This window comes from Micromonospora sp. NPDC049559 (genome assembly GCF_040676675.1).
Lineage (GTDB): Bacteria > Actinomycetota > Actinomycetes > Mycobacteriales > Micromonosporaceae > JBFAPK01.
The window spans coordinates 1-56,790 of record NZ_JBFAPK010000039.1 but is presented as its reverse complement, the minus strand read 5'-3'; the positions used below and the strand labels follow the sequence as shown (position 1 = coordinate 56,790).

Sequence of the window (56,790 nt, the reverse complement as noted above, 5' to 3'; positions counted from 1 at the left end):
ACGACTATTCTCAAGGCACCCACAGGGAGAACGGGCGTGACGATCGACCGGCCGACTGTTCGGCGAGGAACCAACCTGCCGCGGATGGGCGACTTCAACGAGTCGGTCGTGCTCGACGCGATCCGGCGCGCCCCCGAGGGGCTGAGCCGGGTGGAACTCGCCACCGCCACCGGGCTGTCGGCGCAGACCGTCTCGAACATCTGCCGCCGCCTGCTGGACCGCGGGCTCGTGGTCGAGGCGGGCAAGAAGGGCGGGCGGGTCGGCAAGCCCCGTACCGTCCTGCAGATCAGCCCCGGCGGCAGCTTCGCGATCGGCGTACACCTCGATCCGGCCGTGGTGACCTACGTGGTGCTCGACCTGGTCGGCGGGGTCGTGCGCCACCTCCGGCAGCCGACCCCGCAGGTCGTCGACCAGGCGCAGATCCTGGCCGACATCAGCGCCGCCGTCGAGCGGCTGGTCGACGAGTCGGGCATCCCCCGGGACCGCATCCTCGGGCTGGGGGTCGCCGTACCGGGGCCGATCGACCCGGAGGCCGGTGTAATCGTGGACCCGCCGCAGCTCGCGGGCTGGGAACGGGTGCCGCTGCGCGACCAACTGGCCCGGGTCACCGGGTGGCCGGTGGTGATGGACAAGGACGTGATCGCCGCGGCCATCGCCGAACGCTGGGCGGGCGCGGCCGTCCACTCCGGCAACTTCCTCTTCTTCTACCTCGGTACCGGCTCGGGCATGGGCGCGGTCGTCAACGACGTGGTGCTGCGCGGGGTCTCCGGCAACGCCGGCGAGATCGGCGGGCTGGACGCGAACTGCACCACGTACGCGCTGGTGGAGGAGGCGATCGAGCGCGGGGTGCTCGGTCCGGAGAAGGAACCGGCCGGGCCCGGCCAGGCCGAGCGGAGCCTGCTCGACCTGGTGGCGCTCGCCGACGGCGGGGACGTCACCGCGCGGGGCATCATCGACGGCTGGGCCCGCCGGGTCGGGCTCGGCGTCAGCGCGGCGGCCACCCTGCTCGACTCCGAACTGGTCGTATTCGGCGGTCCGATCTGGCCGCACCTGTCCCGGCTCTTCCTCCCCGTGATCAACCCGATCGTCGCGTCGTCGCCCTTCGTCGGCAAGATGCACGAGACGATCGTGACCGGTACCGGGCTCGGCGACGACGTCGGCGCGGTGGGCGCCGCCTGCCTCGTGCTGGACCAGACCCTCTCGGCGCGCCCCCAGTCCCTCCTGCTCGCCTAGCCCCCGCGCCCCGTCCCCCCGCACCGCGTCCCCCTCCCCGCCTTGCCCCTCCCCGTCGATCTAGGGCAAATCCGCGTGAATTGACCTCCAATCACGACGATTTGCCCTAGATCGGCGAGGTGTCGGGCGCGTGTCGACGAGGTCAGGGGCGGTGGGCGCTGCCGTCGGTCGCGCGCAGCAGCGCCCAGCGGTCGTGCTCCAGCGGGGCGGTGACCGGGTACCGGCGGGCCGCCGCCTCGTCGAAGTCGACGCCCAGACCCGGCGCCGAACTCGGGTGGAACCGGCCGGCCACCGGTACCGGGGCGCCGGGGAAGACCTCCAGTGTGGCGTCCCGGAAGGTCGCGGCCTCCTGCACCCCGAACGCGGGGGAGGAGATGTCCAGCGCCACGTTCGCCGCCTGGGCGACCGGGCTCACGTCGCCCGGCCCGTGCGGTGCCGTACGGGCACCGAAGAGCTCGCACGCGGCGACCAGCTTGCGGGTCGGCGTCAGCCCGCCGAGGGTGGGGATGCGGACGCGGGCGAAGTCGATCACGCGCTGGTGCAGCAGCGGCAGGTAGAGCGCCACGTCCGCGTAGAGTTCGCCGACGGCCAGCGGGGTGCTGCCGGCCGCGCGCAGCTCGGGGAAGTGCGCGGCGTCCTCGGGCGCGAGGGCGTCTTCGAGGAAGTAGAGCTGGGCGTCCTCGACCGCGCGCACGAGCTGGCGCGCCTGGGCGGGCGTGAGCCGCTCGTGCGCGTCGTGCAGCAGCTCGACGTCGGGACCCACGAGTTCGCGTACCTTGACCAGCTCCCGGGGCACCCGGCGCAGGTAGGCGAGGCTGTCCCAGGACTCCCGCCGGGCGCGGCGCCGCTCGGCCTGCCGCTCGTCGGCCGGCGCGGTGCCGTACGTGTCGGTGCCGGGTACGGCCAGCTGCACCCGTACGTGCCGGTAGCCGCGTTCCCGGGCGGCCCGGACCAGGTCCGCCACCTGCTCGGCGTCGACCCCGTCGACGTGGGTGTACGCCTCGGCGTACTCGCGCGCCCGGCCGCCGAGCAGCTGGTGCAGCGGCAGGTTGGCGGCCTTGCCCTTGATGTCCCAGAGGGCCACGTCGATCGAGGCGAGCGCGTTGTTGGCGATCGATCCGCCGCGCCAGTAACCGCTGTTGAGCAGCAGGCGGTGCAGGTCCTCGATGTCCGCCGCCTCGCGGCCGAGCAGCATCGGGCCGAGGTAGTCGTCGATCACGGAGCGGATGGCGAGGGTCCGCTGTGGATCGCTGGCGCAGCCGAGGCCGTACAGCCCGGGCTGGTCCGTCTCGACCCGGGTGATGACGTACGGGCAGCCCTGCGGCGCGCAGAGGAAGGTCCGGACCCGGGTGATCCGGGGCCCGCCGGCGCCGGGTCCGGTCCACGGCGCGGGGGCCAGGACCTCGGGGTGGGCGGGGGCCGGGACCTCGGGGTGGGCGGGGGCCGGGACCTCGGGGTGGGCGGCGGATTCGACCGAGGGGGACGGGGGCATGGAGGTGTCCTTCGTGTGGCCGGCAAGGATATTGACACTATATATCAATTTGATTTACGTTCTGTTTCTCGCCGTTGGCGTGACGGGGAAGCCCGCCGTAGGGATGGAAGAGGCGCACCGTGAACCTATATCTACGTCGAACCGCCCGGATCCTGCTCTCAGCTGTCACGATCTCCGCGCTCGCCGTCGCGGCCACCGCCTGCAGCCCGGGCGGGGGCGGGAGCACGGGGGACAGCCAGAGTCTCACCATGTGGACGTTCAAGCAGTCGCACGTCGCCGCGCTGCAGAAGGCCGCCGAGAGCTTCAAGCAGAAGACCGGCATCTCGGTGAAGGTCGAGGCGATCACGCCGGACGACGCCTTCATCGCCCGCGTCCAGGCCGCCGCGCAGACCCGCACCATGCCCGACGTGCTGGAGGTGCACACCAACGGGGACGACTTCACCTTCGGCGCGGCCGGCCTGCTGGAGGACCTCGCCGGCAAGACCCCCTGGACCGACCGGTACCTGCCGTCGGTGGCGGGGGAGGGGACCGTCACCGACGTCTACTACAAGCAGTCCCTGGAGAAGGGCGCCAAGACCGCGGGCATCAAGCTCAACCAGCGGTTCAGCGTGCCGCTGACGATCGGTACGTTCGGGATCGTCTACGCCAACAAGGAGCGGCTCACCGCCGCCGGCGTCACCCAGCCGCCGAAGACCTGGGAGGACTTCATCGGCGTACTGGACGCGGTGCGCAAGGCCCGGCCGAACGACGGCGGGGTGAGCATCGGCTTCCAGTCGCCGACCACCGGCATGGAGTGGCTGATGCAGCCGATGGCCTACGGCAAGCTCGGTAAGGCCGGCTTCAAGGGGCTCTTCTCCAACCAGCGGGACCAGAACTGGTCGTCGCCGAACGGCCGGTCGGTGCTGGAGGCGTACAACCAGGTGACGCCGTACTGGATGCCCGGCACGCAGAGCCTGACCATCGACGACGCGGACATCGCCTTCGCGCAGGGCAAGTCCTCGTTCGACATCGGCGGCACCTTCACCCTGGCGTTCCTGGCGCAGAACGGCATGAACGCCGACAACATCGTGACGTTCCCCGTGCCCGCGCCCAGGGGCGGCGCGGTACCCGACCTGAGCCTCGCGCCGTTCGCGCTGACCGGCCTCTCGGTCTCGGCGACCTCGGGCAACAAGGACGGCGCGATCAAGTGGCTGGACCACCTGGCCCAGTCCGACGTCGCGACCCAGTTCGCCAAGGACGCGCTGGACGTGCCGCCGGTCAACATGGGCGGCGATCCGGGGGCGGCGCTCGGTCCGGTCCTCGGCGCCATGATCGGCTCGTTCGGCTCCGGCGACAGCGCCTACAACCCCGGTGACACCACGTACCGGCCCCCGTCGTACGACGCCGCCGTGGTGGCCCGCGCGCTGATGGAGCTCACGCCCCTGAAGAAGGCGGACGTACCGACCGCCGGCGCCTCGCTCACAAAGATCATCGACGGCTACTGGGCCGGGAAATGACCACCGACGTCACGTCGCTCGGTGCGGCCACGGGCACCCGTGGCCGCACCGCCCCGGCGCGCGGGCGCCGCCGGCGGTACCAGGGGCGGGAGGTGGCCTGGGGGTACGCCCTCGTGGCGCCGGCCATCGTCCTCTTCGCCGTCATGGGCGTCTACACGCTCTTCTGGGGCCTGCAACTGTCGTTCGTACGGTGGAACGGGCTGACCCCGACCTGGACCTGGGTCGGCGTGCAGAACTACCTCGACCTGCTCTACGCCAGCCCGGTCTTCGCCCCGCCGGTGCGTACCGCCGCGCTGAACACCGTCTGGGTCATGGTCGCCGCGCCGCTGCTCACCGTCGCGATCTCGTTCCCGCTGGCGCTGGCGCTCAACCGGGCCCGCCGGTTCGTCGGGCTGCTCCGCTCGGTCTACTTCGTCCCGTACATCACCACCGGCATCGCGGTATACCTGGCCTGGCAGTACGTGCTGGAGCCGAACGGCGCGATCAACACGCTGCTGCGCGCGCTCGGGCTCGGCACGCTCTCCCAACCGCAGGGCTGGCTCGGCAACCCGGACACCGCGCTGCCCACGCTCATCGTGATCATGGTCTGGTCCGCGGTACCCGTCGCCACGCTGCTCTACCTGACCGGGCTCCAGACCATCGACCCCGCGCTGATCGAGGCGGCCCAGATCGACGGTGCGGGCTGGTGGCGGGTCAACCTCAGCGTGGTCTGGCCGCTGCTGCGCGGGATCACCGCGGTGATCCTGCTGCTCAACCTGCGCGACGCGCTCCAGGGCTTCCAGATCTTCCTCATCATGACCGACGGCGGGCCGGGCGAGCACACGAAGGTTCTCGGCCTGGAGACCTACCGGCTCGCGTTCCAGACGCAGCTCGCCCCGACGCTCGGGCTGGCCAGCGCCCTGGGCTGGATGCTCTTCGTCGCCGCGCTGATCGTCGCCTTCGTCAACCTGCGCGTGAACCGGGAGCGGGCATGACCGACACCATCGCGCCGACCGCCGTCGAGGCCGTCCCCGCCCGCTCGCCGCGGCCGGCCGGCCGCTGGACGACCGGGGTCGTCGTCGCCCGTACGGTCGTCGGGCTGCTGCTCGCCGGGTACGCCGTGGTGAGCCTCTACCCGTTCCTCTGGATGGTCTCGGCGGCGTTCAAGACCCAGCAGGAGGTGATCGCCGGGGGACACCTCATCCCGCACGACCCGACGCTGGGCACCCTCGTGGACACCTGGAACCGCCTGCACTTCTTCGACTACTTCCTGAACAGCCTCAAGGTGACGGTGGCGACCACCCTCGGCGTCCTGGTGATCTACTCGGCCGCCTCGTACGCCTTCGCGGTGCTGCACTTCCCCGGCCGCGCCGCCCTCTACCGGCTCTTCATCGCGCTGCTCTTCGTGCCGGGCGTCGTCACGCTGCTCCCCGTCGTGCTGCTGGAGAACCGGCTGGCGATCCTCGGTACGCACCTCGGCCTGGTCCTGCCGTTCGTCAACGGCAGCGCGCCGCTGGCGGTGCTGTTGCTGACCAACGCGTTCCGGTCGGTCCCCGCCGAACTGCGCGACTCCGCACGGGTGGACGGCGCGGGCGAGTTCCGGATCTTCACGCGGGTCTACCTGCCGCTGGGCCGGCCCGCCCTCGTGACGATCGCGCTGCTGACCGCGATCCCGACGTGGAACGAGTACCTGCTGACCCGGGTCTCGCTCAACGACCCCGCCACCTACACGCTGCCGATCGCCCTCCAGGCGCTGAAGTCCTCGCAGGTGGTGCAGTACAACTCGCTGATGGCCGGCGCGTTGATCGTGGTGATCCCGGTCATCATCCTCTTCCTCGCCGCCCAGCGGTACTTCGTCAACGGCCTCACGGGCGCGATCAAGGGCTGACCGGGGTCGGGAAGCAGATCCGGGCAGCAGGCCCGGCAGCAGATCCGGGCAGCGGATCCGGGAAGTAGGGAGAAACATGCCTCAGCAGGAGGAGCGGCGCGCCGCGCTGACCGCCGACGACGTCGTCCTGGTCACCGGCGCGGCCGGGGTCATCGGCCGGGTCGTCGTGCCGTACCTCGCCGGATCGGGGCTGCGGGTCGTCGCCGCCGACCGGGAGCCGTTCGCGAGCCCCAAGGCCGAGCGGATCATCGTCGGCGACACCCGGGATCCGGCGTTCGTCGAGGAGAGCCTGCGGCCGTTCGGCCGGCCGGTGGACGCCGTCGTGCACCTCGCCGCGATCGCCGCGCCCGGCAAGCTGCCCGAGGACGAGACGCTCGTGCAGAACGTCCAGGGCGCCTACCTGGTCCTCGACGGCGCCGGCCGGGCGGGCGTGCGCTGCGCGGTCGCGGCCTCCAGCTTCGCCGCGTACGGGTACGCCTGGGCCGGGCGGGACCTCTCCCCGCCGTACGTGCCGATCGACGAGGAACAGCCGTCGGTGGCGATCGACTCGTACGGGCTGTCGAAGACGATGACCGAGCAGGTGGGCGCGTTCGCCACCCGCCGCTGGGGGATGCCGACGACGCTGCTGCGCTTCCCGTTCGTCGGCGACGGCGACCGGTTGGCGGCCCGCCTCGCGGAGGTCCGCCGGGACGTCGGCGCCAACCGGCGGGAGCTGTGGGCCTGGCTCGACACCCGGGACGCGGCCCGGGCCGTCTACGCGGTGCTGACCTCCGGGCTCACCGGGCACCACGTCTTCAACGTCGCCGCGCCGGACAGCGCGACGACGGTACCGACCGCCGAACTGCTGGCCCGGTACCACCCGACCACGCGGGTGCGGGCCTCGCTGGGCACCTTCGACTCGCTGGTGGACAGCTCGGCCGTCCGCCGGGTGCTCGGGTTCGAGACCCGTTACGGCTGGCGCGACGACCCCGCCTCCGCGTGACCCCCACCCGCCCCGTCGATCTAGGGCAAATCCTCGTGATTGGAGATCAAGTAACGAGGATTTGCCCTAGATCGCGGGGGAGGTGGGGTGGGGGGTCAGAGGTTGGTCAGGTCGAACTGCTCCCAGCTGCCGATCGTCGTGCCCGCGGCGACCAGTGGTGCCGCGCCGGCGTCGGCCGCCTGTACGTACCGGCTGTTCGCCGCCGCCTGGAGGCTCACCGAGCCGTTGCCGTTGCGGACCAGCCGGAACGTCTCCCACGGGCCGACGGCGGTACGGTTGGCGATCAGCGGCACCGCGCCGGCGTTGTCCGCACAGACGTACCGGCCGTTGACCCGCGCCCGCAGCGCGACGTTGCCGCCGCCGAGGTCGACCAGGTCGAACTGCTCCCAGCCGCCGACGGCGGCGCGGTTGGCGACCAGCGGCGCGGCGCCCGCGTTCTCCGCCGTCACGTACTGGCCGTTGACCCGGGCGCGCAGGCTCATCACGCCGCTCGACGGCGGCGGGTTGCCGCCGCTGCCGAGCACGGGCTGGGTCGGCCGGGTGGCGGTCAGCGCGAGCTGGCCCTTGAGCATCCGGCCGCCGTCGGCGGTCAGCCGCAGGTAGTAGTCCGACGAGCAGGGCGTACCGTCCTCGTCCAGCGCCCGGCGGCCGAAGTTGGTCGGCTGCATCGAGGCGTTCTCGGCGGTCTTGGCGATCTGGTTGCCCTCGTTGTACTCGTCGAACATCGAGATGTAGATGCCCTGGCAGCCGAGGCGGACCATGTTGTAGAAGTGCCGCCACATGAAGTCGCCGTGTCGCCGGTGCCCGGAGGAGAGGTCACCCGGCATGACGCAGGGTTGGTAGTCGATGCCGTGCGCGTTGCAGTCGGCCTGGTCGCCGACGTTGACGTTGTTGTAGTACGAGTCGAGGTCGGCCAGGGTGCCGGCGCGGCCGACCATCCAGGGCGAGATCATGTTGAAGGCGTGGTACACGTCGAGGAAGCCGGGCCGCGAGTCGCTCACCCCGGTGCGCCACCAGGTCGGTACGCCGCCGATGACGTAGCAGCCCTGCGCCTTGAACCAGTTGATCACGTCGAGGCAGGCGGCCGGCGCGAAGGGGCGCCCCGGGTCGTTGAAGCCGAAGCCCCAGATGCAGACCACGGGCTTGCCGTTCTGGACCGCGTACGCCGGCGAGGAGGTGTACGCCCGCATCTTGTTCGTCCAGTCCGTCTTGATCTCGGACTGCATGTTCGTCCAGTTGGTGACGTCGTACATGATGTAGAACTTGCGCCCGTACGCCTCCGCCGCGGTGCGGACCTTGGCGGCCATCGCGTCCCGGATCGCCCCCTCGCCGCCGAACGGGTTGAACCGCTGCAGCGCGGCGGTGTCGCAGCCGTACTGCTGCATCCAGCGGAAGTGGGTGTCCACGGTCTGCTGGTCGTACGAGGAGAAGAGCCGGGCGGGCTGGCCGTTGCCGAGGTTGGCGTACGCGGTCTGGTAGCCGTTGGTGTACTCGCGCATGTCCGGCCACGAAATGATGGTGGTGTTGCTGGGCGACGGCGGCTGGCCCCAGTTCTGGCTCCAGTGCCACCAGCCGTTGATCGGCGAGCCGTCGCCGGTCGCCGCGAACCAGCCCTGGTACCCCACGGTGATCTTCCCGACCACGTCGCCGGGCGGGCTGGCGGCCGACGCCGCGGGCGCGCCGGCCAGCTCGGTCCCCGCGACCGCGGCCAGGGCGGACCCGGCCACGGCGGAGGTGAGGATGCTTCGACGTGAGATACCCATCGGGCTGCTCCTATCTGGGGCTGCGCCGGGTCGTGGGGCGGTCCGGCCTACGGACGCGACCGGCGACCCGGAAGGGGCTAAAGATCCGATGTATGGCGCTGCGCGACGGCGCCCCGGTGTGGCGCGAGGTGCCGCCGACGGGTCGGTCACGGCAGCGAGAAATCTATATTTAACAATGTTGAAAATAGGTGGACATCCTGGTGATGTCAAGGCGAAGGCAGCCTGATTCGCCGGGCCCGCCGCCGGGTCGGGCGAGGCGCGTCGGTCTCCATGATCGATGTTGTCCGGACCGCCGAACATCGGATGTATCGCGGCTTCCCGAGCCCGAGACGCGCTCAGGTCGGTTGGTCGGTGCCCTGCTCGCGCAGCCAGTACGCGGCGGCCTCCCGTACCTCCGTCGCGGGATCGTCGAGCGCCGCGCGGACCACGTCGGCGAACGGACGGGCGTCCCGGCGCCAGCGGAGCAGCGAGAGGATCGCCAACCGCCGTACCGACGGGTCCGGGTCCCGGCGGGCCGCCTGACCGAGCAGCGGAAGGACGCGCCGGCCGACGCGCGCCCCGAGTGCCCGTACGCCGAGGACGCTCACCGCGTGCCGGCGGACGAGGGCGTGCGGCGAGGCCAGACCCGCGACCGCCTCGTCCACCTCGTCGGGGGTGATGGTGCAGTAGCTGTGGCCCGGAGCGAGCCGTTCGACCAGGTCCGGCAGGTACGCCGGCCGGCGCGCGATGACGTCCGCCAGCGGGCGGTAGTCCAGCGGCAGCGGGGCGACCGCGTGGTCCCGGAAGCCGGTGTACGGCGCCGCGACGGCGCTGACCACCACGTCCGGCGGTAGGTCGCCGGCCCGGTCCAGGACGAGGTCAAGCCGGCCGAGACGGGACAGCGCCATCGCGACCCACGACTGGTCGGAATCGCCGGTCCGCTCCAGCGCCCCGGTCAGCGCCCGGACGACGCCATCGTCGGGTAGGCCGATGTCGGCCAGCAGCTTCGCGGCCTGCCAGGCCCGGCCGGCGCGCGCGAGCATCGGCAACAGGGCAGGGTACGCATCCGGCCCGAGGTCGCGCAGCGCCGCCGCGGCGGTCTCCGAGTCGACCGGACCGTCGAACGCCCCCAGCCGCGAGACCAGATAACTGGCGCGCTCGGTCGGCGGCAGCGCGGCGACCCGGGCCAGTTCGGTGGTGCCCTCGTCGAACTGCGGGAAGTGCCGGCGCAGCTCGGCGGCGGTGAGCACCCGCTTGATCAGTCTTTCGTGGTGCTCCTCGTCCAGGAGCAGCAGCACGAAGCCCCGGTCGGCGACGCCGCCGTTCCGAAGCTCCGTGCGGGCGCGCCGGCAGACCCGGACGAGCATCGTGAGGTACCGGTGGAACGTCGCCTCCCAGTGCCGGGTCGTCCCCCGGCACGCCTCGGCGGTCAGCCTGCGTTCCCAGTCCCGGGCCAGGTCCTCCCCGAGCCAGCCGTCGTCGTAGTGGTCCCAGTCGGCCGTGCTCCAGCGGAGGTCCGCCCGCTCCTCGACCGGGTACCGCTCCAGCGATTCCGCGCTGTTCAGCGCGAGCACGGGAAGCGTGATCCGGCCGTCGGTCTCGCGGTAGACGTGGTCCAGCGCCGCCGCGTAGAACCGCTCGCCCTGACCCTCCCGGACCGTCGAGGTGACGGCCCGCACCACTCCCTCGGTCAGGGTCCGCTCGAATCCGCCCCAGTCGAAGCTCCCGGTCACCCCGCAATCTTCGACGGCGGCGGTCGCCTCGGGCCGGACGGGGTGGCCGGGCGTGACGGGCCGGACGGGCGGATCTGCCGTACCGGCCGCAGCAGCACCTCCACCCGGGACATCTCGCCGACGGCCACGGTCACCGTCGCGGCGGCGTCGGCGTGGTGCGGGCTGCTGACGGTGAGCGGCCACGTGCCGACCGGGACGTTCCAGAGGTACGCCAGCCCGTCCCACCCCTGCGTCGAGGAGTCGGCGACCGAGACCGAGAACTCGTCGATCGGCGCGCCGGTGACGCTGTCCCTCGCCTCGACCGCGACGCTTCCGACGAGGGGCAGGCCGTCGTCCACGGTGGTCGTGGCGCCTCGGGCGATGGTGATCGGATCGGCCTCCGCCTCGCTGGGCTTGCCGTAGGCCCACTGGTCGACGCCGTGCGGGCCGGAGAAGTGCACCTGGTACTCGCCGGTGAAGACCCCGTCGAGCCGGTACGTGCCGTCGGCGCCGGTCTGGGCGGTGACCGTGTCGGGCGTGTCCGCGCGGCTCAGCCGGACCGTGACGTACTGCAGTCCGGCTCCCCGCTCGTCGGTGAAGCGGCCGGCGATGCCACCCGTGGGCAACAGGCGCTCGTCGTGGGTGGTCACCGCGTCGGGCCCGACCGTGAAGACCCGCGCCGCCGCCTCGGTGAGGACCTGGGGCGCCCACTGCCGGGCCCGGGACCCCGGCAGTCGGTACGACAGCCGGTACTGGCCGGGAACCATGTCGCGCAGCTCGTAGGCACCGGTCGCGTCGGTGGTGACCCAGACGCCGGGGCTCGGTCCGCCCGAGGCGTACACCTCCACGCCGTCGGCGGGCGCGCCGTCGGCGGTCGTCACCCGGCCCCGGAGCGTGCCGACCGGGAGCTTGACCTCGTCGACCGTCGTCGTCCGGTTGGCCGTGACGGCGAAGAGGGCCGCCTCGCGGTAGTCGTAGGTGCCGTGCGCGTACTGGTCGGCGTTGCCGGGCGAGGCGAACTGGACCATGTAGCGGCCCGGGACGACCGGTATCGAGTAGTTGCCGTCGGCGTCCGACCGGGTGCTGTTGGGCGGCCCGTCGGGCCCGCTGGCGTGCACCTCGGTCGCGATGCCCCGCCCCGCGGCGTCCACGAAGCGCCCCGCGATGGTACCGACGGGGACCAGCTCGTCGTCGACCGTGGTGACCTGGCCGGCGGCGACCCGGAACTGCGCCGCCTGGTCCGGCCCCAGCTTGCCGTACGCCCACTGCGGGATGCCGCCTGGCGGGGTGATCTTCACCTGGTAGTACGCGGTCGTGGACATTCCGGTCGCCTCGTAGCGGCCGTCCGGACCGGTCACCCGGTGCGCGTTGTTGGGCCCCTTCGGCTCCAGGATGTCGACCTGGACGTTCGGTACCGGTACGCCGTCGCGGGTGATGGTCCCGGCGATCGTGCCGGTCTCCGCCGCTGCCGCCGCCGGCACGGCGGTGGCGGAGGCGGCGACGAGCAGCCCCGTGGTGACCAGCCCAAGCCCGCGCAAGAAGGATCTGCCCATGGCTCCTCGATCGTGAGCGGATTGGCGTGGAACCGCGAGTGGTGCGCGTCCCCCGTTGGTCCGGACCCTAGTCGAGCGCGGCAAGTATCGGCCGGCGTCCATCACACCGCCGATCATGGAGTTGTGGTCGCCGATCTGCGATGTTTCGTGGTTCTCCCGACAGCCACCACTCCATGATCGACGGGGCGGGGTCGCCGACGGGGCGGCCGTCCCGGCCGGCCGGGTTCGCACCGGCCGGCCGGGACGGTTGTCGGACCGTTCGGCGACGGGGGTCGTACCCGGTCACCAGATGGTCGCCACCGAGCAGCTCTGACCCACCTCCGAGCAGGTCGCGCTGGTGCAGGACGCGTCGGTGCACGGGAAACGACCGAACTCGTCGGCGTTGTTCTCCTCCAGCAACTGCAGAGCGTTGACGTCCAGCTCCATTGAGATCACCTCCTTCCGGTCACGAATTCCTCGCACGTCCCGCGGCGCCGACGCGACGCGGAGGCATCTGGTGGTGTGGCCCGGTCACGGCCGCGACGGCCGGGCCGCCGGGTGTGCGGGCCGGTGTGCGGTCCGGACGGTCGCCGGGTGCCCGGTCCGGGCGCCCTTCGGCGGCGGGCGGGGCCTCGGCGGCGGGCCGGGCCTCCGCCGTGGGCCGGCTCTCCGCCGTGGGCCGGCTCTCCGCCGTGGGCCGGCTCTCCGCCGTGGGGCGGGCGAGCCGGGCGAACGACTCCGGCAGCCAGATCCGTGGGCCGCCGTCGCGCAGTCGCAGCAGGAACGCGAGGACCCCGGCCATGCCCGCGCTGAAATCGGCGACCACGGCGCCCTGCGTGTCGTCCGGTACGACCATCCGCCCGTCCCGTACGGCGTGCGGCGCGTAGATCGTCGCCGCCAGCTCCGCCGCCCAGTCGCGGTACCGGCCGTTCCCGGACGCCTCGGCGAGGTCGAGCAGGAACTCGGCATCGCCGGCGAGCCCGTGGCACTGCGCCGAACCGACCTGCCACCGGGTCCGGTGGACCGCCCGGGCGGCCCCGTCGAGCAACTCCTCCCAACGGTCGTCGCCGTCGTGGCGCCACTGCCGGACGAGGAACGTACCGATCCCGGACGAGCCGCTGCACCAGTGCGTGAGGTACTGGCCGCCCTTGGCGCTGCTCGCCCAGCGGGCTCCGACCTCGTCGACCCGCGCGACCGCCCGCAGGGTCCGCGCCGCGGTCGCCGCCAGCTCCAGGTGCTCGCTCTCCCCGCTCGCCCGGCCGACGGCGAGCAGGAACGATCCGACCCCCGCCACCCCGTGCGCGAAGCCGTAGTGTTCCAGCCCGGCCAGGCTCGACGGGAAGTCCCGCGGAATCGGCCAGAGGGTCAGGCCGTCGCGGTGCTCGGCGGCGCGGGCGACCGCCGCCGCCACCTCGCGGGCCCGGTCGAGGAATATCTCCTCGCCGGTCGCCTCCCAGAAGCGCAGCTGGGTCAGGCCGGCGCCGGCCATGCCGTGGCAGACGTCGGGGTTGGGCCAGCGCAGCGGGATGCGCTGGGCCAGGTCGACCGCGAGCGCCGTCAGCTCCCGGTCGTCGAGGAGCGTACCGGCGTCGAGCAGCGCCCAGGCGGTGCCGGAGCGTCCGAAGTGCAAGCCCGGCAGGGCCTGGGTCTCCCGTACGACCCGGCGGCGGATCCAGTCCGCGGTCGCGGCGATCGCCTCGCGGGCCGCCGGTGCCGGTTCGGCCCGGTACGCCCGGACGAGCACCGCCAGCACACCGGCCGCGCCGTGCTGCACGTTGAGCGGGTCGGTCTTGGTGCCGACCCGGCTCGGCGGCCAGAGCCAGGTACCGCTGCCGGCGTCCATCGTGGTGACGAGGTGCTCCCGCGCGTCCGCGATCATCCGGTCGAGCGTCGCGCCGTCCGGTGCGGCGTCGGCGGCTGTCGCACCGTCCGGAGCGGGGCCCGCCGGTGCGACACCGGACGAAGCGGCGCCAGACGGTGCGGCGCCGGACGGTGCGGCGCCGGACGGTGCGGGGGCGGGCGGTGCGGGGGCGGGCGGTGCGGCGCCGGCCAGGGACGCGGCCACCTCGTCGAGGTCCGGCCGCGCGGCGGGATCGTCCCGCATCAGCGCCACGATGACCGGGGCGAGCCGGCGGGCGACCGGGTTCCGGACCGAGAGCCGGTCGAGCCAGCCCCGGATCCGCTCCTGGTACGGGCGCGGCTCGGGCGCGTCCCGGACCAGCACCGGGTCGACCGCGCTGACCAGGTAGAAGAGCACGGCCCCGAGGGCGAAGAGGTCGGCGCGGGGCGACGCGGCGGCGACCGACGGGCCGTACGTCTGCTCGGGCGCCGCGTAGCCGGGCGTGAAGAGCTTGATCGCCGGCTCGCCCGCGCGGGCGAACGCCTCCAGGTCGATCAGGCGTACGTCGTCGTCGGTGACCATGATGTTGTTCGGGGTCAGGTCCCGCAGGACGAGCCCGCGGCCGTGGACCTCCCGCACGATCCGGACCACCCGCTCGGCCACCCGCTGCACCTCGGCCGGTGGCAGCCCCCACGTGCCGTCCCCGCCGTCGGGCGAGAGGTTGTCCCAGACCCACTTGCGCAGCGTCGCGCCGGGCAGCCGCTCCTGCACCAGGAAGAGGTCCCCCTGCTGCTCGAAGAGGGCGACCAGGCGGGCGGTGAACCCGGAGGAGTCGAACGCGCGCAACATCTCCGCCTCGTGCCGGCGCCGGTGCCGCAGCTCTTGGCCGTACTCGTCGACGTTGGTGTGCGGGCGCGCCTGCTTCACCACCACCGCGCCGCCGGTGACCTGGTCGGTGCCCCGGTACACGCTGCCCGAGAAGGTGTGCCGGATGACCTCGTGGACCAGGTACCGGCCGTCCAGCAGCACCGGCCTCGGCGTGCCCGCCTTCGGGGAGGTGGCCCGCTCGCCGGTGAACGGGTCGCGGGGCGCCCACGGCGGCGGCGTGAACCACGCCCTGCGCTCGTCGGGCACCAGGCGGCCGTCCGGCGCCACCAGCATCGCCTCGGGCGACCCGTCGTTGCCGAGCATCGGTACGCCGGTGAAGACGCCGAAGCGGTAGTGCACCAGGCTGCCGGGCCGGTACGGCCGGTCGGAGAGGACGCCGGGTCCGGGCAGGCCCAGGGTCGCCTCGTGCAGTTCCTCGGCGAGCGCGCGCAGCCGCTCGTCGGGCAGTCCCGGGTAGATGGTGATGAACTTGCCGCCGGAGCCGCGGTCGGCGTGGTGGGAGACGAGGTCCCGGACCCGGTCGACGGTACCGGCGAACTTGAACGCGCACCGGTGCCGGACGAGGATCCCGGTCACCCGGGCCAGCACCAGCGGTGCGGAGAGCGGGGTGGCCGAGACGTGCAGCTTCCAGCCCTGTACCGGGAAGTGGTGCCCGGGCGGCGTGACATGGCACCAGTACGCCGCCGGCTCGACCGACCAGTCGGCGCCGCCGGTGCGGGCCAGCGCCGCGCGTACGCAGTCGACGAGCAACGCGTCGGTCGCGCCGGGATCCGTGGCGGGTACCGCCGCGGGGGCGGGGTCCAAAGCGTCCATGCCGTTCACCTCCGGTTCGGCGACGATTGCGGTTCGGGGCGCCGGTCGATGCGGGCGCGCACCTCGGGGGTGCCGAAGTGGTAGTCGATGCGCCGGGTCGCCCCGGCCCACTCGGCCATCGTGCGGACCCCGGCCAGTGCCTCCCGGACGAACGGGTCGTGCCAGCGGGCCACCGCCCGTTTCCAGAGCAGTTCCCCGGGCTCGGTACGCAGGTTTCCCACGGTGCCCTCGTAGCTGGGCATGGCACGTACCGCGCCGTCCGGCTCGACCTGCATCAGCGCGGCGAATTCGCCCCGCGCGATCAAATCCGGACGCATTTGAAGAACGCGGTTGTCCGTGGTGGACACGTGCACCGACGCTGGGGCCAGCGATTGCAGATATCGGGTGTGCGCCGCGCTGGTCAACAGGTCGAGCTGGTCCTCTCCGAGCAGTTCCTGTTCCGCCACGCCGGTGCGACTGGCCAGCCCGCTCGGTACCGCCGCGCCGAAGGCGAGGAATGACATCGCGGGAAATCGTGGCGCGATTTCGGCGCAGAATTCCGCGAGCTGTCCGAGGTTGTCGCGCAGCACCGCGTACTCGACGCCGAACTGGGCCGGACGCCGTCGGTGCGTACCGCCGCGCGCGGCCCGGTCCAGCCGCTCCAGCGCGGTCAGCGCGCGGGCGAACGAGCCGACGCGGCCCCGGATCCGGTCGTGCGTCTCGGCGGTCGCGCCGTCCACGCTGACCACGATCCGGTGGAACACCCGGACGGCGCGCTCGGCGGTCTCGGGCGGGAGCGACCAGCCGCCGGTGTAGAGGAGGACCCCGATGCCCGCGCCGGCGATCCGTTCGGCGAGGTCGAAGACGCCGGGCACCAGCAGCGGCTCGCCGCCGGCCAGGGAGATCGACCTCGGGCGCAGCGCGACCATCGCGTCGACGACCCGTACGAGGTCTTCCGCGCTCAATTGACGTGACGGTCGCCGCCCCGATTCGGAATAGCAGTGCAGGCAGCGCAGTGGGCAGGCGTACGTGATATCCCAGACGATGTTTTCCGGCCGGTCCGGTACGTCCACCATGCTCTCCCCTCCTGGTCGGGAAAACGGATCAAAATTTCACCGGGCGCTCGCCGTCCGCCTCGCCGCCCGCCCGCCCGGCGTCCAATCCGACCGGGCCTCGTAATTAAAGCAACGGGTTCGTCGGGGCGTAACCGATTGGCGGGTAGTTGACAAGGTGGACAATGCTTCATGTTCTTTGGTGCCGAATCACATTGTGCTCGGGTAATTGCCGTCAAATCAGACTTGGCCGGTGTTTGCCGAGCCGTCCGGACCCGTGCCCATCGTGTCGACCCGGGTACCGCGTCGACCCGGGGCATCGCGTCGAGCCGGACCGGGGCGGGCGCCGGCGCCGACCGGGACCGTTGCCGTGGCGGGCGGCGGTTGCGGAATGGCAGTACAGTCCGGTCCGACCATCACCCCGGGGAGCGCAGGCATTGGTACGGCAGGATGTTCCACCCGCGACGGGCCGCCCACCGGCGCCGCCCGCCGCGCCCACGGCCGGGGGGCCCGCGTCGCGACCGCCCGCCGCCTCCGCGACCAGCCCCGCCTCCGCGCCCGCCACCGGCCTGGAAGAGCGGCCCTCCGGCGGGACGCGGTGGTTCACCGAGCGGGAACTGCCCCACGGCCGGCCCGGCATCGCGATCCAGGTCGAGATCGACGCGGTGCTGCACGACGAGCGGTCCCGCTGGGGACACATCCAGGTCTTCGACACGCCGTTCCACGGCCGGATGCTGGTGCTCGACGGGGTGATCCAGACCACCGAGCGGGACGAGTTCGTCTACCACGAGATGCTGGTGCTGACGCCGAGCATCCAGCACGGCGCGCCCGAGACGATGCTCGTGGTCGGCGGTGGGGACGGCGGCGCGTTGCGGCAGGCGCTGCGGCTGCGCAGCCTCCGGCGGGTGGTGCAGGTCGAGATCGACGACGCGGTCACCCGGGTCTGCCGCGAGCACCTGCCCACGGTCTCCGGTGGCGCGTTCGACGACCCCCGGGTGGAGCTGGTCTTCGCCGACGGCGCGGACTATCTCGCGGCCGGCCCCGGCGGCTTCGACGTGCTCGTCCTCGACCTCACCGACCCGGTGCCGGGTGGCCCCGCCGAGCGCCTCTTCGAGACCGAACTCCTGGCCGACGCCCGGCGCGCGCTCGCGCCGGGCGGGGTGCTCGCCATGCAGTGCGGCTCGCTGACCATGCAGCCCGACGAGGTACGCACCCAGCTGCGCCGGCTGGGCGAGGTCTTCGGCTCGATCCGGCTGCACACCGCGGTCGTGCCCGGCTACCAGCTGACGACCTTCGGTTTCCTGCTCGCGGCCGAGCATCCGCTGGACGAGCCGGCACCGGCGGAGCTGGCCGCCCGCTGGGCGAACGTCAGCGGCGACTGCGACTACCTCTCGCCCGAGATGTACCGGGCGTCGGCGGCGCTGCCGCCGTACCTGCGCCGGCTGCTGGCGAGCTGAGGGAGTGGGGGAACGGTGGTGGACGGGGTCACGCCGAGACGCCGGGGAGCGATGCGGATCGCGCTGGTCAGCACGGCCGCGGCGGCCTTCACGGTCGCCGGTGCGGGCTGCTCCACCAGCAGGACGGCAGACCAGGTCGACAGCGTCTACTGCGTCGACCGGTTCGACCGGGTGGTCGACGCGGTGCGCTGCGACGACGGGCCGAGCGACGACTACTACATCTGGCACGGCCGGGGCCGGTACCGGTACGGGCTGGGCAGCGTGGTCTCCGGCGGGCAGAAGATCCGGCCGGACGACCGGGACGCGCGGATCCGCGTCGGCCTGCCGCCGACCGGCCCGATCACGCCAGGCGTGATCACCCGCGACGGGATCGGGTCGGGTTCCGGCGGCCACAGCTCCGGAGGTTGAGGCGTGCGTCGCGTACCCACGGGAACGGTCCGGCCGGGCTGGGAGGAGCAGGTCGCCCGCGACGGGCTGGTCTTCCTCGACAGCCAGCTGCCCGGCGGCGAGGTGGTCAAGTACTGGCGCGAGGGGCCGTACTACGAGTTCTCCGCCGCCGAGGTGGACGAGCTGGAGGAGCACGTCCGGACCATCTTCGCGATGTGCGTCGAGGCCGGCGACCACCTGCTCGCCAACCCCGCGCTGCTGCGCCGGATGGGCATCCCCGAGGCGGCGTTCGCCGAGATCGCGCGCACCTGGGAGGAGGAGCCGCCCAGCGTCTACGCGCGCTTCGACCTGCGGTACGCCGGCGTCGGCGAGCTGGCCGACGCGGACCCGAGCCTGCGGGTGCCGAAGCTGCTGGAGTTCAACGCGGACACCCCCACCTCACTGCTGGAGTCGGCGGTGATCCAGTGGCGCTGGTTCGAGCACACCCAGCAGGGCGGGGACCAGTGGAACTCGCTGCACGAGCGGCTGGTCGCCGCGTGGCGGCGGCAGATCGGCGAGCACGAGCGGCGTACCGGTCGCCCGGTCGCCCGGATCCACTTCGCCTACACGGCCGACGAGACCTCGGGCGAGGACCAGATGAACACCACCTACCTCGCCGACACGGCCCGGGAGGCCGGCTACGAGGTGGAGCTCCTGCACACCGAGGACATCGGGCTCGGCGAGGACGGCAACTTCTACGACCTGCACCGGCGCCGGATCGAGGTGATCTTCAAGCTGTACCCGTGGGAGTGGCTGGTCGAGGACCGCTTCGGCCCGGCGGTGATCGCCTCCGGCCGCCGCCCCGGCGGTACGGTGTGGATCGAGCCGATCTACAAGATGCTCTGGAGCAACAAGGGACTGCTGCCCGTGCTCTGGCGGCTGTACCGCGACGACCCGCACCGGCGCCGGTACCTGCTGCCCGCGTACTTCGCCGACGAACCGCACGGCCTGTCGCGGTACGTGGTCAAGCCGTTGCTCGGGCGCGAGGGCGCCAACATCCGCATCGTGGACGAGGTCGGTACGGTGCTGGAAACCCCCGGCCCGTACGGCGACGAGGGCGCTGTCGTGCAGGAGTTCGCGGCGCTGCCCGACTTCTCCGGCGCCGACGGATCGCACCACCCGGTCCTCGGCGCCTGGCTCGTCGACGGCGAGCCGGCGGGGCTGGCCATCCGGGAGAGCCCGGGGCTGGTCACCGACAACCTGAGCTTCTTCGTCCCCCACGTGATCAGGTAGGAGGCACGGTGAGCGTCACGACCGAGGGCCTGAGCGGCTTCGCGATCGGCCTGGTCGAGATCGTCGTCTTCGTCGGCTACCTGGCCGGGTTCTGGAAGCTGCTCAACGTCATCACCAGCGGCTTCGACGACCACGAGGAGATCTTCGTCCACGGCAACTGGGCGTACCTGGTCCAGCGGCTCGGCATCACCGCGGGGCAGGCGACCGGCATGCTCAGCTCGATGGGGCTGCACGAGCCGAACCGGTGGAGCGACGTCGGGCTGCTCGCGCTCTCCGGCGCCTGGGTGGCGCTGCTGCTGCTCGCCGTCCACCCCGTGATCGACCGGATCGTGGGCGGCGAGGTCCGCCGGCCCGACGACGCGCGGGCGTACGAGCTGTCGGCCGGCCTGGTGAAGGCCGCCTTCTACGTCGCGTTCGGCTTCGTGGTCAACGGCTCCCTCAGCGGCTCGGCCCCGGACTGGCCGACCGCGCTCGCCGCCACCGCCGTCTTCACCCTGCTCGGCGGGGCCCTGCTGGTCGGCTGTTACTTCCTGGTCGATCTGGTCAACCCGTTCCCGATGCGCGCCGGCGTACGCGAGGGGCGGCTGGCCTGCGCGTTGGAGGCCGCCGGCAGCCTGGTGGCGCTCGGCCTGGTGATGCGCAACGCCATCGCCGGCGACTTCGTCGGCTGGGGGCCGGCGCTCGCCGGCTTCGCGGCCACGGCGGTGGCGGGCCTCGCGGTGCTCTACGCCACCCGCTGGCTGGTCGACCGGCTGGTGCTCACGCACAGCACGATGCGCCAGGTGCACGAGGCCGACCAGGTGCCGGCCGCCGCGCTGCTGGCCGCGTTCCTGCCGCTGGCGGCGCTGCCGGTGACCGCCGTGGTCGGCACGGTGCTCTGAGCCGCCCGGTCGCCGGCCCCCGGCCCCCGGTCGACCCAACCCGGCCTGACCCCGCCGGCCTGGCCCGTCGACCCGTTCCGGGCCGGACCTCCACCGATGTGGACGATGGTCCGGCACCGCCGGGCAGTTATGTTCGTCAGTGCGTCGGGCACCGGCGTACCGGCGAGGCGGGGAGGGGAGCGGGGTGGGTTCGCTCTGGGACGAGGCCCGCGACACCTGGGACCGGGCGGTTTCCTCGGTCGACCAGCACCGGGACTGGTCGCGGCCGAGCCTGCGGGCGAGGCGGCTCTGGCTACGCCGGGCGAACGTCCCCATCGTGGTCACCGGCCGTCCGGGCGCCGGCAAGACGGCGCTCTTCGAGGCGCTGACCGACCGGGTGAGCGGGCTCGGCTACACGACGCGCGTCAGCGCGGACTGGGAGCGGCACCGGGTGCTGCTGCGGGGCGAGGCGACCAGCGTACGGGCGGCGTTCCTGGTGGTGCCCGGTCAGGACTCGCCGGAGCGGACGCGGTCGGTGGCCCGTACGTTCAAGAACCGCGCCGCGCCGGTCGGCGTCATCCACGTGGTCTGCTCGGGCTTCAACGAGCTGTGGAGCGGGCCGGCCGACGGCGCGCTGCGGGATCTCGACCCGGCGCCGACGCGCGAGGGGAACGAGCGGGTCCGCCGCTACCTGCTCGACCTGGAGGTACAGGACTTCGCCGAGCTGGGGCAGCTGCTCCGGGAGCCGGCGGTACGGCGGCGGCTGCGCTGGCTGATCATCGCGGTCGCCAAGATCGACCTGGTCTGGGACGAGCTGGGGGAGGTCCGGGACCACTACATCCCGGGCGGGGTCTCCTCGCCCTTCCACCGGGTGCTGGACGGGCTGAGATCGGGGGAGCGCAGCCTGCCGCCCCGGATCGCGATCGTGCCGTTCAGCGGGCACCCGGAGGCGCACCAGTACGCGCCGGGGCTGTACCGGACCCCGTCGCGGCTCGACGGCAACCAGGCCACCGCGCTGCGTGACAACTTCTACGACGTCCTGGGGCGGATGCTGTGAGCGGCGGGCCACGCGCCACGGGCGCGGAGATCGAACGGGCGCTCGCCGAGGCCGAGGCGGTGCTCGCGGAGACGACGCGGCGGCGTACCCGGCTCTCCGTCGCGGCCAGCCTGCTCTGTCTCGGTACCGCCGTCGTGCTCCTGGCCGCCGTGGCGATCGCGGTGCGGCTGCCGCACGCCGCCGGCATCGCGATCGCCCTGCTCGCGGCCGGGGGTGCGCTGGCCGGACTGTCGACCGGGCTGCGCCGCGTCGCCGCCGGACGCCGGGAGATCCGGGAGCGGGAGCGCGCCATGGTGACCGCGGTCAACTACGTACGCGAGGTGTATCCGCTGGTGGCGGCCCGCGAGTCCTGGACCGGGCCGGACCGGGAAGCGGTCCGGGCCCGGGTCGCGCGCTTCCCGATCGCCGCGCGGTAGGGCGGGGGAGACGGATGACGCAGCGCCTTCTGTACCTGTTCAGCCTGGCCGGTCTGGTCGCGGCGGTCGTCACCCTCGTCGGCTATCTGGCCAGCCGGGACACCAGCTTCGCCGAGTTCTTTGACGACAACTGGGAGATGATCCTGCTCGCCACCGGGGTGGTCGTCCTCGGCTTGTTGATCATGGGGTCCGGGGTGGTCCTCTTCTACAGCGTCGACGGCGCGTTCCTGCCCTTCGTGGTGGTGCTCGCCATCGCGATCTTCGCGTGCGGGGCGTTCCTCTGCTACCTCGGCGTCAGCGTGGTCCTCGATCTCGGCTAGCGCCAGCTGTGGCCGGCGCCACTATTTGCACCGAACGTTCTCAAGAGCTAGCGTCGGTGTGGCGAGAGGAGGCCGGCGTGGCGAGACACAAGGAGTTCGACCCGGACGCGGCGCTGGACCGCGCCATGGCGCTCTTCTGGGAGCAGGGCTACGAGAAGACCTCGATGCAGGAACTGGTCGAGCGGATGGGCGTGCACAAGCGGAGCATGTACGACACCTTCGGCGACAAGCGCTCGCTCTACCTCAAGGCGCTCGACCGGTACGGCGAGAAGGTCGAACGGCTGCGGCGGGCGACCGCCGACGGGGCGGCCGATCCGCGTGCCGCGATCAGGGCCCTGTTGACGCAGGCGGTCGCGCGCGCGGACGCGTACCCGAGCGGCTGTCTGGCGGTGAACTGCGCCACCGAGACGGCGCCGCGCGACCCGGACGCGGCCCGCTGGGTGGAGCGGATCTTCGCGGGGGAGCACGCCCTGCTGCTGGAACTGGTCCGGCGCGGCCAGCGGGACGGTGAGATCACTTCCCGCCTGGATGCCCGGACCCTCGCCGACCTGCTGCTCAACGCCTGGGTGGGGCTGCGGGTCCAGGTGCGGGTCGGCGCGAGCGCGGAGCGGTTGACCAGCATGATCGACAGCGCGCTCGCCCTGCTCGACTGAATTTTTTTTACCCACTTTCCGCACCGATCGTTCTCAAAAGAGGTCGCACGAGGAGGAAGAGATGGAACTCAGGAACTCGATCGCGCTGGTGACCGGCGCGAACCGCGGTCTCGGCCGCCACCTGGCGGCGCAGCTGCGCGACCGGGGCGCCAGCAAGGTCTACGCCGGCGTCCGGAACCCGTCCGCGCTGGACCTGCCGGGGGTCGTACCGCTGCCGCTCGACATCACCGACCCGGACTCGGTCGCTCGGGCCGCGGAGCTGGCCCATGACGTCACGCTGCTGGTGAACAACGCCGGGATCAGCACCCGGGCCCGGCTGCTCGACGGCGACCTCGCGGACGTCCGGCGGGAGATGGAGACGCACTACTTCGGCACGCTCGCGATGACCCGGGCCTTCGCGCCCGTCATCGGCGCCAACGGGGGCGGAGCCGTGCTGAACATCCTATCCGTGCTCTCCTGGCTGCACCCCGGGGCCGCCGGCGCCTACAGCGCGGCCAAGGCCGCGGCCTGGGCGATGACCAACGCCCTCCGGCAGGAGCTGGCGCCCGCCGGGATCGACGTCACCGCGCTGCACGTCGGGTACATCGACACCGACATGGCCGGCCATGTCGCCCCCGAGCAGAAGGCCGACCCGGCGTGGGTGGCCGGCGTGGCGCTCGACGGCGTGCGGGCGCGAGCCCTGGAGGTGGTCGTCGACGAGCTGAGCCGGGACGTCAAGACGAAGCTCTCGGGCGGCCCGGAGCTGCTCTACCCGGGGCTGCCGGCGGCGGTGTGACGAGTCCGCGAGGCCGCCGCGAGGCGGCCTCGCGGCGGGGTCAGCGCGGCTCGCCGTACGCCAGCGGCAGCGGGCTCGGCTGGCCGGGCCAGGTGCCGGTGAGCGCGACGCCGGCCCCCTCCCGCCCGCCGTCGAGGCAGCGGACGACGTGCAGCTGCACGGATTCGGTCACGACCAGCGCGGGGTCCTCGTCCACGACCCGGCGCAGGGCGCCGACCGCGATCTCGCCCGACCCGCCGGCGCCGGTGACGGTCATGCTCCGCTCGCGGCGTTCGAGCCGGCCGTCGATCTCGATGAACTCGTCCGCCTGGCCGACGCCGGCCAGGATCGCGCCGGCCAGCGCGGCGGCGTAGACCGGATCCCCGCACGCGTCGTACACCCAGCGCCGGCCGAGCACCGAGTGTTCGGCGGTACCGATCAGCCAGGGGTCGCCGCCGTCGAGCGGCGCGTCGCGGTAGGTGAGCGGAACCTGGTGTACCGGGCCGTCCCCGGCCCGGACCAGCATCGTCTCTATACCGACCGCCCCGTCGGGGTCGTCGAAGCGGTACGCCGCCACCCGCTCGATCTCGACGCCGACCTGTCCCCCGTACCAGCGACGGGTGGGTAGCCAGGCCGACAGGAGTTCGAGCTTGGTGGGGTGCAGGGTTGCCCGGTGCAGCAGTGCCATCCGCGAATCCTAGACGTCAGAGCAGGCGGACCGGTCGGCCGGCCAGGAACGCCTCGACGTCCTCCACCGCGTCGCCGAAGAAGACCCGGTAGGTGTCCCGGGTGACGTAGCCGAGGTGCGGGGTCAGCACCGTGTTCGGGGCGGTACGCAGCGGATGGTCGGCGGGGAGCGGCTCCACGTCGTACACGTCCAGGCCCGCCCCGGCGATCCAGCCCTCCCGCAGCGCCCTGAGCAGCGCGGCCTCGTCGACGATCGGGCCCCGCGAGGTGTTGACCAGGTACGCGTCGCGGCGCATCGACCGCAGCTCGGGCTCGCCGAGCAGCCCCCGGGTACGGTCGCTGAGCTGCAGGTGCACGGTCACGACCGCCGAGCCGGTCAGCAGCTCCTCCCGGCTCACGGCGCGTACGCCCAGCTCCGCGGCCCGCTCGGCGCTCAGGTTCTGGCTCCAGGCGACGACGTCCATGCCGAACGCCCGGCCGACGGTGGCGACCCGCGCGCCCAGCCGCCCCAGGCCGATCACCCCGAGGGTACGGCCGGCCAGGTCACGCCCGACCGTGCGCTGCCAGCCGCCCTCGCGTACCCGCCGCGACTCGTCCGGGATCCCGCGCACCAGGGAGAGGATGAGTCCCCAGGTCAGCTCGGGGGTACCCGTCGCCACGCCGCGGGTGCCCGACACCGTGACGCCGCGTCGTCTCGCCGCCGCGACGTCGATGGCGGCGTTGGCCATCCCGGTGGTCACCAGCAGGCGCAGCCGGGGCAGGCGCTCCAGCAGCGGCCCGGGGAACGCCGTCCGCTCCCGCATCGCCACCACGACCTCCGTGTCGGCCAACCGGCGGGCCAACTCGTCGGGGTCGTCGACGTGGTCGGTGAAGACGCTCAGCTCGATCCGGTCGCCGAGCCGCCCCCAGTCGCCGAACTCCCGCGCCACGTCCTGGTAGTCGTCGAGCACCGCGACCCGAACGGCCATCTCCGCCTCCCGTACCGGCGCGACCCGCCGGGCCCGACCGGCTCGACGTGATCTTGTCACCACCACCGTACGGGGCGAACTGGCCCGACCCGCCGCGCCGGGCCGGCCCGGGGCGTGATGATTACCTACGGCAATCGTGCCGGATACGTTCGGACCGGGAGGCGGGGCAGGTGACGTGGTTGCCCCGGGTGGCCGGCCTGCTGCGGTTGCGCGCGCCGGGGCCGGCGGGACAGCAGGAGGGGGAGCGGCACGCCACCTGGCTTGAACTCTTCTTCGACCTGGTCTTCGCGCTGGCGCTGGAGGCGGTCACGGCCCGGCTGGGCGGGCCGTCGCCGACGCTGGCCCGCGCGGCGGTCGCGATCGCGCTCTTCCTGGTCGTGCAGTGGGCCTGGGCGACCCAGACCTTCTACGACACCCGGTTCGACCCCGACGACTGGCCCCACCGGATCCTCGTCTTCACGGCGACGGCCGGGGCCGGGGGCATCGCCATCGGCGCGCACCACCCGCCCGGCGGCATGCTGCTGCCCGCCGGCTACCTCGTGGTGCGCGGCGCGCTGCTCCTGATGTACCTGCGGGTGCTGGTGACCAGTCGCTCGGAGCGGTCGCTGACGACCGTCTACCTCGCCGGCTTCTCGGTCGGCTGGTGTCTCTGGCTCGTCTCCCTCGCCGCCCCCGTGCCGGCCCGTCCGATCCTCTGGGCGGTCGCGCTGGTGATCGAACTCAGCACCCCGTTGTGGGGGCACCGCTGGCTGGAGCGGCATCCGGTCGATCCCACGCACCTGCCCGAGCGGATCGGGCAGTTCACCATCATCCTGCTCGGTGTCACGCTGACCAACCTGATCGACGCCCTGACCGCCGCGCACCCGCCGGCCGCGGTGGTCGGCGCGGCGCTGGTGGCGTTCGTGATCCCGATCTGCATCTGGTGGGTCTACACCACGTTCCTGACCACCCGGCTGGCCGTACCGCGCCTCGACACCGGGGTGTCGTACGCCTTCCTGCACGCCCCGCTCGGGATCGGGATCCTGTTCCTCGGGTGGGCGCTCGGTCAGGTCCTGCTCCAGGTCGCCGAGGAGAAGGACCGGCTGCCCGGCCCGCTCCGCGTCGGGTTCGCCGCCTCGCTCGTGATCTTCACGCTCGCGGGGCTGTCGCTGCAGTGGTTCTCGCTCGGCAGGGTCCCCCGGGTGCGGCTCGGCATCGCCGCGGTGGGGATCGTGCCGGTGGTCCTGACCACCGCGATGACCGCCGACCCGATGACCACGCTCGCGGTGGCGGCCGGGTCGATGGTCGCGTACGCCCTGTTCCTCGCCCCGCAGCTGCGCCATGTCGGCGCCCGCGTCGGTAGCCTGTAGGCGACGTTCTGCCGATCACGCCGAGCCGAGGCGGGATCCGGGCGGCGACCCCCACGCGGTCGGTCCTCAGTGGAATGACAGCATGGCGGGCATGTCAATCTACGAGGACTCCCGTACCGTCTCCCGCACCGACCTGGCCGCCTGGCTGCGCCAGCTGGCCAACCAGCTGGAGTCGGGCGGACAGCTCTTCTACGGCGCCGCCGGCGCGGTCAAGGTCGCCGACCAGGTGCGCTGTGAACTGGAGATCGAGCGCGAGGGGGACACCGAACTCTCGGTGGAGATCGAGTTCAGCTGGGACGCGCCCGAGCCGGCCGAGTCGGCCGAGGACGAGCCGGCCGAGGAGGAGAGCGACGAGGAAGAGGAGAGCGAGGAGGAGACCGCCGCCGCCGAGGAGACGGCGGGCGACTCGGCCGCCGAGGCCGTCAAGGCCTGACGGTACGGCGGGCCCGTCCGCGGCCGTGTCGCGGCGGGCGGGCCCGGTCGGCCCCGGCGTTCGGCGCTGCCCCCCGACCGTCATCGATCCCCGGACCGCACGCGTCCCGGCCCCAGCAGCGGACCCGCAGCCGCGTGGCCGTACCGGCCGCGGCGGACCCGGAGCGGCCCGGACGGACGAGGGCGGCCCGGACGGACGAGGGCGGCCCGGACGGACGAGGGCGGCCCGGCCGAGCGGATCTGCCCCTTGCCACGGCTCGGGATCATGATGGCGGCGACGGGCGAGTGGCGTTCGGCGCGGCGGACGAGGGGTGGATCGGGTGGGCACGGCCATGTGGTTGATCGCGGTACCGGTGCTGCTGGTGCTGGTCCTGCTGGTCTGGACGATCACCGCGTACAACCGGCTGGTCCGGTTGCGCGCCCAGGTGCGGGCGTCCTGGGCGCAGGTGGACGTGCAGCTGCGGCGCCGGCACTCGTTGACACCGAACCTGGTGGAGACGGTGCGGGGGTACGCGGCGCACGAGCGGGCGACCCTGGAGGCGGTGACCGCCGCGCGTACGGCGGCGGCCGGGGCGGGCGGCACCGACGCGGGGCGGGCCGACACCGAGGGGGCGCTGACCCGGGCGCTGGGCCGGCTCTTCGCGGTCGCGGAGGCGTACCCGCAGCTGCGGGCCAGCGCGAACTTCGTGGAGCTGCAGCGCGAGCTGGCCGCGACCGAGGACAAGATCGCGTACGCCCGGCAGTTCTACAACAGCGCCGTGCAGTCGCTCAACACGGCGGTGGAGACGCTGCCGACCAACCTCGTCGCCGGCCCGGCCGGGTTCCGGGCCGAGCCGTACTTCGAGGCGGTCGGCGCCGAGCGCGCCGACGTCCCCGTCCGGTTCTGAGCGGGTCACCACCGGCCATGACCCCCACGGACCTGCTGATCGAGATCGGGCTGCCGGTGGGCGGCCTCGCGGCCTGGTTCGCCGTCTACGCGACGGCGCGGCTGCTGACCCGCCCGAGGACGGCCGTGCCGGCCCCGGCGACGATGGACCTGCCCGGTACCGAACCCCCGGCCGTGGTCAGCCTGCTGGCCAACGGCTGGCGGATCACCGTGGACGCCGCCGAGTCGACCCTGCTCGACCTCGCCGCGCGCGGCTACCTGGAACTGCGGCCGGCCGGCCCCGACCCGCGCCAGACCACCGTGCACCTGACCGGCCGCGACCCGGGCGACCTCAACCGGTACGAGCGGCAGGTCCACCGCCGGGTGGTCGAGCGCGCGGCCGGCGGCGTGGTACCGCTCACCGCGCTCGGTTTCGCCGACGCCGGGCGGGCGGCGAGCTGGGCGAACCGGCTGGGCAAGGCGGTGGTCGCCGACGCCCGGCGGCTCGGGCTGTCCCGTCGGCGCTTCTCGCCCGGGCTCGTCACCGCGCTCGGCGTGCTCGGCGGCGTGGCGGCGGCCGGGGTCGCCGCGGGGCTGCTGCACCTCCTGCACCGGCGGGGAGAGGAGTACGGGGCCGTGCTCGGGGCGTACGTGATCGTGACGGCGGTGCTGGGCGGCATCGCGGGCCGCGTACGGGACGAGCGGGACACGCCCGCGGGCCGGCAGGTCGCCGCGCGGTGGCTCGGCGTACGGGAGTGGCTCGTCCGGCACGAGTCCTTCGCCGAGCTGCCCCCGGCGGCCGTCGCCGTCTGGGACCGCTACCTGCCGTACGGGGCGGCGCTCGGGGTTACCCGGGTCGCCTCGCGCGCCGTCGACCTCGGCGTGGCCGACCGGCGGCGGCTCTGGTCGTCGTACACCGGCGCCTGGCGGCAGGTGCGGGTCAGCTACCCGCGCGGCCTGCCCCGGTACGGCCAGCGGCTGGGCTGGATCGTGTTCCGTGCGGCCCTCGCGGCCCTGGTCGGCTGGACCTTCACCGGCCGGGGCGAGGTGGTGTCCCGGCTCGCCGACGCGACACCGGTCACCGCCGGCTTCACCCTCGCCGGCCTGGTGCTGCTCGGCTACGCCGGCTACCTCACGGTCCGGGTGGTGCTGGACCTCGTCGCGCCGACCACGGTCAGCGGCGAGGTGCTCTGGCGCCAGACCTGGCGGACCCGCCAGCAGGGCGAGAGCGGCTACGTACCGGTCAACTTCCACCTCGCCATCGACGACGGCCGGTCGGACCGGACCCGCGCCTGGGTCCTGCCGGCCGAACTCGGCGACATCTGCCGGCTCGGCGACGTGGTGACGGTACGGGTGCGGCCCTGGACGCGGCGGGTGCTGGCGGCGACCGTCGAGCGGCGCGCGGCCGTACCGGTCGACCCGGACGAGGATCTCGACCCCGCGGTCGGCTCGCCGGCCGGCCGCTGACGGTAGCGTCCGCCGTTCTCCGTCATATCCAATTCGGACGGTCGGGGATTCGCCGCGGACCGCGACCCCGCGTTCGCGTGCGAAAACGGGATTGTTCGTGCTCGCTACACTGCGGGACGCAAGCGGAGCCGTCCGATCCGCATCGAAAATCCATTGAGGGAGTTGCTTGTAATGCCGGCGCTGTTCGTGTGCGCGCTCGTCGTCTTCGCCGTCGCCATTGTCGCGGCGCTCTACGGCTCGTTCTCGTCGCCACCGACCAGGCGCCCGGCGCTCGGTGGCGCCGTGCTCGCGGTGCTGCTCGGCATCGCCCTCACCCTCGGCGCCTCGGCGAACTCCGTGCCGGTACGGAACGTGGGCATCGTCACCTCCTTCAACAAGCCGACCGGCGATGTCACCGGCAGCGGGCTGAACTGGGTGGTCCCGTGGCAGAAGATCGGTGAGTGGGACGCCAGCCGGCAGAAGTACGACCACATCGGCAGCGACAAGGCCGTCCCGGTGCGGACCGGAACGCTCGCCAACGCCGGGGTCGAGATCCTCGTCGAGTGGCAGGTACGGCCGGAGAACGCGCCCCGGCAGTTCATGGACTACAAGGGGGACTTCGAGGCGTTCCGGGGCCAGCGCGTCGGCGTACAGCTCGACGGGGCGGTCAACGACGCCTTCGCCAGCTACAACCCGCTGGCGAACATCGACGCGAAGACCGGGAACCTCAACGTCGACCTGAGGCCCTTCGCCGACAAGGTGAAGAACTCCGCGCAGGAGCGTCTCGGCTCCGACATCGAGATCCTGTCCGTGACGATCATCCGGGTGAACCACGACGAGAAGACCGAGGCCAACATCAAGGTCTTCCAGGACAAGCTGGCGCAGGGCCGCAACCTCGACCAGGACCTGATCAACGCGGAGAAGCAGAAGGCCATCACCGAGAAGAACGCCCAGGTCGACAAGGTGACCCGCTGCCTGGAGATCGCCGAGCGGACCGGCAGCAGCCCCGGTCTCTGCATCAACCCCGGCATCGTGACGGGCTCCAAGTAGCAGCGCAACAGCGGCACGCCGGTACGGGCCGTCGGGGCTTTCCGCCCCGGCGGCCCGTACGTTTCAGCCCTCGGCGAGGGTCTCCCTACCCACCGTCAGACGGTGAACGGAGCGTTCCGGAAGTCGCATTCCGCGAGCGGCCCGCCCACGCCGGTGCATTCCGCCGGCAGGTAGTACCAGATGTCGTAGGCGCCGCTCTCGTCCGGCAGGTTCAGGATGGAACTCACCTGCCGGACGTAGTGGGCGGCCGGACGTTGCAGCGGAACCGAGGTCGCGCCGCTGGTCACCCGCCCCTCCAGGATGCCGTCGAGGGCCGGTCCCTCCGCCTCGACGAATCCGGTCGCGACGTTGCGCAGCTCCGTCTTCAGCGTGAAGATCTGCCACGGTCCGGGCGGGGCGTCGCCGCACTCCAGCGAGCTGGAGAAGGTGATCGGAGCCGGGTTCCCGCCGGGCCAACTGGCCTCCCAGATGTTGAAGTAGCAGGTGAAGGGCGGCGGGTCGTCCGCCACGCCGGCCGCCCGCAGCGCCGCCTTCTTCTCCGGGCTCGGTCCGGCCACCAGCTTCACCGTGCGGTGCGTGACGCCCGTGGCGCCTCCGCCCGCCGCGGCCTCGGCGGTGCCGGCCCGGGCCGCGGGCGCGACCGCGATCGCGCACCAGACCGCGATCACCGCCACCGACATTCGTGTCATCGTGCTTCGGATGGTCATCGGCGTACCAGCCTCCCCATCGTCGTTCTACTCGGGCTCCTCCATCGTCAGCACGCGCGATTTGTTTGGTCTCCGGGAGCGGACATCAATCAATAGGGTGTGAACAACGAGCGCGCCGAGGGTTCGGCGCGAGGCGAATCCGGCCCGGCGGCGAGAGCGGATCCGGCCAGAGTTCCGGCCGTCCCCGACGAACGGCGGGCCGGAAATGGTCAGGCGCGGTCGGGCACGGTGGCCGGCGCGGCGGTCCGGTCGGGCACTTCCGCCGGTACCGCGGTGCGGTCGGGCACTTCCGCCGGTACCGCGGTGCGCTCGGGCAGGGTGGTCGGTACGGCCGGGCGGCCGGGGCGGATCGGCAGCAGGGCGAGCAGGCCGAGCGTGACCAGCACGTAGCTGCTGCCGCCCACGAACCCGAGCACGCCCCGGTGGTCCACCGACCAGAGCCAGACCAGGCCGCTGACCAGCACCAGGTACGCCCCGACGCCGAACCGGAACCGCCGCCGGGCCGCCCCGGCGGGCGGCCACGGGAGCGTCACCGCGGCGAGCGCCACCAGCGCCGGCACCGCCCAGACCAGGTGGTGCACCCAGGTGATCGGGCTGACCAGGCACCCGGCCAGGCCGGTCAGGGCGAATCCGGCCCGGTCGTCGCCGAGCTGCCCCGCCCAGCGGGCCCGCCAGGCCCAGGCGGCGAGCACCACGCCGACCAGCAGGAGCCAGGTCGGCCCGTCCGGGCCGGGCGGATCCCAGCGGGCCACCAGACCCGACAGGGACTGGTTGGAGATGTAGCCGAGCACGCCGATCCGGCCGGTGTCCCACATCGCCTCGGCGAAGTAGGTCAGCGAGGCCGCCGGCGCCACGGTCGCGGCCAGCAGCGTGCTCGCCACCGCGCAGCCGACGGCCGTGACGGCGGCCCGCCAGCGGCGGGTGAGCAGCAGGTACCCGACGAAGACGGCCGGGGTCAGCTTGATCGCGGCGGCGAGCCCGATGCCGATTCCGGCGAGGCGGCTGCCCCGCTCCAGCAGCCACAGGTCGAGGTAGACCAGCGCCACGAGGAGCAGGTTGATCTGGCCGAAGCTGACCGTGTCGCGGACCGGGTTGAGCGCCGCGAAGAGGCAGACGGCGATCCCGAAGGTGAACCAGCGCGGTACGGGCAGCCGCGCCGCGAGCGGGTCGACGAGCAGCCAGAGCAGGAAACCGGCGGCCAGGGCGGTGAGCAGCAGGTTGGCGGCGATGGTCGGGTACCAGCCGAGCAGCGCCATCGGCAGCATGCAGACCGCCGCGAACGGCGGGTACGTGAAGCCGTACCTGGTGCCGGGCCGCAGGTAGTCGTAGAGTTGCCCGCCGTCGTGCACCCAGTAGTTGACGGCGCCGTGGTAGACGCCCACGTCGAACCAGCCACGATGGCCGGGGAGCAGGGCGATCGCCACCGCGATCCCCAGCGCCAGCCCGCAGACCAGCGCGGCCCGGCGGTACGTGCGGCTCATCGGGGCGTACCCGGCAGCGGGGCGGCGATGCGCTCGGGCAGCGGGGCGGCGATCCCGCCGGGCAGGGCGCGCGGGTGGGCCCGGGTCGCGAGGACGAGCAGCACCGCCACCACCCCGAGCAGCACCCCGGCGACGGCGAGCAGGAACTTGTCGCCGTCCGGGCCGAAGCCGTCGGGCATCGTCACGAACGCCAGCGCGGTGGCGCCCGCGGCCACCAGCCCGCGTACCCGTCCGGGTGGGGCGGAGGCGGCCAGCGGCACCAGCCCCCAGAGCCCGTACCAGGGGCGGGTGGCCGGACCGAGCAGGGCCACCGCGGCCAGGGCCAGCCCGAGGGCGTACGCGGGGCCCAGCCGGTGCCGGTGCCACCAGGCGAACGCGGCGGTACCCAGGGCGGCGAGCAGGCCGGCCCAGAGCCAGAACCGCATCGGCGCCTCGCCGGCCTCGACCCCGAGCGCCTCCAGCAGGGCGGTCGAGCCCCGGCCGAGCGCGCTGGAGAGCGACCAGCTGTGCTTGGAGATCGGCGTGCTGAGGGCGGCGAGCCAGCCGTAGCCGATGCCGGTGACGGCCGAGACGGCGGCCGTGGTGACGGCCGCGATGGCGGCGGTGCCCAGCAGCGCCGGCACCCCGGCCCGCAGCGCGGCCATGACGCCGCCGGCCCGCAGCGCGGCCATGACGCCGCCGGCCCGCAGCGCCGCCAGGCCGCCGAGACGGTACGGAGCCCAGAGCGAGACCACCACCAGCAGCCCGGCCACGGCGGGCGCCTTCACCAGCGCCGCGAGCGTGACCAGGACCGTGGCCAGGACGAAGCGGCGCTCGAAGGCCAGGCAGAGCCCCGGCACCAGCAGCCCCAGCATCACCGCCTCGTTGTGCGCCCCGGCGATCAGGTGCAGCGGCACCAGCGGGTTCAGCACCCCGAGCCAGAGCGCCGCCATCGGCGGTACGCCGCAGTGGCGGGCGAGCCGGGGCAGGAAGACGACCAGCAGGCCGACGCCGGCCAGCGCCAGCAGCCGCATGCCGAGGATGCCGACCGTCACCTTCGTACCGACCAGGCCCGCGACCACGGCGGCCAGGCCGAGGAAGAGCGGCCCGTACGGTGCTGGCGTGTGCTGCCACATCGCCGGCACCTCGGCGGCGAGCCGCCCGCCGAGCCGCGAGACGCCGAAGCGGTAGACGTCGATGTCGGTCAGCACCATCGACCCCTGCGCCAGGTAGCTGTAGACGTCCCGGCTGAACAGCGGCGGACCCAGCAGCAGTGGGCTCGACCAGAGCGCGAGCGTGGTCAGCAGGCTGCGCCGGTCCACGCCGCCGTGGCGCTGGAGTTCCCGCCCGGCCCACCACCACGCCACCGTCAGCAGCGTCAGCCCCAGGTATCCGCCGAGCAGCGCCGGCCGCGAGTGGTCGCGCCAGTGGATGAGCCAGAGCGGGGTGTCGGGCTGGTGGACGGGCAACGCCCCGGCCGCCCAACCGGCGCAGGCCAGTATCGCCGCACCGGCGGTACCGAGGACGCGGTAGGCGGTGACGGCGGGTAGCTTCGGCACCCGGGCAGGATGCCTGCGGCAGCTGACCGTGGGGCGACCGTTGTCTGATCTTTCAACGGATGGCAGGTGTCGCGCGGGCGGCCCGCTCGGCGACCTCCGCCGCCTGGCGTTCGTGCTCCCGGGCCCGCGCCGGCCGGCCGAGCCCGGCGGCGAGCCGCGCGAGGTGACCGGCGACCGGACCGAGGGTGAGCAGCCCGCTGCCGGCGCCCGCCAGCTCGTCGGCGGCGGGCAGCAGCTCGGCGTAGCCGCGTTCCATCGCCGGGCGGTCCCGCAGCGCGACGGCGGCCACCGCGACGAGGCAGGCGCGCGCCTCGCGAAGCAGGTCGTGCGGCGACTCCGGTATGGCCGCCAGCGCCGCCAGCGCCCCGGCGCGGTCGCCGGCCGCGAGCCGGCCGAGCGGCCGTACCCAGTCCCGGTACGGTCCCCAGTCGGCGTCCGGGTCCACCCCGGGCACGGTTCCGTCCCGCAGCCGTGGGGCGAGCAGGGCCAGTGGCAGCAGCCCTGGTTCCAGTCCCCACATGCCCGTGCCGCCGAGCCGGGTCGCCGCGCTCCGGTACCTCTCCTCGGCCGGCCCGGTACGCCCCGCCACGGCGAGCCGCAGCGCCGCGTACCAGTCGGTGAAGACGCCGACCAGCGGGATGTCGTACCGCCGCGCGAGCCGGTCGGCCGCGGCCGCGTGCGCGTCGGCCGCGGCGAAGTCGGCCAGCGCCGAACGCGCCTGGAGCAGCACGAGGTGCCCGAGCACCTCGAAGGCGACCAGCTCGTGCGCGGCGGCCAGCTCGACCAGCTCGGTACCGATCGCGGCCCGCCGCGGCGCGAGCCCGGCCCGCTCGAAGGCGTGCATGAACCGGCCGTTGAGGGCGAAGGCGAGCAGCGCGGGGTCGCCGAGCCGGCGGGCGATGGCCTCCGCCTCGACCGCCGCCGCCCGGCCCTCGGCGGACCGGGTGCCGCGCAGCTCCATGGCGAGCGCGCCGAGCAGCCGGGCCCGTTCGGCGCTCGGGCCGTCCCCGAGCGCGGCGAGGGTGCGCCGGATGACCGCGACGATCCGCGCGGCCAGCGCCGGATCGTCGTTGGCCGTCCAGATCCCCGGCACGTCGAACGCGCCGAGCACCCGGGCGGTCAGCTCTGGATCGGCGAGCCGCTCGGCGGTGGTGATCGCCTCGGCCCGGTGCCGCCGGGCCTGTTCCAGGTTCCCGGTCACGGCGAGGGCGCGCACCAGCCCAGTCACCAGCTCCAGCCGGGTCCGCTCGGCGGCCTCGGCGGTCGGGTCGGGCGCCGTCCCGTCCGGCGCGGTCCGCTCCGGTACCGCCCGGTCGTGCGCGGCCAGGGCGGCCCGCCACAGCCGGGCGGCCTCGTGCGGGGCGAACCGGCGCTGCGCCCGGTCGGCCGCGGCGGCGGCGTAGCGGGCCGCCTTCGCCGCCGCCGGCCGGCCCGGGGCCAGCAGGAAGTGGTGGGCCAGGGCCTCGACGTCGCCCGGGCGCAGCGCCTCCAGCGTCTCGGCGATGCGGCCGTGCCAACGCGCCCGCCGGGCCTGGGAGACCTCCTCGTACAGGGCGTCGCGCACCAGCGCGTGCGCGAACCGGGAACGGTCCGGCCCGGACTCGACCAGGAAGCCGCCCAGCAGCGCCGAGTCCACCGCGTCGAGCACCAGTTCCTCGTCGCCGGCGAGCGGGATCAACAGGTCGAGGTCCACGTCCCGGCCGAGCACCGCGGCCTGCCGCAGCACGGTACGAGTGGCCTCCGGCAGGGCGGCGAGCCGATGCCGGATGACGTCCCGGACACCGGCCGGTACCGCCGAGAGCGCGGCGTCGCCCTGGGCGTCGAGGAGCCGGGCCAGCTCGCGTACGAAGAACGGGTTGCCGCCGCTGCGCTCGTGGATCGCGCGGGCCGTCGCCTCGGGGACCGCCCGCCCGGTGGTGGCGTGGACGAGTTCGCCGACCGCCTCCGCCGGCAGGCCGCCGAGGTAGACGCGGCTGGGCTCGGCGCGGGCGGCCCGGCCGAGCAGTTCCGCGAGGCCGGTGGAGATCTCGGTGGTGCGGAACGTGCCGAGGACCAGCACCGGTCCGGTGACCGGCTCGGCGAGCAGCGCGGCGAGCAGCGCCAGGGTCTCCTCGCCGGCCCGGTGCAGGTCGTCGAGGACCAGCAGCAGCGGGCCCCGCGCGGCCACACCGTCGAGATAGGACAGCACCGCGCGGTGCATCCGGAACCGGGCCGCCGCGGGGTCTGTCGCGGGTTCCGACCTGTGGTCTGTCGCGCGGTCCGTCGCGGAGTCCGTCGCGGGTTCCGACCTGTGGTCTGTCGCGCGGTCCGTCGCGGAGTCCGTCGCGGGTTCCGCGCTGCCGGCGGGCGGTGCCGCCGTCGCCGGTGCGGGGCCGTGGCCGCGCTCGGCGAGGCCGGCGAGGATGCGGTGCCACGGCCAGGCGGCGGGCGCGCCCTCGTGCTCCGGGTTGCCGCCCCAGGCCGTGGTCCAGCCCTGGGCGGCCAGGCCGGTGGCCAGCGCCTCGGCGAGGGCCGTCTTGCCGGCGCCCGCGTCGCCGGAGAGCAGGGCCAGCCCGAGCCGGCGGCCCGTGCGTACCGCCGCGGCGGCACGGGCCAGCTCGGCGTACTCGGCGTCCCGCCCGAACAGCCGGGGCCGGTCCGCGAGCGCCCCGCCCGGCCCGCCCGGCACGCCAGGACCCGGCTCGCCGGGCGCACCCCGCACCCCGGGACCCGGCTCGGCCGGCAGCAGCCCGGTCCGCGTGGGCGGGGCGGGTGCCGGTGGGGCCGGCGGCGGCGCGACGGGCCGCGCCGCCGGGGCGTCCAGCCGGGGTGCCTGCGCGAGGATGTCCGCCTCCAGGTGCCGCAGCTCGGGCCCCGGGTCGAGACCCAGGTCCGCGACGAGCACGCCCCGCGCCGTACGCAGCGCGTCCAGCGCGTCGCCCTGCCGGCCCGAGCGGTACAGGGCGAGCGCGAGCAGGCGCCAGGCGTGCTCGCGCCACGGGTGCTCGGCCACCTGGGCGCGCAGGTCGGCGACCACGGCATCGGCCCGCCCGAGCGCCAGGGCCGCCTCCGCCCGCCGCTCCACGCCGAGCAGCCGCAGCTCGTGCAGCCGGGTGACCTCGGCGCGGGCCCAGTGCTCGTCGGCGAACTCGGCGTAGGCGGGGCCCCGCCACAGCCCGAGCGCGGCCTCCAGCCCGGCCAGCGCGGCCTCGGGCCGCCCCGCCGCCAGCAGCTCGTTCGACTCGGTCAGCGCGGACTCGAACCGCCAGGCGTCCACCGCGTCGGGGGCGGCCCGCAGCGCGTACCCGGGCGCCTCGGTCACCAGCAGCCGGGCCGGCGTACGGGGCGGCCGGTTCGGCTCGATGGCCTGGCGCAGCGCGGCGACGAAGGTCTGGATGGCGCCGACCGCCCCCTCGGGCGGGTCGTCCCAGAGGTCCTCGACGAGCCGGCGGACGGGCACCACCCGGCGCCGAGCGATCAGCAGCCGGGCCAGTACCGCCCGGTGCCGCGGGCCGCGCAGCCCGACCGGACCGTGCCCGGTTTCGGCCACCAACGGCCCGAGCACGCCGAACGTCACCACCGACCCGAGCACCTCCCGGCCCGAAGCCTACGGCGGGGCCTGCGCTGCGCGCGGGCTGATCGGTTGCTGATCGGAGCCGGGCAGGCTGGTCGGGCCGGCCGGACCAGCCGACCGGTCCCACCAGCGGAAAGGCTGAACGGATGACCCCCAGAATCGATGGATTCGAGTACCGACGCGTTCCGGTCGCCGACGGCGTGGCCCTCAACGTGGCCGTCGGCGGCGCGGGCCGGCCGATCGTGCTGCTGCACGGCTTCCCGCAGACCCACCTGATGTGGCGGCACGTCGCCGCCGACCTGGCCGCGGACCACACCGTGATCGTGCCCGACCTGCGCGGGTACGGCGACAGCGACAAGCCGGCCGACACCGACGGGCGCACCTACGCCAAGCGCACCATGGGCGCCGACGTCGTCGCCCTCGCGCGGGCCCTCGGGCACGAGCGGTTCGCCCTGGCCGGGCACGACCGGGGCGCGCTCGTCGCCATCCGGACCGGACTCGACCACCCGGCGGCCGTCACCCACCTCGCCTCCCTGGACGTGCTGCCGACCCTGGACACCTGGGAGGTGATGCACGGTACGACGGCCGCCGTCGGGTTCCACCTCTACCTGATGGCGCAGCCGCCCGGCCTGCCCGAGCGGCTGATCGGCAACAGCGCCGACGAGTTCTTCGGACACTTCCTGGACATCTGGAGCCGCAACCCGGAGGCGATCCCCGCCGACGTGCGGGCGGCGTACCTGGCCGCCTCCCGGGGCGCGGTCACCTCGATCGTCGCGGACTACCGCGCGTCGGCCTTCGTCGACGTGGCGGACGACACCGCCGACCGGGAGGCCGGGAACCGGCTGCGGATGCCGGTGACCGTGCTCCAGCAGGACTGGGGCGCGGCGCTGGGCTTCGACGCGAAGGCGCGGTGGGGCGCCTGGGCGTCCGACCTGGACCACCGTACGGTCTCCTGCGGTCACTTCATGGCCGAGGAGGCCCCCGCCGACGTGGTCAAGGCGCTGCGCGACCTGCTCGCCCGCTGATCCCGCGCGGTGAACTCCGACTCCGTCACGCCCGGCCGTCCGCCGGCGGTCGCCAGTCGGCGTAGCGCGCCATGGAGCGCAGCGCGGCCCGCTGCGGGACGAGCCGCATGAGCGCGTTGCGGGCCGCCACGGCGAGCGGGTTCTCCACCGCGGTGAGCCGCCCGGCCTGCCGGGAGGCGCGGGCCACCCGCTGGCTGCGCGGGCGGCGCAACCGGTCGTACTCGCGTGGGTCTCCCGTCCGTGCGAGGACCACCGCGTCCTCCAGCGCCTGGTTGGCGCCCTGCCCGAGGTGCGGCGTCATGGCGTGCGCGGCGTCGCCGAGCAGCACGACCCGGCCCCGGGCGTACGTGGGCAGCGGCGGCTCCAGGCAGCGCAGGTCGTCGTGGAGCACCCGGTCGGGGTCGGTGGCCGCGAGCAGCGCCGGGATCGGCTCGTGCCAGCCCCCGAAGCGCTCCCGGACGCCGACCGCCGGCTCGGGCCCGGGCCGGCCCGCCGGCGCGTTGACCGCCCCGTACCAGTAGATCCGCCCGTCGTGCAGCGGTACGACGCCGAACTCCTCGCCCCGGCCCCAGGTGACCGCCACCTCGATCTCGCCGGGCCACGGTTCGCGGGTGACGCCGCGCCAGGCGGCCACCCCGACCGCGACCGGGCCGGGGTGCTCCGGCCAGAGCGCCGCGCGTACGGCGCTGTGGATGCCGTCGGCCCCGACCACGAGGTCGGCGCGGAGCGTGGTCTCCGTGCCGGCGGAGCGGTACCGGACCGTGCCGTCCTCGGTCACCCCGGTCACCTCGGCGTCGGTCCGTACGGTCTGCGCCGGCAGCGCGTCGAGGAGGATGCGGTGCAGGGCCGCCCGGTGGATGCCGATCGCGTCGGTGCCGAGCAGGTCCGCCAGGACGTCGCCGTCCATCCGGGCCAGCCAGCGCCCGTCCGGGGCCCGCAGGCCGCCGCCGTGGTCCGGGCGCCCGCCGGCCCGTACGGCCGCGCCGACGCCGAGCGCGTCGAGGCACCGTACGCCGTTGGCCTGGAGCACCAGCCCGGCGCCGACGGGGGCGATCTCCGGTACCCGCTCCAGCACCGTGACGTCCCAGCCGGCGCGGCGCAGCCCGATCGCCGCCGCCAGTCCGCCGATTCCGCCACCAATCACGATCGCCGTCCGCATGCCGCCACTCCTTCTACAGGTGTAGAAGACGATACTACCGGCGGGGAGAAGGGAGCACCACGTGGCCAGCGAACGGGTCGCGGTCCTCGCCGACGCGGCGATCGACCTCATCGCCGACCTCGGCATGCGCGGCCTGACACACCGCGCCGTCGATGCCCGGGCCGGACTGCCCCAGGGCACCACCTCGGCGTACCTGCGCACCCGCAAGGCGCTGATCGAGGCCGTGGTGCACCGGCTCGCCGAACTCGACCAGCAGGACCTGGAGGGCACCACGGTCGCCGCCGAACTCGCCGCGCCGGGCCCGTACGGTCCGGACGACCTCGACCGGCTCGCCGCCGGCATCGCCGTCATGCTCGACCGTTCGCTCTCGACCGACCGCCGGCGGGCCCTCGCCCGGTACGCCTGTGTCCTGGAGGCGACCCACCACCCGGAGCTGCGCACGATCCTCGCGTACGGGGCCGCGTCCCGGGCCCACGCGCGCGCGATGATGACCGCCGCGGGCGCGTCCGACCCGGCCCGCGCCGGTGACTGGATCGTCGCCTGCCTCGACGGGCTGCTCTTCGACCGGCTCGCCGGGGCCGGCGCGCTCACCGCCCCCGAGCCCGGTACGCCGGCCAGCCGGGCCGACCTGACGGCCGCCGTCCGTACGCTGCTCGCGGCCTTCGCCGCCTGACCCCCCGCGCGGTCCGAGCCGCCCGGCGCCGCGCTGCGGTCCGGACGCGGCGACGCGTCGCCCCGGCCCTGCCGGAGCGACGCGCCGCCCGTCCGCCGACCGCCGGTCAGCCGCCGGTGATCGTGAAACTGGTACCCGGTTCCCGGACGATGTCGCCGGTGGCCGAGTTGGTGATGGTGACGTTCGTCAGCGTCGCGCTGCCGCGCGCCCCGTTCTGCGCCAGGATGCCGGCGCCGTTGTTGGACCTGTCGATCCGTACGTTGGTGATGGTGACGCCCGGTATGTTCCCGCCGCCGGACTTGAACTGGATGCCGTCGTAGGTGGAGTCGTAGATGTCGGTGTCCCGGATCACGACCCCGGGGATGTCCCGGTTCGGCGCGAAGAGCGTGATGGCGCCGAACTTCTGCGCCTCACCCCAGAACGCGCCGCCCGTACGGTAGAGCGCGTTGTTGGCGATCAGCGTCTGCCCCGAGAACGGCACCGGGTCGTGGTCGGTGGCGAGCATGATGCCCGGGTAGTTCATCGTGTCGTAGATCAGGTTGTTCTCGACGGTGTTGCCGTAGCCGCCGTAGATCGCCACGCCGTTGGCGCGCCAGGGCAGCTGGATGGTGTTGTTGGTGAAGTGGTTGTCGTGCCCGATGTCCACCGCCTGGTCCTTGACGTAGCGGCTGGCCCAGACGGCGAGCGAGTCGTCGCCGGTGGTACGGAACGACGAGTTGAAGACCCGCGAGTTGCGCGTGCTGTTGGCGAAGTTGATGCCGTCGGCGTACGTGTTGCGGATCCGCATGCCGCTGAACTCGATGCCGTCGCCCGGGTTCCAGTACGCCGGGGTGTCGCTGTAGTCGCGGCCGACCCAGGCGCCGACGTTGACGTGCTCGATCCAGACATTGCTGATCTTCGTGTTCTTGCCGAGCCGGCCGTTGATGCCGTGCCCGCGGTTGGCCCGGTTCGTCGTCATGCCGAAGATGGCCAGGTCGGAGATCTGGGTGTTGTCGTCGACGTCGAAGCCGACGTTCCCCTCGTGCGGGTGGTTGATGTTGCCCACCACGTTCTGCGGCTCGGTGTTGGTGTAGAGCTGCGAGTACCACATGCCCGCGCCGCGGATCGTGACGTTGCGGATGCCCTTCTGGTTGTACGTGCCCCGGGTCGGGTCCGGCGAGAGGATCTTCTGCTCCTGGCGCCACTGGCCCTGCGGAATCCAGACGCAGGAGATGACGCCGTTCTCGTCGTCGGTCACCGCCCGCTGGATCGCCGCGGTGTCGTCGAGCCCGTCGTCCGGTACGGCGCCGTACTGGGTGATCGACGTGCAGCCCGCGGGCTGGCTCAGCGGCGGCGCCACCTGCTCCAGGTCGATCATGTCGATGATGTAGAACGAGGCGGTGTCGCCCGCGTCGCGTTGCAGCTTGAACCGGGTGCCCGGCGGGTACGACTGGGACAGCAGCGCGTGCGACTCGTCGAAGAGGCGGCGCGCGTTCGCCTGCGGAGTGTTCGACAGCCCCTCCGTGTCGTCGGTGAGCCCGTAGAGCCAGCTGTTGCGGGACGACAGCGTCAGCTTTCGGTTGAACGTGCCGTTGACGTAGAGGCTGATGGTCGCCTCGATCCCGCCGCCGTTCGCGGCGTCCGGGATGGAGTTGCGCACCACGATGGAGTTGGCCGCGTTGGTCGAGGTGAACTCGACGAACTGGCCCTGGCTGTTCAGCCGCACCGACTGCCGGCCCGAGGACTCGGTGCCGAAGTTGGTGTGCCCGAAGGTACGTAGTGGATCGGCGGTGAGCAGGGTGCCCTGGTAGTTGGCGGCCTCGGCCTCGTACTCGGTGTACGGGACCGCGGCGCCGCGCCCGACGACGATGGACCGGGAGAGGCTGTTGTTGCCCTCGTTGGTCTCGGCGACGACGTTGGTCGCGTCGGCGGTGGCGGTGATGGTGGCGCCGCCGTTGGTCGCGGTCCAGCTGCCGCTGATCGCCACGTTGACGGTGGCGCCCGCCGCGACCGATCCGGTGTTGGTGTTGAGCGTGGTGCCGCCCACCACCACCCGGGTGACGGTGGTGCCGCCGGAGGCGCTGGTACCGCGGTTGTTCACGGCGACCGTGAAGGTGACGCTCGCCCCGACCGCCGGGTTCGCCGGGTTGGTGGTGATCCCGGTGACCTGCAGGTCCGGGCCGGGCGCCTGGGCGACCACCAGCGGCGACGGCGCGGTGGCGCTGTTGTTGCCGTTGTTCTGCTCGACGATCGTGTTGGTCGGGTCGACCACCGCGCCCACGCTGTAGCTGCCCATCGGCCGGGTGCCGGCGTTGACGGAGACGGTGGCCGAGGCGCCCGCGGCCAGCCCGCTCACCGGCGCGCTGCCGACGACCGTACCGCCGAGGCTGAAGTTGACGGTGGTCGCGCCGGCGCCGGCCGAACCGATGTTGCCGACCGTGGCGGTCAGAGTGATCGGGGTGGCCTCGGTGGGCGCGGCCGGGGTCCAGGTCAACCCGCTGACCACCAGGTCGGGGTTGGGCGCCGGCGTGCCGCAGACCTCCAGCTCCGCCACCTGGCCGGAGGGGGCGCCGGTGTTGGAGTTGAACTGGAGCCGCACGTCCGAGGTGGTGGCGCTCACCGGTACGGAGACCACGTTGTTGCCCTGGACGAACTGGTAGTTCGCCGCGCCGACCAGGCTGGTGTAGGCGGTCGCGGCCTGGTCGCGGCCGAGGATCTGGAAGTTCTGGGTCCGGGTGCCCCAGGCCGGGTCCGGGTTGAGCTTGACGGTCACCGAGGTGATCACATGGTTCGCGCCCAGCGCCACGGTCAGGCTCTGCGGGTAGCCCGCCGCGCCCTCCCAGTAGGTGGCCAGCGAGCCGTCGTTCGCCTTCTCCGGGGTGAACGTGAAGGTCGAGCCGGTCGCCGTCATCGTCTTGCCGGCCGCGACGTTGGTGCAGGCGGGGGGCTGCGTACCGGTCCGGGTGACGGTGTTGCTGTTGCCGGAGAGGTTGCCGGCGCCGTCGCGCGCCCGGACGTAGTACGAGACGGTCGCCGTCGCCGGCTGCGTGTCGGCGTACGTGAGCACGGTGCCGAGCGTCGCGATCAGTCCGCCGTTGCGGTAGACGTTGTAGCCGGCCAGGCCGCTGCCGCCGGTGTCCGTCGACGCGCCCCAGTCCAGGGTGATCGTGCTGCCCGAGGTGCGGTACGACAGCGTGCCCGGGACGCTCGGCGCGGTGGTGTCGCCCCCGCCGCCGTCCGGCCCGTAGACCTCCAGCTCGGAGAGCTGCCCGGCCGGCCAGCCGCTGTTCGCGGTGATGTTGATCCGCAGGTAGCGGGTGGTGGCGGCCGTGAAGTTGATCGTCACGGTGTTACCGCTGGCCGGGTTGAACGTGTACGTCTGCGAGGCGACCAGGTCGCTGAAGGTCGACCCGTTGCCGCTGCCGCGCACGCTCAGCGTCTGCGTCCGGGTGCCCCAGTTGGCGGCCGGCAGCTTCAGTACGACGCTGTTGACCGGTACCGCCGAGCCGAGGTCGACCTGCACCCAGGCGGGGAACGCGTTGTTGACGCTCTCCCAGTAGGTGCCCTGGTTGCCGTCGACGACCCGGGACGAGTCGTAGTCCTGGGTGTGCCCGCTCTCCTGGGTGGGGCGGCCCTGGGCGAGGTTGGTGGCCGCCGCGCGGACGTCGGTACCGGGCGCGGCGGCGGTGGTGCCGGGCGCGGCGGCGGGTGCGGCCGCCGGTCGTGAGCGGGCGTCCGCCGGCGCGGCGGCGGCCGCGCCGGCCGGCACCGGCGTCGCGGCGGTGACCAGGGCGATGGCGACCGCCACCGGCACCGCCTTCAGATTGCGTCGTCTCATCACGGGTCCTTGTCGCTCGGGGGACGGGTACTCGCGGTTCGGCGGGGCCGTCGGTTCGCGCCGTCACGGCCGGCCCGTGCCCAGGGGTGCCCGGGCTCGCGGGAGTGGGCCGAGCCGGGTGGGCCGGCCCGCGGCGGTGGGGGAGCGGCTGGCGCGCCGCGAGTGGTGGGGGTGGGGAGGTGCGGGCACGCTGGAACTTTCAGGACTGAGATTTGAACCCGACATCCAGTTGTTCAAATTTTTCAGTACGTTGGCCAGATGTTACAGACGTGCTATCGGGACGTCAACGGATGTCGATCTGGCCGGCGCGCGCCGGTCGCCGCGACCAGAACAACCGGGCCAATGGCCTGAAACCACACCATGATCTCGAAGGGCCGTGATAGGTACGACTCTGGCGTACCGGGCGGACGGAGTAGACGGGCCGATGGCGATCAGTGACTGGCTGACGGGTCCACCGGCCGGCCAGGGCCCGACCCGGGCCACCTTCCTGGAACTCTTCCTCGACCTCGTCTACGTCTTCGCGTTCACCCAGCTCGCGTCCCGCCTGATCGGGGACTTCACGGCCCAGCGCCGGGTCCTGGCGACCGAGGTCGGCCAGACGATGCTGCTCCTGGTCGCCCTCTGGCTGGTCTGGGTGATGGCCGCCCGCACGACCAGCGCGTACGACCCCCAGCATCCGGCCGTCCAAATCTCGATCTTCGCCATCACCTTCGGCAGCATGGTCATCGCGGTGACGCTGCCGCACGCGTTCGGCCCGCGCGGGCTCACCTTCGCCGGTACGTACGTCGCCGTGCAGGTGGGCCGCTCCGCCCTGCTCTGGTTCGTGCTGCGCGGTAGCGCGCGGCTGGTCCCCGCCCGGACCCTCTGCTGGACCGTCGTCACGGCCGTACCGTGGCTGATCGGGGCGGCGATGTTCCCGCAGAGCCCGGCCCGCGGGATCCTCTGGACGATCGCGATAGCGCTGGACTACCTCGGACTGACCTTCGGCTGGCCCACGCCGTGGCTCGGCCGCTCGAGGCTGACCGACTGGCGCCTGCGGGCCGAACACTTCGCCGAGCGCCTCCAGCAGTTCGTCAACATCACCCTCGGCGAGTCGATCCTGGTCATGGGTACGGCGTTCGCGAAGCAGTTCACCCCGTCGGGCGTGGCGCCGGTCGTGCTCTCCTTCGTCACCACGGTGCTGATCTGGCGCATCTACTTCCACCGCGCCGGCTCCGTGCTCGGTACGGCGATAGCCCGGGCGTCCCGGCCGGCGCTGCTCGGCCAGTCCGGGATCCACACCCACTTCTTCATGATCGCCGGCATCTTCGTGACCGGGGCCGGCTACGAACTCGTGATCGACCAGCCGTTCGGGGAGCTGGACCCCGCCTGGCTCTGGATCATCCTCGGCGGTCCGGCGCTCTTCCTGGTCGCCCGGTCCCGCTTCGAGTACGAGGTCTTCCGCCGGGTGCCGTGGTCCCGGATCGCCGCCTGGGGCGTACTCGGCGCGCTGGCGCCGCTGCTGATGCGCATGCCTCCGGTGGTGGCGACCGCCGCCGCCACCGCCGTGCTGGCCGCCGTGGCGATCTGGGACGCGATCCGCACCCGGCGGCATCCGGACGACCTTCCGGCGCCGCCCGAGATGCCGGCGTGACCCCCGCCGGTCGCGCGTGTGGGGCGGGGCCCGGTTCACGCCGCGCCGCCGATCACGCCGGGCGGCCCTCGTCCGGCCGTCGGCGGTCCGCCGCGTACGCTGGCAGCCGTTCGGCGAGGTCCGCCCGGCGGACCGGTCCCCGGCCCGACCTGGGGATCCGGCCGAGACCGGGAGATCGGCCGAGATCGGGGATTCGGCCGGGATCGGGAGATCGGCCGAGACCGGGATTCGGCCGGGACTGGGGCGATGAGGTGACGGAGACCGCGGCGTCGGACGGGGACGAGCGGGCCGACGATCTCGAACAGGCCGCCGCGGTCTTCGCGCGACTACGGCCCCGCCTGTTCGGCATCGCGTACCGGATGCTCGGCAGCGCCAGCGAGGCCGAGGACCTGGTCCAGGAGACGTGGCTGCGCTGGCAGACCTACGACCGGAGCCGAGTGGCCAACCCGGCGGCGTTCCTGGCGACCACCACGACCCGGCTCGCCATCAACGCCGTGCAGTCCGCGCGGGCCCGCCGCGAGACGTACGTCGGTCCGTGGCTGCCCGAACCCGTCGACACCGGCGCGGATCCGCAGCTCGGCGCCGAGCGGGGCGAGGCCCTGTCGTTCGCGGTGCTGCTGCTGTTGGAGCGGCTCTCGCCGACCGAGCGGGCCGCGTACGTGCTGCGCGAGGCATTCGACTACCCGTACCCGCAGATCGCCGAGATCCTCGGCCACAGCGAGGTCGCGGTCCGTCAGCTGGTCAGCCGGGCCCGCAAGCACGTGGTCACCGGCCGCCGCACGCCGGTGAGCGGGGAGGAGCAGCGCCGGCTGCTGACCGCGTTCGTCGCCGCCGCGCGCACGGGCGACCTGGCCGAGCTGGAGAAACTGCTGGCGGCGGACGTGACCAGCTACTCCGACGGTGGTCGTGGCGTGCGGGCCTCCCGCATTCCCGTGGTGGGTGCGCTCCGGGTGGCGAGGTACGTCGCGGCGTTCGCGGACCGGTTCTGGGTCGGGGTCGACGTGGCCTGGGCGAGCGCCAACGGGCAGGAGGCCGCCGTGCTGCGCCGCGACGGCGCGGTCTTCGCGGTGGTCACCGTCGACGCCTCGGCCGAGGGTATCGACCGGGTGCTGTGGATGATGAACCCGGACAAGCTCGCGGCCTTCTCCGCCCCGGCGAGCTGACCGCGTCGATCTAGGGCAAATCGCTGTGAGTTGACCTCTAAACACGACGATTTGCCCTAGATCGACGCGCCGGGTGCACGTGGCCGGGCGGCACTACCCTGGCGGCATGTTGCGGGCTCGGAAAGTCAGCGTCTGGCGCAGCCGGTACGAGATCAGTGCGGACGGTCGGGTGGTCAGCGTCTGGGACAGCTCGGTCTGGCGCAGCGGCGGCGAGTTCGAGCTGGCCGGCCGGCGCTACCGGATGCGGAGCAACGCCTGGGGCAACCGGTACGGCATGCACGACGAGCACGACGAGCCGGTCGCCTCGGCCGACCGGGTCGGCCGGCGGCGCTGGACGGTACGGGCCGGCGACGAGACGTACCACTTCCAGCGGGCGTCCCTCTTCGGCACCGAGCAGCAGCTCTACGCGGGCGACGTCCGGGTCGGGTCGGTACGCCGCACCAGCCTCTGGCGCAGCGAGATCGTCGCCGAGCTGCCCGGGCTGCCGCTGCCGGTACAGATCTTCGTGCTCGGCGTCGTCATCTGCCTGTGGGACCAGCGGGCCGCGGCGGCCAGCGCGGGCGGCAGCGGCGGCGGCTGAGCGCCCCGGTCTCGACCTCGGCCGGTGAGATCGTCGATGATGTCCACACCGGTCGGTCCGCACGGGAACGGGGCCGGTGACGCGTACGCCTATGGTTGGTCGCAACCTCTGGCGAGGGCATCGACGAGGAGTGAGAGGAGCGCCAGCGTGGACGCTGACGGCATCGCCGAACGCAGCCGCCGGATCCGGGAGGCGGTGGCGGAGGCGGCGGTGGAGGTCACCAGCGAGGACCACGCCGTGACGGTCGTCGTCGGTCCCGGCGGCGCGGTACGCGACCTCCAGCTCAGTCCGCGCGCGTTCCACCTCGGTGGCGCCGCGCTCGGCGAACTCGTGGTGCGGACGATCCGCGAGGCGAACACCCGGATGGGCCAGGAACTGGCCGCCACGCTGGCCGAGATCATGGGCGACCGTACGGCGCTGGCCCGGCCCTTCGCACCGCTGCCGACTCCGGCGCAGCTGCGCGCCGAACTGGACGGTGGGGCCAGGTGAGCCCGGAGCCTAGCGACCGCGACCAGGTCTTCCCGCCCCGGCCCGGGGCGCCGCGCGAGTTCCAGCACCCGGACGAGGTCCGCGCCTTCGTCGAGGAGATCCGCGAGCGGAACCGGCGGGCGATCGACCGCTACCAGGAGTACGTCGACCGGGCCGGCGGCCTGACCGGCGAGGGGTTCTCCTCCGACGGTACGGTCCGCGCCGAGGTGGACGCCGACGGGGTGCTCGCCCGGCTCGACATCGACGACGTGGCGCTGCGCCGGGGACGGCACCTGGCGGAGATGATCCTCGCCGCCATCCGGGAAGCGCAGGCCGCGCGGGCGCTGCGCCTGGCCGAGCTGGGTACGAGCCTGACCGGTGGCCGCGTCACCGAGCTGGTCCGCGAGGCGGTTCCCGAGCACGTACGGGACATCCTCGACCAACGGGACGGGCGCCGATGACCGCGCGTACGCGAACCTTCCGCCCGCGAGCAGAGAGGAGTGCCGCCGGTGGGTGACGGCATCGTTGTCCCGACGGACAAGCTCACCAGCACGGCCGAGGTGATGAAGGCGCTCAGCACCAGCGCCGACCAGATCGCCACCGGCCTGAAGGACGCCGACCCGCCGGGCATACTCTGGGGCGGGCTGGGTCTGATCATGAAGTGGAAGTACGACCAGAAGGCCGAGGAGGCCCGCGACCACATCCGGAAGATCGCCGAGGCGCTCGACTCGCAGAGCGGGGCGATCAAGGAGACGGCGCAGCGCTACTGCCAGCTGGACGAGGCGCTCGACCAGGCGTTCAAGCGCTTCCAGGAGAAGCTGAGCGGTGGCAAGTGAGCGGCGCCGCGCGGGTCGGGGACGGAAGTAGCCGCTCGTGACCAACACCGACGACAACGACGCGTACCTGAGCAACAACCCGAACGACGGCAGCCAGTACGCCGGCAACCTCGGCATCACCAACGCCGTCGACCTGGACCCGGCCTCGGTGCTGCCGTTCGGCGAGGCGACGAAGAACCTCTACACCGGCATCACCGAGGGCGAGTGGTCGGACATCTACGCCGGCGCGGCCGACATCGTCGGCAACGCGGTCGCCTTCGCGATCGACCCGTTGAACTGGCTCATCTCGGCCGGACTGACCTTCCTCATCGACTTCGTCCAGCCGCTCGAGGACCTGCTGAGCCTCGTCACCGGCAACGCCGAGCGGATCGAGCCGTACGCGGCGAAGTGGAAGGAGCTCGGCGACGCGCTCCTGCCGTTGGCGGAGGCGACCCGCCAGGCGGCCACCGACCACCTCATCGAGTGGGAGGGCAAGGACGCCGAGGCCGCCAAGGCCCGACTGCTCACGTTCGCCGACGGCATCCAGGCCACCGCCGGCGAGGCCGCCTCGATCTCCGGGCTGCTCACGCTCTTCTCGAAGATCATGGCTGCGGTGCAGCAGATCATCATCGGCATCATCGCCACCCTGATCGAGTGGATGATCATCGAGTGGGGTGCCGCCATGGCCCTGTCCGTCCCGACGGCGGGTGGCTCGGTCGCGGCGGCCGGCGCGGCGACCGCGGTGCAGGCGACCTCGGCGACGTCCCGCGCGGTGGCCATCGTCGACCGGGTCGTCACCCTGCTCGACAAGATCGGTGTGCTGCTCGGCAAGCTGCTGCCCGGGGCGCTCAAGGCGAACGTGGCCAAGAGCGTCGTCGAGTTCAGCGGCGCGAGCGCCACCATGTCGACCGTCGCCCGGATCACGGCCTCGGTCCTGGCGGACTGGCGGGGGTACGCCGGACCGTTCGTCAACGTCAGCACGGGTACGTGGAAGAACCAGGAGGCGGGCGACCCGAAGATGTCCGACAAGCAGATCGACGACGCGCTGGACACCGAGAAGTGAACCGCTGGGAGAGGCTGCTCCCGCCGACCGGATACCCGGGCGCGCCGGTGCTGCCCTGGCCGGATGGGGAGCCGGCGCCGTCGCTGCCCGACGGTACGGCCGGGATCTCGGTACGGATCCGCACCCGGACGACCGACCCGGCGAACTGGGTCGCGACCAGGGCCGTCGGCGTCGACGACCGGCCGATGTGGCACGGGGTCGGCCGGATGGTCGTGGTGACCGAGCCCGGCGAGCACCTGGTGGAGCTGCGGGGCCGCGCCGCGACGGAGACGGCCAGGCTGGTGCGGCCGGGTGTCGGCGAGATCGCCGAACTGGAGTACTGGATGCCGGCCTCCTTCGGCGCCGCCGAGGGGGTGCTCGTACCGGCACCGGCCCGGCGCCGGCTCGGCTCGGGCATCTCGGGATTCGTGGCCGCCCTCGCGGCCCTGGCCGTCGTGGTGCTGCTCGCCGACGCGGCGGGACTGCGGCCCGGCCCGCTGCTGGTCGCGGCCCTCTTCGTCCTCGCCGCCGCGGCGGCCGTACTCACCGTGAAGGTCAAGGGCGCCGCCGACCGCCGGTACCGCGCCGAGGTCTCGTCCGAGGCCGGGGCGGGCGCGCCCGCGTCGGTCGCCGAGAACGGCCTCTTCCTGGGCGACGGGCCGCCCCCCGCGGGCCTGGCCGGCGGCGACCGTGGCCTGCTCGTCGTCACCGCCGGGGCGGAGCGGGACTACGTCTGGAACGGGATCCGCGTCGGCGTCCGGCCGAACGCCGACCCGAACGCCTGGCTGCCGTGGCCGACGCTGAGCATCGACGGTGTGGCGCACCCGCTCTCCTGGCGCACCTGGTGCTACCGCCTGGCCCCCGGCGAGCACGAGGTACGGGTGCTGGCCCGGCCGCCCAGGCGGGGTGGCCAGGGCGAACCGGTTGCCCCGGCGGGCGAGCCGGTGACCGTGCGGGTACCCGTCGTCGCCGGCCGGATCACCCGGCTCGACCTGCGGGCCAAGGCCACCGTCGAGGTGGCGGCCGCCTCCCGGGACCGTGCCGCCCCGACCGAGCTGACCCGCTTCGCCGCGACGGTCGAGGCCAGGGTCTCCGCCCCGACCGCGCCCTGAGCCGCCTACATGGAATTGTTGGAGCCCGCAAAGGCGCCGGTCCTGCTCGCCGCCGGACGGGACGCGGACGTCTACGCCCTGGACGCGGGGCGGGTGCTCCGTCGGTCCCGCCTCGGTGCCGACGTGTCCGCCCACGGTGCGGTGCTGACGCACCTGCACCGGCTCGGCTACCCGGTCCCGGCGGTCTACTCGGCGAGCGGTACCGACCTGGTGCTGGAGCGGGTCGAGGGTCCGACCATGCTGCGCGCCCTGACCGGTGGCGAATTGGGTACGCCCGAGGCGGCCGAACTCCTCGCGGAGCTGCACACCCGGCTGCACCGGTTGCCGGCCCGGCTCTCTCCGGATTCGCGCGCCCGGATCCTGCACCGGGACCTGCATCCCGACAACGTGATCATGAGCAGCCGCGGTCCGGTGGTCATCGACTGGTGCAACGCCGCGGAAGGAGCACCGGAGCTGGACGTGGCCGTCTCCGCGTTGATCCTGGCCGAGGTAGCTGTCCAACCGGCCGGCGGGCTGGCCGGTCCGGCGCGGGAGATGCTCGCCGAATTCCTCGGTGTGGCCGGCGCGCCGCCGCCGTCCGCGCTGTACGAGGCGCGGCGATACCGCGGCGCGAACCCGACGTTGAGCGCCGACGAACGGGGCCGGCTCGGTGCCGCGGTACGGCTGGTCGAGGCGATCCGCCCGACGGGGAGATCGTGGAGGAAAGAGCCATGACGGCGGCGGAAGCGAACATCCGTCCGGCGACGCCCGGCGACCTGGCGCGGGTCGCCGACATCTACGCGCACTACGTCACGGAGACCGTCACGACGTTCGAGGAGAACGTGCCTCCGGTCGCCGCCTGGCGGGAACGCCTCGACGACCTCGCCGAGCGCGGGCTGCCGTTCCTGGTCGCCCAGCTCGGGACGGAGGTCGTGGGGTACGCCTACGCGGGCCCGTGGCGGCCCAAGCCGGCGTACCGGCACACGGTCGAGGACTCGGTCTACCTCGCTCCCGGCTGGACCGGCCGGGGGCTCGGTCGCGCCCTGCTCCAGGACCTGCTGAGCGGCTGCCAGCGGGCGGAGGTACGGCAGGTCGTCGCGGTCATCGCCGACACCGGCGACGAGGCGTCGCCCGTGCTGCACCGCCGGCTCGGCTTCGTGCCCGCCGGCCGGCTCGTCGGGGTCGGCCGCAAGCACGGCCGCTGGATCGACACGCTGCTGATGCAGCGGGATCTCGCCGCCGCGCCGGGGTCGGCCGTCTGAATCCCGCCGCGGGCCGACATGATCGACAGGACACGGCCCAAGGGCCGCCCGATGGAGCCGAATCGGCGGCCCCTTCGGGTCGAATGCGGGCCGGCCGCCGGACTCCGGTTCGCCCGGACCGGAGAATGTGGAGACCCGTTGCACCGGTCGAGGAAGGTCCCGGCGATGGTGGGATCTCGTCACAGCAGCTCGGAACTGCCGCCGGCGGCGCCCGCGCGGGGCGCGGCGCGCGTACCGGCGGCGGCGCCCGCGCCGGTCGCGGTGCCGGTACCGGACCTGGCGGCGGTGTCGGACGTGGCGGCGGTGTCGGACGTGGCGGCGATCGGCCGGCGGGCGGGGGTCGCCCGGCACCGGCTCCTGGAACTGCAGCGGACCGCCGGCAACGAGGCGGTGGCCGCGCTGCTGCCCCGACCCGCCGCGCGGGCCCCGGCGCTGAGCGTGCAACGGGATCCCGAGCCCGCCCTGGCGCCCGCCGACCGCGACGCCCTGCTGCAGGCCTCGCTGGTGCTGAGCCGGGTGCCGCCGCTGCCGCCGGCCGACCGGAACCTGGTCGCCCGGGCGGTGCCCGGCTCGGCCGTGGTCGGGATGATCCAGGAGCGGGACGAGCGACGAGCCCGGCTCGCCGAGCGGACCCGGGAACTGGAGGAGGGCGAGCGGCAGCGTCGGGAGCCGCCCGAGCACGGCGTGCCGCCCAACGACCAGATGATGGCGGAGCTGCGGCAGCGGGTCGAGGCGCTGCGGGCCGAGGTGGAGCAGCTCAACAGCCAGATCAGCCCGCTGCTGGACGAGTTGGGCGTACCGGCCGGGGAACAGGGCGAGCGGGAACGCGCCATGGTCCGGTTGGTCGACGAGGAGTTCCCGGCGCGGTTCCTGGAGCGGGGCCGGCAGGTCGCCCAGACCCAGCTCGACCAGAACCTGCGCATCGTCGACGACGAGATATCCCGGTACGCCGCCGTCTGCTCCGCGCAGCCGTCCGACCGGGACAACCTGCGGGCCGCCGCGCGCGAACTGCACAGCACCCAACTGGACGTCGACGAGCTGCGACGCCAGGAACAGGGGCTGCTGGCCGACCTGCCCGACGGCGGCGTCAGCCCGGCGCACCAGCGGCTCGGCGCGCTGCGCACGCGTCGGGAGGAGCGGGAGGAGACGCTGCGGCGCCGGCAGGCCGAGGCGCGGGTCCAGTTCCCGATCCTGTTGCAGGTCTCGGCGGCGGAGATCGCCGGCGCCGACGAGGAGACCCTGGACCGGCTGCTGGGCGCGAAACTGACCGAGATCCGGGACAACATCGAGCAGACCAGGCAGAACATCGAGTCCGGGCGGCTGAAGGTGTGGAACCTGCCCGACGTGGTGCGCCTCACCGCCCAGGACCTCGGGATCTCCGGCAACCAGGTGCTGCTCGGCGCGGTGCAGGAACGGGCCCGCCGGGAGGACGCGGACGCGGCGATGGTGCGTACGGCCGTCGCCGCCGTCGGACTCACCGCGGGGATCATCGCCTCGATCGCGTCCGGCGGGCTCGCCCTGGTCGCCGCCGGGGTGGCCGTCGGCGTCGGCGGGTACCAGCTCAGCGAGAGCGTGCGGGACTTCGCGGCGGAGTCGGCGGCCAGCAACGTCGCGCTCGATCCCCGGATCGCGGACCTCTCCGCCGGCGAGCCCGACCTGTTCGCGGTCGCCATGGACATCGCCGGCCTGGTCCTGGACGTGGCCGACGTGCTGCGGGCGGTCAACGCGCTGCGGGTGCCGACGCGGATGCTGTTGGAGGCCGGCGACGCGACCGAGTTCATCCGGGCGGCACACGCCACCCTGCCACCGGCCGCCGCCGAGCGCGCCGTGGCCGGGGTGATGCAGCGCGCCGCCGGCCAGCGGGCGATCCGGTCGGCGCTGCGCGCGGTGCAGGGCGGTACCGCCTTCAGCGCCCAGTCCCTGGCCAAGATCGAGAGACTGCTCGCCGACGTCGCGGACGCGGGCTGGGCGCAGGTGTTCGCCCAGTTGCGCGGCGCCGGGCGGGTGCATCCGCTCACGGAGGCGGCGCTGCGCAACGTGTACGGCGAGGAGCAACTCGCCCGGCTGCTCCGCGAGGGCGCCCTGGCCGAGGACTGCGGCGGGCTGTTCATCTCCGCCGGTACCGGCGGCGCCGGGCACATCTTCATCCGGGAGGGCCGGCTCGACGAGGTCGCCTCGGTGGTGGTGCACGAGGTGACCCACCATCTGCAGGACGTGCACCGCGCGGGCTTGGACAAGTTCACCGCCGAGTTCCAGGCATGGCTGGCCCAGCGGGACTTCCTCCGCCGGCTGGAACGGGCCGGCGGCGCCCGCAACCTCCCGCCCGACCTGCAGATACTGCTGGAGAGCGAGCCGGACGCGATCGCGAACACGATCGTCCTCAAGTACGAGATCCCGCACCTGCCCGCCTACAGCGCGGCGCGGGAGACCCAGGACGTGCTCACGATGCTGGGGAGGATCCGTACGCCGTGACCGGGGCGGCGGGCGCCGGCCGGTCGCGCCGGCGCTCCGCCATTGGCCCGCCCGGAGGGCCGTCGGTCCGGCCGGTCAGGCGGCCAGGGTCGCCAGCGCCGCCGCGATCGACTCGCCGATCGGCGTCGTCGGGCGTCCGGTCAGCCGGGACAGGTCGCCCGGGGTACCGGCGAGCAGCCCGCGGTTGATCGCGTCGTCCACGTCGACGAGGACGTCCGCGAAGCCCTCCGGGAGGCCGACGCCCGTGAGGATCGCCTTCTGCTCCTCCGGCGAGACGACGGCGTGCACGACCGTACGGCCGGTCTGCCGCGACAGCTCCGCGACGAACTCGCCGAACGTCCAGGCGATGTCGCCGCTGAGCTCGTACGCCTGGTTCAGGTGTTCGTCGCCGTGCAGGACGGCCGCCGCGGCGGCGGCGTAGTCGGCGCGGGCGGCCGTGGCGACGCGGCTCCCGGGGGCGACGCTGTTGACGAGGGCGCCGCGCTCCAGCACCCCGGCGAGGTCGCCGAAGTAGACCTCCGAGTACCAGTTGTTGCGCAGGAACGTGTACGGCAGGCCCGAGTCGATGATCAGCTGCTCGGTGGCGCGGTGCTCGTCGGCGAGCGTGAAATCGGCCTTGGGACCGCCGAAGACGCTGGTGTAGGCGAGCTGCGCCACGCCGGCCGCGCGGGCCGCCTCGATCACGTTGCCGTGCTGCGGGATCCGCTTGCCCACCTCGCTGCCGGAGATCAGCAGTACCCGGTCCTCGGGGCGGAAGAGACCGGCGAACGTCTCGGGCCGGTCGTAGTCGCCCACGTGCAGCCGGAGCCCCAGCTCCGCCAGGTCGGCGGCCTTCGCCTCGCTCCGGGCGACGGCGGTGACCGTGTCGGCCGGTACGCCGGCGGCCAGCAGGTCGGCGATGACGAGGCGACCGAGCAGGCCGTTCGCTCCGGTGATGACGATGCTCATCTGATTTCTCTCTCGGGTCGGTTGTGCGGTTCCGGCGGCGCGCGCCCGGTCGGGGCTGGGCGCGCGACCCCGGTTACCCTAGGCCGGGTACCATCCCAGTCGTAAGTACCCACCTTGAAGTAAGGTACTGGCGTGAAGGTAAGCGAAAGGTCGGAAGCCGTGGCTCAGGCGACGTTACGGGCAGCGGCCAACCCGCCGGACGTCAACAGCGCGGATTGCCCCTCCCGGCTGGTGCTGGAGCACGTGACCAGCCGCTGGGGCGTACTGGTGCTGGCCGCGCTGCGGGAGCGCTCGTACCGCTTCAGCGAGCTGCGCCGCCACGTCGGGGGAGTGAGCGAGAAGATGCTCGCCCAGACGCTCCAGACCCTGGAGCGCGACGGCTTCGTACGCCGCGACGCGAAGCCGGTCATCCCGCCCCGCGTCGACTACTCGCTGACCCCGCTCGGCCAGGAGGTCGCCGAGCAGGTCTGGGAGCTGAGCCGCTGGGTCGAGCGGCGGCTCGACGACGTGTTCCAGGCCCGGGAGGCGTACGACCTGGCGCGCGGCGCCTGACGGACCCGGCCCACGCCCACGGTCGGAGGGGGCCGCTGGTGTCGCGGTGCCGGCGGTACGGGGTGGACCGGCCCGCCGGCCCGCCGGTCGGAGGGGGCCCGCTGGTGTCGCGGTGCCGGCGGTACGGGGTGGACCGGCCCGCCGGCCCGCCGGTCGGAGGGGCGGCCACGGCGCGGGCTATCCCGGCCAGGCCGAGGCGCTGCTCGCCGC

49 protein-coding genes are annotated in these 56,790 nt (G+C 73.5%); 33 read left to right on the top strand and 16 right to left on the bottom strand.

The window, feature by feature from the left end:
- Window positions 1-84 precede the first annotated feature (84 nt).
- Window positions 85-1,233, top strand: coding sequence for an ROK family transcriptional regulator (locus tag AB0J86_RS31475; protein ID WP_363861294.1), 1,149 nt, complete (start codon window positions 85-87; stop codon window positions 1,231-1,233).
- 142 nt (window positions 1,234-1,375) lie between these two features.
- Here the strand turns inward: AB0J86_RS31475 and AB0J86_RS31470 are convergent, their stop codons facing one another.
- On the bottom strand, window positions 1,376-2,725 hold the full coding sequence (locus AB0J86_RS31470) for an enolase C-terminal domain-like protein (RefSeq protein ID WP_363861293.1): 1,350 nt from the start codon (window positions 2,723-2,725) through the stop codon (window positions 1,376-1,378).
- A 248-nt stretch (window positions 2,726-2,973) separates the two neighbouring features.
- Between AB0J86_RS31470 and AB0J86_RS31465 the strand changes: the two genes are divergently transcribed.
- The 4 genes from AB0J86_RS31465 to AB0J86_RS31450 all read left to right on the top strand — a co-directional run bounded on the left by AB0J86_RS31465 (window position 2,974) and on the right by AB0J86_RS31450 (window position 7,070).
- Entirely contained in the window at window positions 2,974-4,221 is a 1,248-nt protein-coding gene (locus tag AB0J86_RS31465; protein WP_363861292.1) for an extracellular solute-binding protein, read from the top strand.
- Window positions 4,218-5,195, top strand: a complete 978-nt coding sequence (locus AB0J86_RS31460; protein WP_363861291.1) for a sugar ABC transporter permease — start codon at window positions 4,218-4,220, stop codon at window positions 5,193-5,195. Before AB0J86_RS31465 ends, AB0J86_RS31460 begins: the two co-directional genes overlap by 4 nt.
- On the top strand, window positions 5,192-6,088 hold the full coding sequence (locus tag AB0J86_RS31455) for a carbohydrate ABC transporter permease (protein ID WP_363861290.1): 897 nt from the start codon (window positions 5,192-5,194) through the stop codon (window positions 6,086-6,088). Before AB0J86_RS31460 ends, AB0J86_RS31455 begins: the two co-directional genes overlap by 4 nt.
- A gap of 76 nt (window positions 6,089-6,164) precedes the next feature.
- Window positions 6,165-7,070 (top strand): NAD(P)-dependent oxidoreductase, encoded by a 906-nt coding sequence (locus tag AB0J86_RS31450; protein ID WP_363861289.1) that lies wholly within the window; start codon window positions 6,165-6,167, stop codon window positions 7,068-7,070.
- 95 nt (window positions 7,071-7,165) lie between these two features.
- Here the strand turns inward: AB0J86_RS31450 and AB0J86_RS31445 are convergent, their stop codons facing one another.
- The 6 genes from AB0J86_RS31445 to AB0J86_RS31420 form a co-directional block, all read right to left on the bottom strand.
- The gene (locus AB0J86_RS31445; protein ID WP_363861288.1) at window positions 7,166-8,833 is read right to left on the bottom strand and encodes a lectin; all 1,668 of its coding nucleotides are present in this window, start codon (window positions 8,831-8,833) and stop codon (window positions 7,166-7,168) included.
- A 335-nt stretch (window positions 8,834-9,168) separates the two neighbouring features.
- Window positions 9,169-10,545: a DUF4303 domain-containing protein gene (locus AB0J86_RS31440; RefSeq protein ID WP_363861287.1), complete on the bottom strand. Its 1,377-nt coding sequence runs from the start codon at window positions 10,543-10,545 to the stop codon at window positions 9,169-9,171.
- Window positions 10,542-12,077: a carboxypeptidase-like regulatory domain-containing protein gene (locus AB0J86_RS31435; RefSeq protein WP_363861286.1), complete on the bottom strand. Its 1,536-nt coding sequence runs from the start codon at window positions 12,075-12,077 to the stop codon at window positions 10,542-10,544. The genes AB0J86_RS31440 and AB0J86_RS31435 overlap by 4 nt, the downstream gene beginning before the upstream one ends.
- 282 nt (window positions 12,078-12,359) lie before the next feature.
- Entirely contained in the window at window positions 12,360-12,503 is a 144-nt protein-coding gene (locus tag AB0J86_RS31430) for an ALQxL family class IV lanthipeptide (protein WP_363861285.1), read from the bottom strand.
- A 19-nt stretch (window positions 12,504-12,522) separates the two neighbouring features.
- The gene (lanL, locus tag AB0J86_RS31425) at window positions 12,523-15,597 is read right to left on the bottom strand and encodes a class IV lanthionine synthetase LanL (protein ID WP_363861284.1); all 3,075 of its coding nucleotides are present in this window, start codon (window positions 15,595-15,597) and stop codon (window positions 12,523-12,525) included.
- A gap of 5 nt (window positions 15,598-15,602) precedes the next feature.
- The gene (locus AB0J86_RS31420; RefSeq protein ID WP_363861283.1) at window positions 15,603-16,652 is read right to left on the bottom strand and encodes a radical SAM protein; all 1,050 of its coding nucleotides are present in this window, start codon (window positions 16,650-16,652) and stop codon (window positions 15,603-15,605) included.
- 413 nt (window positions 16,653-17,065) lie between these two features.
- On the opposite strand from AB0J86_RS31420, the gene speE reads away from it, so the two are divergent.
- The 9 genes from speE to AB0J86_RS31375 all read left to right on the top strand — a co-directional run bounded on the left by speE (window position 17,066) and on the right by AB0J86_RS31375 (window position 23,825).
- Window positions 17,066-18,085, top strand: coding sequence for a polyamine aminopropyltransferase (gene speE / locus AB0J86_RS31415; protein WP_363861282.1), 1,020 nt, complete (start codon window positions 17,066-17,068; stop codon window positions 18,083-18,085).
- 51 nt (window positions 18,086-18,136) lie between these two features.
- Window positions 18,137-18,493, top strand: a complete 357-nt coding sequence (locus AB0J86_RS31410) for a hypothetical protein (RefSeq protein ID WP_363861281.1) — start codon at window positions 18,137-18,139, stop codon at window positions 18,491-18,493.
- A gap of 3 nt (window positions 18,494-18,496) precedes the next feature.
- On the top strand, window positions 18,497-19,744 hold the full coding sequence (locus tag AB0J86_RS31405; RefSeq protein ID WP_363861280.1) for a glutathionylspermidine synthase family protein: 1,248 nt from the start codon (window positions 18,497-18,499) through the stop codon (window positions 19,742-19,744).
- Window positions 19,745-19,752: 8 nt separating this feature from the next.
- The gene (locus AB0J86_RS31400; RefSeq protein ID WP_363861279.1) at window positions 19,753-20,625 is read left to right on the top strand and encodes a DUF350 domain-containing protein; all 873 of its coding nucleotides are present in this window, start codon (window positions 19,753-19,755) and stop codon (window positions 20,623-20,625) included.
- Between the two features lie 184 nt (window positions 20,626-20,809).
- Window positions 20,810-21,661: a GTPase domain-containing protein gene (locus AB0J86_RS31395; RefSeq protein ID WP_363861278.1), complete on the top strand. Its 852-nt coding sequence runs from the start codon at window positions 20,810-20,812 to the stop codon at window positions 21,659-21,661.
- Complete coding sequence (locus AB0J86_RS31390; protein ID WP_363861277.1) at window positions 21,658-22,077, top strand: hypothetical protein; 420 nt, start codon at window positions 21,658-21,660, stop codon at window positions 22,075-22,077. The genes AB0J86_RS31395 and AB0J86_RS31390 overlap by 4 nt, the downstream gene beginning before the upstream one ends.
- Window positions 22,078-22,091: 14 nt before the next feature.
- Window positions 22,092-22,397 carry a hypothetical protein gene (locus tag AB0J86_RS31385; RefSeq protein ID WP_363861276.1) on the top strand — a complete coding sequence of 102 codons (306 nt, stop codon included), beginning with the start codon at window positions 22,092-22,094 and terminating at the stop codon, window positions 22,395-22,397.
- Between the two features lie 77 nt (window positions 22,398-22,474).
- The gene (locus tag AB0J86_RS31380; RefSeq protein ID WP_363861275.1) at window positions 22,475-23,050 is read left to right on the top strand and encodes a TetR/AcrR family transcriptional regulator; all 576 of its coding nucleotides are present in this window, start codon (window positions 22,475-22,477) and stop codon (window positions 23,048-23,050) included.
- A gap of 61 nt (window positions 23,051-23,111) precedes the next feature.
- Complete coding sequence (locus AB0J86_RS31375; RefSeq protein WP_363861274.1) at window positions 23,112-23,825, top strand: SDR family oxidoreductase; 714 nt, start codon at window positions 23,112-23,114, stop codon at window positions 23,823-23,825.
- Window positions 23,826-23,865: 40 nt separating this feature from the next.
- Here AB0J86_RS31375 and AB0J86_RS31370 read toward each other — a convergent pair whose 3' ends face one another.
- The gene (locus tag AB0J86_RS31370; protein ID WP_363861273.1) at window positions 23,866-24,492 is read right to left on the bottom strand and encodes a hypothetical protein; all 627 of its coding nucleotides are present in this window, start codon (window positions 24,490-24,492) and stop codon (window positions 23,866-23,868) included.
- A gap of 16 nt (window positions 24,493-24,508) precedes the next feature.
- Window positions 24,509-25,459 carry a D-2-hydroxyacid dehydrogenase family protein gene (locus tag AB0J86_RS31365; protein ID WP_363861272.1) on the bottom strand — a complete coding sequence of 317 codons (951 nt, stop codon included), beginning with the start codon at window positions 25,457-25,459 and terminating at the stop codon, window positions 24,509-24,511.
- A 170-nt stretch (window positions 25,460-25,629) separates the two neighbouring features.
- Here AB0J86_RS31365 and AB0J86_RS31360 point away from each other — a divergent pair, with 170 nt between their 5' ends.
- From AB0J86_RS31360 to AB0J86_RS31340, 5 genes are all read left to right on the top strand, one after another.
- Entirely contained in the window at window positions 25,630-26,808 is a 1,179-nt protein-coding gene (locus tag AB0J86_RS31360) for a low temperature requirement protein A (protein ID WP_363861271.1), read from the top strand.
- A 91-nt stretch (window positions 26,809-26,899) separates the two neighbouring features.
- Entirely contained in the window at window positions 26,900-27,241 is a 342-nt protein-coding gene (locus AB0J86_RS31355) for an amphi-Trp domain-containing protein (RefSeq protein WP_363861270.1), read from the top strand.
- Between the two features lie 319 nt (window positions 27,242-27,560).
- On the top strand, window positions 27,561-28,127 hold the full coding sequence (locus AB0J86_RS31350; RefSeq protein WP_363861269.1) for a LemA family protein: 567 nt from the start codon (window positions 27,561-27,563) through the stop codon (window positions 28,125-28,127).
- A 17-nt stretch (window positions 28,128-28,144) separates the two neighbouring features.
- On the top strand, window positions 28,145-29,572 hold the full coding sequence (locus AB0J86_RS31345; protein WP_363861268.1) for a hypothetical protein: 1,428 nt from the start codon (window positions 28,145-28,147) through the stop codon (window positions 29,570-29,572).
- 171 nt (window positions 29,573-29,743) lie between these two features.
- Window positions 29,744-30,601, top strand: a complete 858-nt coding sequence (locus tag AB0J86_RS31340; RefSeq protein ID WP_363861267.1) for an SPFH domain-containing protein — start codon at window positions 29,744-29,746, stop codon at window positions 30,599-30,601.
- A gap of 95 nt (window positions 30,602-30,696) precedes the next feature.
- On the opposite strand, the gene AB0J86_RS31335 is transcribed toward AB0J86_RS31340, so the two are convergent.
- From AB0J86_RS31335 to AB0J86_RS31320, 4 genes are all read right to left on the bottom strand, one after another.
- Window positions 30,697-31,290, bottom strand: a complete 594-nt coding sequence (locus tag AB0J86_RS31335; protein ID WP_363861266.1) for a hypothetical protein — start codon at window positions 31,288-31,290, stop codon at window positions 30,697-30,699.
- A gap of 227 nt (window positions 31,291-31,517) precedes the next feature.
- Window positions 31,518-32,789: a glycosyltransferase family 87 protein gene (locus AB0J86_RS31330; RefSeq protein WP_363861265.1), complete on the bottom strand. Its 1,272-nt coding sequence runs from the start codon at window positions 32,787-32,789 to the stop codon at window positions 31,518-31,520.
- Window positions 32,786-34,393 carry a polyprenol phosphomannose-dependent alpha 1,6 mannosyltransferase MptB gene (gene mptB, locus AB0J86_RS31325; protein ID WP_363861314.1) on the bottom strand — a complete coding sequence of 536 codons (1,608 nt, stop codon included), beginning with the start codon at window positions 34,391-34,393 and terminating at the stop codon, window positions 32,786-32,788. Before mptB ends, AB0J86_RS31330 begins: the two co-directional genes overlap by 4 nt.
- Window positions 34,380-37,886 (bottom strand): BTAD domain-containing putative transcriptional regulator, encoded by a 3,507-nt coding sequence (locus AB0J86_RS31320; protein WP_363861264.1) that lies wholly within the window; start codon window positions 37,884-37,886, stop codon window positions 34,380-34,382. The genes mptB and AB0J86_RS31320 overlap by 14 nt, the downstream gene beginning before the upstream one ends.
- Window positions 37,887-38,026: 140 nt before the next feature.
- Between AB0J86_RS31320 and AB0J86_RS31315 the strand changes: the two genes are divergently transcribed.
- Entirely contained in the window at window positions 38,027-38,905 is an 879-nt protein-coding gene (locus AB0J86_RS31315) for an alpha/beta hydrolase (RefSeq protein WP_363861263.1), read from the top strand.
- A gap of 25 nt (window positions 38,906-38,930) precedes the next feature.
- On the opposite strand, the gene AB0J86_RS31310 is transcribed toward AB0J86_RS31315, so the two are convergent.
- Window positions 38,931-40,064 (bottom strand): FAD-dependent monooxygenase, encoded by a 1,134-nt coding sequence (locus tag AB0J86_RS31310; protein ID WP_363861262.1) that lies wholly within the window; start codon window positions 40,062-40,064, stop codon window positions 38,931-38,933.
- 61 nt (window positions 40,065-40,125) lie between these two features.
- Between AB0J86_RS31310 and AB0J86_RS31305 the strand changes: the two genes are divergently transcribed.
- Window positions 40,126-40,737: a TetR/AcrR family transcriptional regulator gene (locus tag AB0J86_RS31305; RefSeq protein ID WP_363861261.1), complete on the top strand. Its 612-nt coding sequence runs from the start codon at window positions 40,126-40,128 to the stop codon at window positions 40,735-40,737.
- A 106-nt stretch (window positions 40,738-40,843) separates the two neighbouring features.
- Here AB0J86_RS31305 and AB0J86_RS31300 read toward each other — a convergent pair whose 3' ends face one another.
- On the bottom strand, window positions 40,844-44,554 hold the full coding sequence (locus AB0J86_RS31300) for a CARDB domain-containing protein (RefSeq protein ID WP_363861260.1): 3,711 nt from the start codon (window positions 44,552-44,554) through the stop codon (window positions 40,844-40,846).
- Window positions 44,555-44,978: 424 nt separating this feature from the next.
- Between AB0J86_RS31300 and AB0J86_RS31295 the strand changes: the two genes are divergently transcribed.
- From AB0J86_RS31295 to AB0J86_RS31245, 11 genes are all read left to right on the top strand, one after another.
- Complete coding sequence (locus AB0J86_RS31295) at window positions 44,979-46,187, top strand: low temperature requirement protein A (protein WP_363861259.1); 1,209 nt, start codon at window positions 44,979-44,981, stop codon at window positions 46,185-46,187.
- A gap of 251 nt (window positions 46,188-46,438) precedes the next feature.
- Window positions 46,439-47,350 (top strand): RNA polymerase sigma-70 factor, encoded by a 912-nt coding sequence (locus AB0J86_RS31290; protein WP_363861258.1) that lies wholly within the window; start codon window positions 46,439-46,441, stop codon window positions 47,348-47,350.
- 106 nt (window positions 47,351-47,456) lie between these two features.
- Window positions 47,457-47,930 (top strand): hypothetical protein, encoded by a 474-nt coding sequence (locus tag AB0J86_RS31285; protein ID WP_363861257.1) that lies wholly within the window; start codon window positions 47,457-47,459, stop codon window positions 47,928-47,930.
- 147 nt (window positions 47,931-48,077) lie between these two features.
- Window positions 48,078-48,419 (top strand): YbaB/EbfC family nucleoid-associated protein, encoded by a 342-nt coding sequence (locus tag AB0J86_RS31280; RefSeq protein ID WP_363861256.1) that lies wholly within the window; start codon window positions 48,078-48,080, stop codon window positions 48,417-48,419.
- On the top strand, window positions 48,416-48,859 hold the full coding sequence (locus tag AB0J86_RS31275; RefSeq protein WP_363861255.1) for a YbaB/EbfC family nucleoid-associated protein: 444 nt from the start codon (window positions 48,416-48,418) through the stop codon (window positions 48,857-48,859). Before AB0J86_RS31280 ends, AB0J86_RS31275 begins: the two co-directional genes overlap by 4 nt.
- A 48-nt stretch (window positions 48,860-48,907) precedes the next feature.
- Window positions 48,908-49,234 carry a hypothetical protein gene (locus AB0J86_RS31270; protein ID WP_363861254.1) on the top strand — a complete coding sequence of 109 codons (327 nt, stop codon included), beginning with the start codon at window positions 48,908-48,910 and terminating at the stop codon, window positions 49,232-49,234.
- 37 nt (window positions 49,235-49,271) lie between these two features.
- The gene (locus tag AB0J86_RS31265; protein WP_363861253.1) at window positions 49,272-50,276 is read left to right on the top strand and encodes a hypothetical protein; all 1,005 of its coding nucleotides are present in this window, start codon (window positions 49,272-49,274) and stop codon (window positions 50,274-50,276) included.
- Window positions 50,273-51,367 carry a hypothetical protein gene (locus tag AB0J86_RS31260; RefSeq protein WP_363861252.1) on the top strand — a complete coding sequence of 365 codons (1,095 nt, stop codon included), beginning with the start codon at window positions 50,273-50,275 and terminating at the stop codon, window positions 51,365-51,367. Before AB0J86_RS31265 ends, AB0J86_RS31260 begins: the two co-directional genes overlap by 4 nt.
- Window positions 51,368-51,376: 9 nt before the next feature.
- Window positions 51,377-52,081: a phosphotransferase gene (locus AB0J86_RS31255; protein ID WP_363861251.1), complete on the top strand. Its 705-nt coding sequence runs from the start codon at window positions 51,377-51,379 to the stop codon at window positions 52,079-52,081.
- The gene (locus tag AB0J86_RS31250) at window positions 52,078-52,608 is read left to right on the top strand and encodes an N-acetyltransferase family protein (protein WP_363861250.1); all 531 of its coding nucleotides are present in this window, start codon (window positions 52,078-52,080) and stop codon (window positions 52,606-52,608) included. Before AB0J86_RS31255 ends, AB0J86_RS31250 begins: the two co-directional genes overlap by 4 nt.
- A gap of 165 nt (window positions 52,609-52,773) precedes the next feature.
- The gene (locus AB0J86_RS31245; RefSeq protein ID WP_363861249.1) at window positions 52,774-55,080 is read left to right on the top strand and encodes a hypothetical protein; all 2,307 of its coding nucleotides are present in this window, start codon (window positions 52,774-52,776) and stop codon (window positions 55,078-55,080) included.
- 75 nt (window positions 55,081-55,155) lie between these two features.
- Here the strand turns inward: AB0J86_RS31245 and AB0J86_RS31240 are convergent, their stop codons facing one another.
- Window positions 55,156-56,028: an SDR family oxidoreductase gene (locus AB0J86_RS31240; protein ID WP_363861248.1), complete on the bottom strand. Its 873-nt coding sequence runs from the start codon at window positions 56,026-56,028 to the stop codon at window positions 55,156-55,158.
- Between the two features lie 159 nt (window positions 56,029-56,187).
- Here AB0J86_RS31240 and AB0J86_RS31235 point away from each other — a divergent pair, with 159 nt between their 5' ends.
- Complete coding sequence (locus AB0J86_RS31235) at window positions 56,188-56,580, top strand: helix-turn-helix domain-containing protein (protein ID WP_363861247.1); 393 nt, start codon at window positions 56,188-56,190, stop codon at window positions 56,578-56,580.
- The last annotated feature ends 210 nt before the right edge of the window (window positions 56,581-56,790 follow it).

What these genes read in the sequence shown, in the direction of transcription:
- AB0J86_RS31295 (WP_363861259.1), top strand. Translation starts at nt 44,979, where the DNA reads ATGGCGATCAGTGACTGGCTGACGGGTCCACCGGCCGGCCAGGGCCCG.
- AB0J86_RS31450 (WP_363861289.1), top strand. Translation starts at nt 6,165, where the DNA reads ATGCCTCAGCAGGAGGAGCGGCGCGCCGCGCTGACCGCCGACGACGTC.
- AB0J86_RS31355 (WP_363861270.1), top strand. Translation starts at nt 26,900, where the DNA reads ATGTCAATCTACGAGGACTCCCGTACCGTCTCCCGCACCGACCTGGCC.
- AB0J86_RS31410 (WP_363861281.1), top strand. Translation starts at nt 18,137, where the DNA reads ATGCGGATCGCGCTGGTCAGCACGGCCGCGGCGGCCTTCACGGTCGCC.
- AB0J86_RS31375 (WP_363861274.1), top strand. Translation starts at nt 23,112, where the DNA reads ATGGAACTCAGGAACTCGATCGCGCTGGTGACCGGCGCGAACCGCGGT.
- AB0J86_RS31335 (WP_363861266.1), bottom strand. Translation starts at nt 31,290, where the DNA reads ATGACACGAATGTCGGTGGCGGTGATCGCGGTCTGGTGCGCGATCGCG.
- AB0J86_RS31340 (WP_363861267.1), top strand. Translation starts at nt 29,744, where the DNA reads ATGCCGGCGCTGTTCGTGTGCGCGCTCGTCGTCTTCGCCGTCGCCATT.
- AB0J86_RS31250 (WP_363861250.1), top strand. Translation starts at nt 52,078, where the DNA reads ATGACGGCGGCGGAAGCGAACATCCGTCCGGCGACGCCCGGCGACCTG.
- AB0J86_RS31445 (WP_363861288.1), bottom strand. Translation starts at nt 8,833, where the DNA reads ATGGGTATCTCACGTCGAAGCATCCTCACCTCCGCCGTGGCCGGGTCC.
- AB0J86_RS31330 (WP_363861265.1), bottom strand. Translation starts at nt 32,789, where the DNA reads ATGAGCCGCACGTACCGCCGGGCCGCGCTGGTCTGCGGGCTGGCGCTG.
- AB0J86_RS31385 (WP_363861276.1), top strand. Translation starts at nt 22,092, where the DNA reads ATGACGCAGCGCCTTCTGTACCTGTTCAGCCTGGCCGGTCTGGTCGCG.
- AB0J86_RS31345 (WP_363861268.1), top strand. Translation starts at nt 28,145, where the DNA reads ATGACCCCCACGGACCTGCTGATCGAGATCGGGCTGCCGGTGGGCGGC.
- AB0J86_RS31370 (WP_363861273.1), bottom strand. Translation starts at nt 24,492, where the DNA reads ATGGCACTGCTGCACCGGGCAACCCTGCACCCCACCAAGCTCGAACTC.
- AB0J86_RS31475 (WP_363861294.1), top strand. Translation starts at nt 85, where the DNA reads ATGGGCGACTTCAACGAGTCGGTCGTGCTCGACGCGATCCGGCGCGCC.
- AB0J86_RS31315 (WP_363861263.1), top strand. Translation starts at nt 38,027, where the DNA reads ATGACCCCCAGAATCGATGGATTCGAGTACCGACGCGTTCCGGTCGCC.
- AB0J86_RS31285 (WP_363861257.1), top strand. Translation starts at nt 47,457, where the DNA reads ATGTTGCGGGCTCGGAAAGTCAGCGTCTGGCGCAGCCGGTACGAGATC.
- AB0J86_RS31420 (WP_363861283.1), bottom strand. Translation starts at nt 16,652, where the DNA reads ATGGTGGACGTACCGGACCGGCCGGAAAACATCGTCTGGGATATCACG.
- AB0J86_RS31435 (WP_363861286.1), bottom strand. Translation starts at nt 12,077, where the DNA reads ATGGGCAGATCCTTCTTGCGCGGGCTTGGGCTGGTCACCACGGGGCTG.
- AB0J86_RS31300 (WP_363861260.1), bottom strand. Translation starts at nt 44,554, where the DNA reads ATGAGACGACGCAATCTGAAGGCGGTGCCGGTGGCGGTCGCCATCGCC.
- AB0J86_RS31240 (WP_363861248.1), bottom strand. Translation starts at nt 56,028, where the DNA reads ATGAGCATCGTCATCACCGGAGCGAACGGCCTGCTCGGTCGCCTCGTC.
- AB0J86_RS31255 (WP_363861251.1), top strand. Translation starts at nt 51,377, where the DNA reads ATGGAATTGTTGGAGCCCGCAAAGGCGCCGGTCCTGCTCGCCGCCGGA.
- AB0J86_RS31455 (WP_363861290.1), top strand. Translation starts at nt 5,192, where the DNA reads ATGACCGACACCATCGCGCCGACCGCCGTCGAGGCCGTCCCCGCCCGC.
- AB0J86_RS31245 (WP_363861249.1), top strand. Translation starts at nt 52,774, where the DNA reads ATGGTGGGATCTCGTCACAGCAGCTCGGAACTGCCGCCGGCGGCGCCC.
- lanL (WP_363861284.1), bottom strand. Translation starts at nt 15,597, where the DNA reads ATGGACGCTTTGGACCCCGCCCCCGCGGCGGTACCCGCCACGGATCCC.
- AB0J86_RS31310 (WP_363861262.1), bottom strand. Translation starts at nt 40,064, where the DNA reads ATGCGGACGGCGATCGTGATTGGTGGCGGAATCGGCGGACTGGCGGCG.
- AB0J86_RS31430 (WP_363861285.1), bottom strand. Translation starts at nt 12,503, where the DNA reads ATGGAGCTGGACGTCAACGCTCTGCAGTTGCTGGAGGAGAACAACGCC.
- AB0J86_RS31365 (WP_363861272.1), bottom strand. Translation starts at nt 25,459, where the DNA reads ATGGCCGTTCGGGTCGCGGTGCTCGACGACTACCAGGACGTGGCGCGG.
- AB0J86_RS31470 (WP_363861293.1), bottom strand. Translation starts at nt 2,725, where the DNA reads ATGCCCCCGTCCCCCTCGGTCGAATCCGCCGCCCACCCCGAGGTCCCG.
- AB0J86_RS31460 (WP_363861291.1), top strand. Translation starts at nt 4,218, where the DNA reads ATGACCACCGACGTCACGTCGCTCGGTGCGGCCACGGGCACCCGTGGC.
- AB0J86_RS31465 (WP_363861292.1), top strand. Translation starts at nt 2,974, where the DNA reads ATGTGGACGTTCAAGCAGTCGCACGTCGCCGCGCTGCAGAAGGCCGCC.